General features: G+C 60.0%; 49 protein-coding genes and 2 pseudogenes (1 of these 51 running past the window's edge). 28 read left to right on the forward strand and 23 right to left on the reverse strand.

Going from position 1 to position 57,671, the window contains the following annotated elements:
• The first annotated feature begins 380 nt into the window (after positions 1–380).
• The 3 genes from KGA83_RS14355 to KGA83_RS14365 are packed head-to-tail and all read left to right on the forward strand — an operon-like array spanning position 381 to position 6,084.
• A complete protein-coding gene (locus KGA83_RS14355; protein WP_223529960.1) occupies positions 381–3,827 on the forward strand; it encodes a hypothetical protein in 3,447 nt (1,148 codons plus the stop codon).
• A 17-nt stretch (positions 3,828–3,844) separates the two neighbouring features.
• A complete protein-coding gene (locus KGA83_RS14360) occupies positions 3,845–5,017 on the forward strand; it encodes a hypothetical protein (protein WP_223529962.1) in 1,173 nt (390 codons plus the stop codon).
• A 20-nt stretch (positions 5,018–5,037) separates the two neighbouring features.
• Entirely contained in the window at positions 5,038–6,084 is a 1,047-nt protein-coding gene (locus tag KGA83_RS14365) for a hypothetical protein (RefSeq protein ID WP_223529963.1), read from the forward strand.
• 583 nt (positions 6,085–6,667) lie between these two features.
• On the opposite strand, the gene KGA83_RS14370 is transcribed toward KGA83_RS14365, so the two are convergent.
• The 3 genes from KGA83_RS14370 to kynU all read right to left on the reverse strand — a co-directional run bounded on the left by KGA83_RS14370 (position 6,668) and on the right by kynU (position 10,832).
• Positions 6,668–8,080: an amino acid permease gene (locus KGA83_RS14370; RefSeq protein WP_223529965.1), complete on the reverse strand. Its 1,413-nt coding sequence runs from the start codon at positions 8,078–8,080 to the stop codon at positions 6,668–6,670.
• A gap of 85 nt (positions 8,081–8,165) precedes the next feature.
• Positions 8,166–9,479 carry an OprD family porin gene (locus tag KGA83_RS14375; RefSeq protein ID WP_108218108.1) on the reverse strand — a complete coding sequence of 438 codons (1,314 nt, stop codon included), beginning with the start codon at positions 9,477–9,479 and terminating at the stop codon, positions 8,166–8,168.
• A gap of 102 nt (positions 9,480–9,581) precedes the next feature.
• Positions 9,582–10,832 (reverse strand): kynureninase, encoded by a 1,251-nt coding sequence (gene kynU / locus KGA83_RS14380; protein WP_108218107.1) that lies wholly within the window; start codon positions 10,830–10,832, stop codon positions 9,582–9,584.
• A gap of 209 nt (positions 10,833–11,041) precedes the next feature.
• Here kynU and KGA83_RS14385 point away from each other — a divergent pair, with 209 nt between their 5' ends.
• Positions 11,042–11,515, forward strand: a complete 474-nt coding sequence (locus tag KGA83_RS14385) for an Lrp/AsnC family transcriptional regulator (RefSeq protein ID WP_108218106.1) — start codon at positions 11,042–11,044, stop codon at positions 11,513–11,515.
• 12 nt (positions 11,516–11,527) lie between these two features.
• On the opposite strand, the gene KGA83_RS14390 is transcribed toward KGA83_RS14385, so the two are convergent.
• The 3 genes from KGA83_RS14390 to KGA83_RS14400 all read right to left on the reverse strand — a co-directional run bounded on the left by KGA83_RS14390 (position 11,528) and on the right by KGA83_RS14400 (position 14,112).
• A complete protein-coding gene (locus KGA83_RS14390; RefSeq protein ID WP_223529967.1) occupies positions 11,528–12,541 on the reverse strand; it encodes an AraC family transcriptional regulator in 1,014 nt (337 codons plus the stop codon).
• A 541-nt stretch (positions 12,542–13,082) separates the two neighbouring features.
• The gene (gene kynB, locus KGA83_RS14395) at positions 13,083–13,736 is read right to left on the reverse strand and encodes an arylformamidase (protein WP_223529969.1); all 654 of its coding nucleotides are present in this window, start codon (positions 13,734–13,736) and stop codon (positions 13,083–13,085) included.
• 214 nt (positions 13,737–13,950) lie between these two features.
• Positions 13,951–14,112 (reverse strand): DUF2986 domain-containing protein, encoded by a 162-nt coding sequence (locus KGA83_RS14400; RefSeq protein WP_108218102.1) that lies wholly within the window; start codon positions 14,110–14,112, stop codon positions 13,951–13,953.
• A gap of 454 nt (positions 14,113–14,566) precedes the next feature.
• On the opposite strand from KGA83_RS14400, the gene KGA83_RS14405 reads away from it, so the two are divergent.
• Complete coding sequence (locus tag KGA83_RS14405; RefSeq protein ID WP_223529972.1) at positions 14,567–15,649, forward strand: 2OG-Fe(II) oxygenase; 1,083 nt, start codon at positions 14,567–14,569, stop codon at positions 15,647–15,649.
• Between the two features lie 65 nt (positions 15,650–15,714).
• On the opposite strand, the gene KGA83_RS14410 is transcribed toward KGA83_RS14405, so the two are convergent.
• The gene (locus tag KGA83_RS14410) at positions 15,715–16,728 is read right to left on the reverse strand and encodes an FAD:protein FMN transferase (protein WP_108218100.1); all 1,014 of its coding nucleotides are present in this window, start codon (positions 16,726–16,728) and stop codon (positions 15,715–15,717) included.
• Positions 16,729–16,937: 209 nt separating this feature from the next.
• Between KGA83_RS14410 and rsxC the strand changes: the two genes are divergently transcribed.
• From rsxC to KGA83_RS14430, 4 genes are all read left to right on the forward strand, one after another.
• Complete coding sequence (gene rsxC, locus KGA83_RS14415) at positions 16,938–18,338, forward strand: electron transport complex subunit RsxC (protein ID WP_108218099.1); 1,401 nt, start codon at positions 16,938–16,940, stop codon at positions 18,336–18,338.
• On the forward strand, positions 18,335–19,309 hold the full coding sequence (locus tag KGA83_RS14420; RefSeq protein ID WP_108218098.1) for an RnfABCDGE type electron transport complex subunit D: 975 nt from the start codon (positions 18,335–18,337) through the stop codon (positions 19,307–19,309). Before rsxC ends, KGA83_RS14420 begins: the two co-directional genes overlap by 4 nt.
• A 278-nt stretch (positions 19,310–19,587) precedes the next feature.
• Complete coding sequence (locus KGA83_RS14425) at positions 19,588–20,208, forward strand: dihydrofolate reductase family protein (RefSeq protein WP_223529974.1); 621 nt, start codon at positions 19,588–19,590, stop codon at positions 20,206–20,208.
• Between the two features lie 76 nt (positions 20,209–20,284).
• Positions 20,285–21,082: a glycosyltransferase family 2 protein gene (locus tag KGA83_RS14430; RefSeq protein WP_223529976.1), complete on the forward strand. Its 798-nt coding sequence runs from the start codon at positions 20,285–20,287 to the stop codon at positions 21,080–21,082.
• A gap of 76 nt (positions 21,083–21,158) precedes the next feature.
• Here the strand turns inward: KGA83_RS14430 and KGA83_RS14435 are convergent, their stop codons facing one another.
• The 8 genes and pseudogenes from KGA83_RS14435 to mqo all read right to left on the reverse strand — a co-directional run bounded on the left by KGA83_RS14435 (position 21,159) and on the right by mqo (position 28,507).
• Positions 21,159–21,803, reverse strand: a complete 645-nt coding sequence (locus tag KGA83_RS14435; RefSeq protein WP_223529977.1) for a c-type cytochrome — start codon at positions 21,801–21,803, stop codon at positions 21,159–21,161.
• Positions 21,804–21,813: 10 nt separating this feature from the next.
• Positions 21,814–23,055, reverse strand: a complete 1,242-nt coding sequence (locus KGA83_RS14440; RefSeq protein ID WP_223529979.1) for a molybdopterin-dependent oxidoreductase — start codon at positions 23,053–23,055, stop codon at positions 21,814–21,816.
• A gap of 452 nt (positions 23,056–23,507) precedes the next feature.
• A pseudogene (locus KGA83_RS14445) lies at positions 23,508–23,817 on the reverse strand (DUF6124 family protein).
• 447 nt (positions 23,818–24,264) lie between these two features.
• Positions 24,265–24,573: an antibiotic biosynthesis monooxygenase gene (locus KGA83_RS14450; RefSeq protein WP_223529981.1), complete on the reverse strand. Its 309-nt coding sequence runs from the start codon at positions 24,571–24,573 to the stop codon at positions 24,265–24,267.
• Positions 24,574–24,617: 44 nt separating this feature from the next.
• Positions 24,618–25,331, reverse strand: a complete 714-nt coding sequence (locus tag KGA83_RS14455; protein WP_223529983.1) for a helix-turn-helix transcriptional regulator — start codon at positions 25,329–25,331, stop codon at positions 24,618–24,620.
• A complete protein-coding gene (locus tag KGA83_RS14460) occupies positions 25,324–25,578 on the reverse strand; it encodes a Pathogenicity locus (RefSeq protein WP_108218089.1) in 255 nt (84 codons plus the stop codon). The genes KGA83_RS14455 and KGA83_RS14460 overlap by 8 nt, the downstream gene beginning before the upstream one ends.
• Before the next feature lie 242 nt (positions 25,579–25,820).
• Complete coding sequence (locus KGA83_RS14465) at positions 25,821–26,432, reverse strand: hypothetical protein (RefSeq protein ID WP_263292622.1); 612 nt, start codon at positions 26,430–26,432, stop codon at positions 25,821–25,823.
• Positions 26,433–26,860: 428 nt separating this feature from the next.
• Entirely contained in the window at positions 26,861–28,507 is a 1,647-nt protein-coding gene (mqo, locus tag KGA83_RS14470) for a malate dehydrogenase (quinone) (protein ID WP_223529986.1), read from the reverse strand.
• 391 nt (positions 28,508–28,898) lie between these two features.
• On the opposite strand from mqo, the gene ilvD reads away from it, so the two are divergent.
• The gene (gene ilvD / locus KGA83_RS14475) at positions 28,899–30,581 is read left to right on the forward strand and encodes a dihydroxy-acid dehydratase (RefSeq protein WP_223529988.1); all 1,683 of its coding nucleotides are present in this window, start codon (positions 28,899–28,901) and stop codon (positions 30,579–30,581) included.
• A 124-nt stretch (positions 30,582–30,705) separates the two neighbouring features.
• Here the strand turns inward: ilvD and KGA83_RS14480 are convergent, their stop codons facing one another.
• On the reverse strand, positions 30,706–31,356 hold the full coding sequence (locus KGA83_RS14480; protein ID WP_108218086.1) for a DUF2238 domain-containing protein: 651 nt from the start codon (positions 31,354–31,356) through the stop codon (positions 30,706–30,708).
• Positions 31,357–31,514: 158 nt separating this feature from the next.
• Here KGA83_RS14480 and KGA83_RS14485 point away from each other — a divergent pair, with 158 nt between their 5' ends.
• Positions 31,515–31,946, forward strand: a complete 432-nt coding sequence (locus KGA83_RS14485) for a nuclear transport factor 2 family protein (RefSeq protein WP_108218085.1) — start codon at positions 31,515–31,517, stop codon at positions 31,944–31,946.
• A gap of 131 nt (positions 31,947–32,077) precedes the next feature.
• On the opposite strand, the gene KGA83_RS14490 is transcribed toward KGA83_RS14485, so the two are convergent.
• Positions 32,078–32,893, reverse strand: coding sequence for an AraC family transcriptional regulator (locus KGA83_RS14490; protein ID WP_108218084.1), 816 nt, complete (start codon positions 32,891–32,893; stop codon positions 32,078–32,080).
• 134 nt (positions 32,894–33,027) lie between these two features.
• Between KGA83_RS14490 and KGA83_RS14495 the strand changes: the two genes are divergently transcribed.
• Entirely contained in the window at positions 33,028–33,546 is a 519-nt protein-coding gene (locus KGA83_RS14495; protein ID WP_223529990.1) for a carboxymuconolactone decarboxylase family protein, read from the forward strand.
• A 26-nt stretch (positions 33,547–33,572) separates the two neighbouring features.
• Entirely contained in the window at positions 33,573–33,824 is a 252-nt protein-coding gene (gene grxC / locus KGA83_RS14500; RefSeq protein WP_108218082.1) for a glutaredoxin 3, read from the forward strand.
• Positions 33,825–33,985: 161 nt separating this feature from the next.
• Here grxC and KGA83_RS14505 read toward each other — a convergent pair whose 3' ends face one another.
• From KGA83_RS14505 to KGA83_RS14515, 3 genes are read right to left on the reverse strand one after another with little or no spacing between them, the layout of a single operon-like run.
• Complete coding sequence (locus KGA83_RS14505; protein WP_223529992.1) at positions 33,986–35,494, reverse strand: tripartite tricarboxylate transporter permease; 1,509 nt, start codon at positions 35,492–35,494, stop codon at positions 33,986–33,988.
• 15 nt (positions 35,495–35,509) lie between these two features.
• Positions 35,510–35,992 carry a tripartite tricarboxylate transporter TctB family protein gene (locus tag KGA83_RS14510; protein WP_223529993.1) on the reverse strand — a complete coding sequence of 161 codons (483 nt, stop codon included), beginning with the start codon at positions 35,990–35,992 and terminating at the stop codon, positions 35,510–35,512.
• A gap of 1 nt (position 35,993) precedes the next feature.
• Positions 35,994–36,959, reverse strand: coding sequence for a Bug family tripartite tricarboxylate transporter substrate binding protein (locus tag KGA83_RS14515; protein ID WP_108218079.1), 966 nt, complete (start codon positions 36,957–36,959; stop codon positions 35,994–35,996).
• A 537-nt stretch (positions 36,960–37,496) separates the two neighbouring features.
• Between KGA83_RS14515 and KGA83_RS14520 the strand changes: the two genes are divergently transcribed.
• Together KGA83_RS14520 and KGA83_RS14525 are read left to right on the forward strand one after the other, a co-directional pair.
• Positions 37,497–39,800: a DUF3772 domain-containing protein gene (locus KGA83_RS14520; RefSeq protein WP_223529995.1), complete on the forward strand. Its 2,304-nt coding sequence runs from the start codon at positions 37,497–37,499 to the stop codon at positions 39,798–39,800.
• A gap of 127 nt (positions 39,801–39,927) precedes the next feature.
• Positions 39,928–40,599 (forward strand): class I SAM-dependent methyltransferase, encoded by a 672-nt coding sequence (locus KGA83_RS14525; RefSeq protein WP_223529997.1) that lies wholly within the window; start codon positions 39,928–39,930, stop codon positions 40,597–40,599.
• 428 nt (positions 40,600–41,027) lie between these two features.
• On the opposite strand, the gene metE is transcribed toward KGA83_RS14525, so the two are convergent.
• Positions 41,028–43,313, reverse strand: a complete 2,286-nt coding sequence (gene metE / locus KGA83_RS14530) for a 5-methyltetrahydropteroyltriglutamate--homocysteine S-methyltransferase (protein ID WP_223529999.1) — start codon at positions 43,311–43,313, stop codon at positions 41,028–41,030.
• A 138-nt stretch (positions 43,314–43,451) separates the two neighbouring features.
• Between metE and KGA83_RS30065 the strand changes: the two are divergent.
• The 6 genes and pseudogenes from KGA83_RS30065 to KGA83_RS14560 form a co-directional block, all read left to right on the forward strand.
• Positions 43,452–43,568: pseudogene (locus KGA83_RS30065) on the forward strand (hemin-degrading factor); the annotation flags it as partial.
• 169 nt (positions 43,569–43,737) lie between these two features.
• A complete protein-coding gene (locus tag KGA83_RS14540) occupies positions 43,738–44,721 on the forward strand; it encodes a FecCD family ABC transporter permease (protein WP_177413238.1) in 984 nt (327 codons plus the stop codon).
• A complete protein-coding gene (locus KGA83_RS14545) occupies positions 44,721–45,488 on the forward strand; it encodes a heme ABC transporter ATP-binding protein (protein WP_223530003.1) in 768 nt (255 codons plus the stop codon). Before KGA83_RS14540 ends, KGA83_RS14545 begins: the two co-directional genes overlap by 1 nt.
• A 53-nt stretch (positions 45,489–45,541) precedes the next feature.
• Positions 45,542–46,426 (forward strand): ChaN family lipoprotein, encoded by an 885-nt coding sequence (locus tag KGA83_RS14550; RefSeq protein WP_223530005.1) that lies wholly within the window; start codon positions 45,542–45,544, stop codon positions 46,424–46,426.
• 293 nt (positions 46,427–46,719) lie between these two features.
• The gene (locus KGA83_RS14555) at positions 46,720–47,325 is read left to right on the forward strand and encodes an SCO family protein (RefSeq protein ID WP_108218070.1); all 606 of its coding nucleotides are present in this window, start codon (positions 46,720–46,722) and stop codon (positions 47,323–47,325) included.
• Position 47,326: 1 nt separating this feature from the next.
• On the forward strand, positions 47,327–47,836 hold the full coding sequence (locus KGA83_RS14560) for a copper chaperone PCu(A)C (protein WP_108218069.1): 510 nt from the start codon (positions 47,327–47,329) through the stop codon (positions 47,834–47,836).
• Between the two features lie 249 nt (positions 47,837–48,085).
• Here KGA83_RS14560 and KGA83_RS14565 read toward each other — a convergent pair whose 3' ends face one another.
• Together KGA83_RS14565 and KGA83_RS14570 are read right to left on the reverse strand one after the other, a co-directional pair.
• Positions 48,086–48,502, reverse strand: coding sequence for an organic hydroperoxide resistance protein (locus KGA83_RS14565; RefSeq protein ID WP_115947499.1), 417 nt, complete (start codon positions 48,500–48,502; stop codon positions 48,086–48,088).
• A gap of 124 nt (positions 48,503–48,626) precedes the next feature.
• Positions 48,627–48,956: a hypothetical protein gene (locus KGA83_RS14570; RefSeq protein ID WP_108218067.1), complete on the reverse strand. Its 330-nt coding sequence runs from the start codon at positions 48,954–48,956 to the stop codon at positions 48,627–48,629.
• 182 nt (positions 48,957–49,138) lie between these two features.
• Between KGA83_RS14570 and potE the strand changes: the two genes are divergently transcribed.
• From potE to KGA83_RS14605, 7 genes are all read left to right on the forward strand, one after another.
• Positions 49,139–50,548: a putrescine-ornithine antiporter gene (gene potE, locus KGA83_RS14575; protein WP_108218066.1), complete on the forward strand. Its 1,410-nt coding sequence runs from the start codon at positions 49,139–49,141 to the stop codon at positions 50,546–50,548.
• A complete protein-coding gene (locus tag KGA83_RS14580) occupies positions 50,545–52,830 on the forward strand; it encodes an Orn/Lys/Arg decarboxylase N-terminal domain-containing protein (protein WP_108218065.1) in 2,286 nt (761 codons plus the stop codon). Before potE ends, KGA83_RS14580 begins: the two co-directional genes overlap by 4 nt.
• Before the next feature lie 181 nt (positions 52,831–53,011).
• Complete coding sequence (locus tag KGA83_RS14585) at positions 53,012–53,413, forward strand: hypothetical protein (RefSeq protein ID WP_108218064.1); 402 nt, start codon at positions 53,012–53,014, stop codon at positions 53,411–53,413.
• Positions 53,413–53,952, forward strand: a complete 540-nt coding sequence (locus KGA83_RS14590) for an HD domain-containing protein (protein WP_108218063.1) — start codon at positions 53,413–53,415, stop codon at positions 53,950–53,952. The genes KGA83_RS14585 and KGA83_RS14590 overlap by 1 nt, the downstream gene beginning before the upstream one ends.
• Positions 53,953–54,152: 200 nt before the next feature.
• Positions 54,153–55,766 (forward strand): arylsulfatase, encoded by a 1,614-nt coding sequence (locus tag KGA83_RS14595; protein ID WP_223530006.1) that lies wholly within the window; start codon positions 54,153–54,155, stop codon positions 55,764–55,766.
• 69 nt (positions 55,767–55,835) lie between these two features.
• Complete coding sequence (locus tag KGA83_RS14600) at positions 55,836–57,104, forward strand: OmpP1/FadL family transporter (RefSeq protein WP_223530007.1); 1,269 nt, start codon at positions 55,836–55,838, stop codon at positions 57,102–57,104.
• Between the two features lie 50 nt (positions 57,105–57,154).
• A protein-coding gene (locus KGA83_RS14605) for a DUF3313 domain-containing protein (RefSeq protein WP_108218060.1) crosses the window boundary here: on the forward strand, positions 57,155–57,671 show its 5' portion. 158 nt of this gene lie beyond the right edge of the window; the window shows 517 of its 675 coding nt (coding positions 1–517); its start codon is at positions 57,155–57,157; the stop codon falls past the right edge of the window.

Consider the following 57,671-nt stretch of genomic DNA (forward strand, 5'->3'; position numbering starts at 1 on the left):
GTCGGCCCGGACAGTCTCGATGAAAGCCTTCCAGGTTGCCCAGAAACAGAAGGCTGAAGCCGCTGTCGCCCAAAGCAAAGCCAAGGCGACCGACCGCAGCAACGGCTGATCGGTGTAGCGCGTCCCCATACACAAAATCCAGTGTATTGATTCCACAGCTATAAGCAGCCTTTCACGAAGGGCTGCTTCACGCCCTGGCCGCGCAGGGCCGAGAAGGCCGGAAAAGATCGACATACGAGTCATTTCGAAACGATATTACGTGATGTCTGATGCTTACTAGTATCTCCAGCGATGGATAAATCACTGGAGCAATCATGGACAGATTATCGTCAACTTCATCGTCTCAAACAGCCGTTACTGTCGTTCCTGAATCCAGATTCATGCAGAACTATCGCATCGCCAGTGCCGTTCACGGTGGCAGCTCGGCGTCGGCGATCATGAACGGGAACGGCGACGTGGAGCTGTTTACCAGCGGCACCGATACGCTGGTCTGGAACATCTACCCCGATCCCGCCAGCGCCAGCGCCAGCTCTTCCACCCAGACTGGACTGGCCGGCGAGGTGATTGCTACAGGGCTGACACCCTCGGGCAATATCGTGGTGTTCGTGGCCCAGGGCACCAACCTGTTGTACACCGTCGAACAGCCGCAATCGAAAAACCGCTGGTCACCTGCAAAGATGATCGATGTGCCGCTGCCGTCCAAGGCCCGGCGCATTGCGAAGATTTCCACGGCGCAGATTGGCAACAAGCTGTACATCGGTGTGCTGGTCGAGGCCGACGCCAGTGTCGGTATCATCTACAACCTCAGTTGGGGGGTCTGGGACACCAAGGCACCTGTAGCACTCAACCGCACCACCTTGCAGCTTCAGACCCTGAACGCGGTCTGGACCGGCAACGCCGACGCCAACGTGGCCTTCAGCGTCTACGACACCATCATCTTGCAGTACGTCATCAGCACCGGGCAGCTGGTTCGGCCAAAGATTGCCGCGAACTTTCGCAGCATCGACGTGGCCGCCACGACGGACTCGGTGGGCAACACCCAGGTCCTGGCGATCCTTGCCGATGGCAACGCCTACACCTTGATCGGTGGCGGTGCGCAACCGTTCAGTTGGGCGCAGGTGAGTATCGGTGCCTCCTTCAAGCAAGTCTGCTTGCTGCCGTCCCGCCCGCTGCTCAATGGCCTGTTGCTGGGCGCGGACAATACGCTGCATCACACCGTGCAATCCAGCCAGGCCACCGCCGGCTGGCTACCACCGGCGCCGGTGTACAGGGGCGTCCAGTCATTTTGCGCGACGCTGGATGAGGATGGCCTGGAGGTGTTTGCCCTCAAGGCGCAGCAAAACACCGTGACGCATCTTACGAGGGACAGCCGCAGCACCAACTGGGAAATCGCCCCGCTGGAAATTCAGGCCAGTGGCAGCATCGAGGACTTCCCCTCGTACAGCACCGACGTGGCGTTGTTCAGTCAGTTGGGAGCACCGTTGGTGGAAACACCTGTCCTGGTCTGGACAGCTGACGCCTCGCGCCTGTCGATCAATGGCAGTGTGTATTACGTCACGCCTCGGCGCCCCATCCGGGTGCTGACCAACAGCGCCGGGGTCTTGTCCATCGCCCAGCAGACAGGTGCACTGGCAATTCCGCCGGTGCTGATCAATGTGCCGAATCTGATGTCGCCGGGCGAGGCCATCGAGATTCGCCAGAATGCCGATGTTCAGGATTCGTTGAGCAAGACCACCGGCAACCAGTTGATGGACGCCAAGCTGGCAAACGGCAAGCCCTTGCTGACGGATCAGTACCATAAACAGGACACCGCCAACGCGGTGGCCGAAGCCGTGTCCCGCAGCATGAACCTGACCGGCTCGGCGTTTCTTCTGACACAGACCGGGACCCCTTATCTGGATGCCCGCAGGCCCAGGGCCGGAGTTGCGCTGCACACCGAAAACGGCGCCCATCAGGCGCTCGACCTCGCGGCCATGCCAGAGCAGCATTGGCAGCTGTCAGTGAAAAACGGCGGGCTGGTATTTACCGACCTGTCGGCGGAGTCGGCGCTCGGCACCTTGCTGACACTGCGCAGCAGCGCCGTCTCGGCGGGATTTTTCGATTGGCTGGAGGACATCGGGGATTTCATCGCTGGAGTCGCCTCGGGCATCATCGAGGTGGTCGACTATGTCGTCAGTAAAGTGGCGGGCGGGATTCGAGCGGCCTTCCACTTTATCGTCGACGGCGTGACGTATCTGTTCGAAACGCTTATCGACACGGTGGAGAAAGCCTTCGATCTGGCCGAGTCGGTATTCGCGGCGGTCAAGGTGTTCTTCCAGGAACTGTATGAGTGGCTGGCATTCCTGTTCAACTGGAATGACATCTTGCGCACCCACGACGCGCTGGCCCATGTCGTCAACACCGGGTTCGACTTTCTCGCCGGCGCCACCAGCGGTATCCAGAGCAAAGTCGACAAGGGTATCAATACCTTGCAGGGGCAGTTGCAACAGTGGTTCGAGCAGGCCCGGAGCACGATTGCCGGCACCCACAGCCTGGGCGGCTATGAGCGGGCCAATACACCGGACGATCCGACCACCAGCAAGTCGGTGGCCAACAACATTGTCTACAACGGACTGGTGAACAACGCGTCCTGCGCTTCGTCGGCGCAAGGCACCCTCCTTCTGGCCAACGAGTTGGGAGACCCGCTCAGTGACTTCATTGCCAAGCTCTCGAACCTGGCGGATTTCACCGAGTCGTCCCAGGCCTTTGCCCAGGCGCTCGCCTACATCCAGGACCTGGGAAGCAACCCCGACCAGATTTTCCGCAAGTTGCTGGCGGCGCTGATGAGCGTGGTCGAAGGCGTCCTCCAGGCGATCCTGTCCGGCGTCCAGTTGGTGGTCGATGCCATGCTGCAACTGGTGCAGAGCTTTGTCACCAGCATCAAGGGCCTGCTCAATGCCGAGTGGAACATTCCGTTTGTCAGTGACCTCTATCGCCTGGTCACCAATGGTTCGAAGCTGACCACGCTGGATCTGGTGGCGCTGGTGCTGGCGGTCCCCGGCACGATTCTCTTCAAGGCGCTCAAAGGCGCTGCGCCCTTCCCGGACAGTGGCAGCGTTGCTCAATTCAAAACCAGTCTCAACGCGCAGCGGCTGCTGGCCGCTACCGGTTTGAGTTCGGTTTCCGGGCGGGCGCGCAACCGGGTGTCCGATGATCCGTGGACCGGCTTCCTGCCCCGGGAAATGGCCATGGTCACCGGTTTGCTGGGGTCCGTTTCGTACTTCTTCTATGGGGCACTGACCGCCTTGGGTGACGGGATGCCACCGGAGTCGGCGCCACCGCCGGTCATTGGCTATGTCGCCTACATGCTGGAGGTGTCGGCGCAACTGTGCAGTTGCCCGTGGATCCTCTCCGCCGGATCGCCGGGATGCACCACCGCCGATGGCGCCGGGCGCACGCTGTGGATCTACACCTGGCTCGGCCTGGTGCTGGACGGGGTGTTCCTCGCCCAATGGAAACGCATGCCCGAAAACAAGGACGATATCGGTGTGGTCGCCACGTTCATCTACGGCCTGGGCCATCTCGGGGTGGCGATCCCGGCCTCCATTGGTCAAAGCGGTACGACGGTGGCGTTGAATGTCGTGCCCTGCCTTCCGGAAATCTGCAAACCGCTACGTTTGACCCGCGTGGTCGCGGCCACCAAGGGCATTTCCCTCGTGGGGCAAGCGGCCCTGGATGCCATTTGCTACACCTCCACCACCGTGCTCAACGTGTTGGCGGTCAGTGCTGCAACCCAACCCCCCACCCAGGATGTTGCGCAGACGCGTACCACCATCCTTCCAGCCTGAGTCAAAAGGAGTTTGACATGTTAATTGTCTCTAAAAGCCCGGCTGCGGTAGGCCATGGCCGCTTGCTTCGCGGACCTGCCGCCTTGCCGTCAATCGACGTACAGAGCCTCGCCGCGACCTACAGCCAGGGTATCTACATGCGGCCCAACCAGAGCAACGAAGGCACGGTGCCGGCGGGCTCGCCGCTCTCTGCCTGTCCCGACATCTGGATTGCCGGGATGCCGGTGCCCAACTACCAGAGCGCCCTGGCCACCGCGACCAGCTACGCCACCCAGTCCGCCGACAACATCACACAAGGACACCCCAATTACATCTATATCCGCGGCAAAAACGGCACAGCCATTCCCCGTACCACCAAGGTCCAGCTATATGGTGTGCCTTGCGCGGCCATCCAGTGGCCGAGCAACTGGGCAAACTTTTCCATCCCCACCGATCAGGACCACCCGGACGGCACGCCGCCGATCTACGTGTCCTCGATGGTCAATCTGGGGGCCGGCACGATCGGCGTCGCGGCGGATACCTTTGTCTGGGCCAACCCGCAGCCGCCCACCGATGGCAGTAGCCACTATTGCCTGATTACCTGGCTTAACAATGCCAACAACCCGTTCCCGGATGTGCTCACGCAGCTGGACATGTCAGCCCTGATCACCAACAACCTGCAGTTTGGCTGGCGCAACGTGTCCATGCAGTCGGCCCAGTCGCCGACGATTCAGATCAGCACTCAACTGATCATCCCTGACGATGTCAGCGCCGGCAGCCGAGAGTATTCACTGCAGGTCACCAACAACGGGTTCGCGCCCAATACCGATGGCCGCGGCTGGACCTTTGACCTCACTTGCAGTCGCACCGATGCCAAGGGCAAGCCGATTTCCATCGTCAATACCGCCATGCCTGACCAGGGGCATTTCGTCGGTGTGCGTTGCTGGCTGGAACCGGGCTATAGCGCCACCCTCACATTGAACCTGTACCGCAATAGCGGGCCGGTCTCGTTGCCGGGGGCCTCGATGGATATCACGCCGGCCTATTACTCCGATGGCACAAAGGCCGAGCTGGAAGAAGCACTGCAACGGGGACTGGTGGATTTTGCACTGTCCCATGCCTTGCACAGCGCCTATCGCGGCGGCACCACCGCCGACATCCGGCCACGGCCTGTCGTGCTGTTGGGTGCTGATGGTCTGCGAATCAAATAATCGAACAAGGAGTTCACGTCATGAGCGAAGCCGTCGTCAATTTATTCAGCCGTAGTACCGCAGGCGCCAAAGACATTTATCTGCGCAACAACCTGGCGTCCAAGGGGAGCGTGCCGTTCTCGCCGCCGTTGGGGCTGTGCCCTGACATCATCCAGAGCGAAACTCCGGTACCGGGGTTCGAGAATGAGTTCAGCTCCATCGACAGCTGGCAGAAGTCCTATAACGTCGAGCCGGCGGGAGGACGCCCCAACTACTATTACGTGCGCGGCATGAATGGTAGCCAGGTCACCCCGACCGACTCGTTTTCCCTGTATTACAGCCAGGCACAGGTGTTCATGCTGCCTGCCAGTTTCAAGGGCAACCTGCTGAGTACCGAGTCAGGCGCCGAGGCGTCCGCCGTCACTGCGCCACCGGGGCACATCGGTGTCGGCGAGCAAGCGTTTGTCTGGACGCCGCCACTGGTCAATCGTGACGGTTACTTCAACCTGATCGCCCAGCTCAACAGTGGCTGCCACCCCGACCCCGTACCGCCGGTGAGCAACTGGCTGGACCTGGCGAAACTGATTGGCCAGACCCCGACCTTCGGTTTTCGCAACCAGGCGGTCGTCAGTGGCAATCAGTGGGTACGTCGTCAGGAGTTGCGGGTTCCGGCCAGCTTCGCCTCGACCGCGCTCACCATTACACTGTCCGCCACCGGTCTGACCGGTACCACCGTCTGCCTGTTGTGCGACACCGTGGCGCCCAATCAGAAGCCGATCGTGCTTGGGCCGTTGACCGTCCCGGCAGACGGACAGCTGACCGGCGCGCAGTTCACCATACCGGCGGGATATACCGCCAACCTGGCAGTGCAGTTCTGGAACCTGGACAACGTGCAGGTTGCGCCGGGCTCCACCCTGCGGGTGACGTTTGGCTATCCGGTCACCACGGGGGCGGAGTTTGAGCGGGCCGTGCAGGAGCAACTGGTCAATCATTCATTCCACGACGAGTTGAGCCAGCCGCTCAGTGCATCGATCCAGCCCAAGGCCATGGCCATTGTCAGCCAACTGACCTTTACGACAGGGTCATAACGGCAAGGCAAGCCTTGCAGATTGAAGAATGCCCGTATCGTGAGATACGGGCATTTTTTAGGTTCCTCACGCAATCCCGGGGAGCACATATAACGAAATATCTGTAGGGGCTGCCGAAGGTTCGGCAGCTCCTACAGGGGAATGCGTGCACCACCAAACAACGAGGTCGAGCGTTAGCTCGCCTCGCGGTGCTGTTGCGGTGCACGCCCCCTCGTGAGGCCGAGCGCAGGTTCTGCGCAGTGGGCAACCCGGCATGGATGCCGGGTTAGCCGCCGCCGGCCATGGATGGCCGATGGCGGCGGGCCCTGTAGGAGCGAGCTTGCTCGCGAAAAACCTGAGAGCACCGCGGGGTGTCAGGCTCCCCGCGTCATCGTTGACCTCCATCGCGAGCAAGCTCGCTCCTACAGGCCGGGCGGCGTTCCGCTCTTCCAAGTGACCCGCCGTCAGGGCGGAACCCTAAGTGGCCGTTACCGCAGCAATGAATATGTACACCAGGAAGAAAACGCTCGGCCGTCAGTTGCCATCGCTTCAAGCCAGCTCCTACAGGTAACGGTGCTCCCCGGGATTGCGTGAAGGACCTTTTTTATGGAGCCAGTATTTTTCGCTCTTGACGCGTGACCGCCCTGGTTTTCCTGAAGAAAATACCGTAGACAATCGACAGCACCAGCAGGAATGGCACACCGAACACCAGGGTCATCTTGAAGGCCTCAGTGAAATAGGTCGTGATCATCACCGCCCCCATCAGCACCAGCCCCAGCAATGTGCTGTAGGGAAACAGACGCATGCGGAACGACAGTTTGCGGTTGCCATTGCGTTCGTGAAAACGACGGAAACAGTAGTGCGTGAGGAAGATCATGAACCAGGTAAAGATCGCGCCGAACATCGAGATCGCCATCATCAGGGTGAACGAACTTTCCGGGTACAGGATGTTGAGCAAGGTCGCCAGGGCGATCCCCGAACTCGAAAGCAACAGCGCGTTCAACGGGATCCCGGTCTTGCTCAACGCACCCATGGATTTTGGCGCGTAGCCGGCACGGGACAGGCTGAACATCATGCGCGTGGTGATGTACAACTGGCTGTTCATCGCCGACAACGCGGCAATCAGGATCACGAAATTCATCACGCCGGTGGCGCCGGGAATGCCGATGGCTTGCATCACCGTGACGAACGGACTTTGGGCATTGCCTGCCTGGACCCAGGGCACGATCGCCAGCATCAACGCCAGGGTCATCAGGTAGAACACCACCAGGCGCACGATAGTCCCGCGAAAGGCTTTCTTCACCGCCTGCTCCGGGTCTTTTGCTTCGCCGGCGGCCACCGCGATCATCTCCACGCTCAGGTAGCTGAAGATCGACACGATCACCGCGATCCACATCCCTTGCAGGCCATTGGGGAAGAAGCCGCCGTGAGCAGTGTAATTGTGCACGCCGTACTCCGGATTGCCGGAACCGAATACCACATACACCGCCAGGATGATGAAGCCGACAATCGCGCCGATCTTGATGGTCGAGAACCAGTACTCGAAGGTGCCGAAGGTCTTCACGCTGATGGCATTGAGCACGATCAACACGCTGGAGAACGAAACAATCCAGATCCACTCCGGCACGTTGGCAAACCAGTACTTCATGTACATCGCCACCGCCGTCACTTCCGTGCCGACCGCGAGCACGATCGCTGCCCAGTAGGCATAGCGCACCAGGAACCCGGCCAGCGGGCTGACATAAAATTCGGCGTAGGCACCGAACGAACCCGAGGTCGAATGGGCCACGGTCATTTCCGCCAGGCAACCCATCAGCAGCAAGGTGATGATTGCTCCGATGGCATAGCTGAGCAATACGCTCGGCCCGGCATACCCGATGGCATAGGCGCTGCCCATGAACAGCCCGGTGCCGATTGCACCGCCAATGGCGATCATGCTCATTTGCCCCGACGTCAGCTGACGCTGCAGGCCGTGTTCACGGTTGGATATCGTTTCGAAACCGCAGTTATCGGTCATTTTTATGTCCTCTGGATTTTATCTTTCTTGAAGAGCACGTCGTAGGTTTAACGGTGGGGATCAGCCACGCACAGCAGGACACGGATCAGAAAATACTCAGCGGATACTCGATGATCACCCGGACTTCGTTGTTGTCCGTGGTGTCGGCGCGGGCGACCTGCGCAGTGGAACGCACACTGGCCTGACGCACGCGTATTGAAAGATCCCTGGCCTTGCCCGACTGCACGACATAGCGCGCCTCGATGTCGCGCTCCCAGCGCTTGCCGTCATCGCCGTAACGTCCATAGGCGCCATTGGGTCCGCCGTCGTAATGGCTGTCATCGATGTGGTCGCCACTGACGTAACGCGACATGAAGCTCAGGCCCGGCACGCCGAAAGGCGCCATGTCCAGGTCGTAACGCAGTTGCCATGAGCGTTCGTTGGGGGCGTTGAAGTCGAGAACCTGAATCGAGTTGGCGAGGAAGATCGACGTGCCTGGCTGCTGGTCGAAGCCCAGGTAATCGAACGGCTCGTCGCCATCGACCCGCTGGTACGCCAGGGTCAACCGATGGGCACCGAATTTGTACGCGGTGGACAACGACCAGGTGGTGTTGTCGATCTTGCCGGCCAGGCTCTGGCCGCTGTCGTTGGTGCGATAGAGATTGAAATCCAGGTTCAGCGACTGGCCTTCGCCAAGGGCAAAGGTGTAGTTGGTATTGGTGTAGTACTGGCGCCAGATGTCGGTGAACTGCGAACCGTACAGGCTGACACTCAGTTGATCGCTCAGGGCATAACTGCCGCCCAGATAATCGACGCTGCGGGTTTCCACGCCGGCGTACAGCGCTTTGAGCGCGCCATTGGCATTGGTCGAATTACTGTCGTTGCCGGCGGTGAAATGACCGATGTCCAGTTGCAACGCCTTGAGTTCATTGCTGGTCAATTGAAAGCCTGTGGCACTGCTGGTGAACAGGCGCGCATTGCCGGTGCCGAACACCGGGTTGAGCGGGGTCAGGTTGCCGTACTTGAGTTCGGTCCGGGAAATCCGCGCCTTCACCGCACCGCCCGCTTCGGAATACTCATCCTCGGGACGACCATCGGCATCGACCGGCAGCAAACCCGTGCCCGTGCGTCCCTTGCCACTGTCGAGCTTGAGACCCAACTGCGCATAGGCATCGACCCCGAATCCCACCGTTCCCTGGGTGTAGCCGGAGCGGTAGTCGAGCATGATCCCGTGGGCCCACTCGTCCCGATAGTTCTGACCGCCCGGGTTGTTGAGGTTGTTGCGGTAGAAATAGAAGTTACGGTTGGTCAGGGTCAGGCTGCTGTCTTCGACAAATCCGTTGTCGGTGGCGGCACAGGCCATTTGGCCAAGACAGCTGGAAATGGCGAGCGGCAAGGCAGGCCAGAGGGACAGTTTCATTCTGCGTGCTCCTTATTATTGTGATTGCAGAACTGGTTATTGCCGGCGGCCGAAGCCCTGCCGCGGAGAAAATCCTGCGGCAGGAATCGGAGGCCGAAAGGTTCAGGTCACGCTGTGGCGAACCTGGAATTGCGCTTGCGACCAGGTGTTCCGGTCGAGGATCTCGCCGAGGATCTGCACCGCATCCCAGACTTCGGTGAAGGTCGTGTACAGCGGGGTGAAACCGAAACGCATGATGCGTGGCTCGCGGTAATCACCAATCACGCCTCGCTCGATCAGGGCCTGGATCACCGCATAACCTTCGGGGTGTTCGAAGCTGACGTGGCTGCCACGTCTGGCATGCTCACGGGGTGTGATCAACTTCAGTTCGTGAGCCGCGCAACGCTGCTCGACCAATTCGATGAACAGGTCCGTCAGGGCCAGGGATTTGCGGCGCAGGCTGGCCATGTCGGTCTGGGCGAACACGTCCAGGCCGCACTCGACCATCGCCAAAGAGGTAATCGGCTGGGTACCGCACAGGTAGCGCGCGATGCCGCTGCTCGGCTCGTAATGCGACTCCATGGCGAACTGCCGCGAATGGCCGAACCAGCCGGACAACGGCTGCGGCACCAGATCGCACAACTCTGGCGAAACCCAGACAAAGGCCTGCGAACCCGGCCCGCCATTGAGGTACTTGTAGGTGCAGCCGATGGCGTAATCGGCACCCGCCTGATGCAGGTCGACCGGCACCGCGCCGGCGGAATGAGCCAGATCCCAAATAGCCAGCGCGCCACATTCGTGGGTCAGCTCGGTCAGGGCCTGCATGTCGTGCATGTAGCCGGTCTTGTAATTGACGTGGGTGAGCATGACCACCGCCGTGTCCTGGTCAATCGCTTGCGGCAGCGCTTCAGGACTGTCCACCAGGCGCAGGGTGTAACCCTGTTGCAGCATTTGCGCGAGGCCCTCGGCGATGTACAGGTCGGTGGGGAAATTGCTCGACTCGCTGACGATCACCCGCCGCTGCGGCGACCTCGTGGCCTGTACGCGCAAAGCGGCGCTCAGCACTTTGAACAGGTTGATCGAGGTGGTATCGGTCACCACGACTTCACCCTCCCCCGCACCGATCAAGCCCGCCAGGCGGTTGCCCAGACGTTCGGACAGCTCGCGCCAGCCTGCGCTGTTCCAGCTGCGGATCAAGCCATTGCCCCACTCCTCGGCGACCACCGCTTGCGCCCGGGCCAAAGCAGCGACCGGCCGCGCACCCAAGGAATTGCCGTCGAGATAAATAACGCCCTCGGGGAGCGCAAACTGCCGGCGCAGGGGCGCCAGAACGTCCTGGGCATCAAGCGCCAGGCAACTGTTTCTTGTCGTCATCGGGTGTCCTGTTTTTTGTTATGCGACGCCATCCGGGCAGGTTGCAGCAGCCGGCTCCGGCGCCCTGATTCAAGGCACTTCACTTGCCTTTCGGTGGAGAGATAATGAACGAACCTTTGAAGAATTTTCGTGCAAAGTAATCGGTCATGTAGTAGTTATTTCGCAGAATATTCGAATCAACGCCCAATAAACGCGGATTTATTCAAACCATGAATCTTGACTCGACAGACCTGCGAATCCTGCATCAATTGCAACAGGATGGCCGTATCAGCAATCAGGAATTGGCGGAGAAAGTCGCCTTGTCACCCTCGGCTTGCCTGCGCCGTTTGCGCCTGCTGGAAAGCGAAGGAATCATCACCGGCTATCGCGCGGTGCTGAATGCCGAACGGCTGGGCATTGAACTGGAAGCCATCGTTCATGTGTCGCTGCGACAGGACGTCGAGGACTGGCACGAGACCTTCATCAAGAAGGTTCAGCAGTGGCCGGAGGTGGTCACCGCGTATGTCGTTACCGGGGCGAGCAACTATGTGTTGCGGGTCCAGGCCCGCAACCTCAAGCACTTCTCGGATTTCATCGTCAACCACCTCAACCGCACCGCCGGCGTCACCGATATACGTTCGGAAATCGTCCTGCAAAAAATCAAGGAGCGCGAGCAACTGCTGGATCTGGTGGTACGCAAGTAAGGACGCCGACCTTCAATGCCCGTGCAGGCGCCGGGCTTCGTTGCGCTGCAAGGTCATGCTCGGGGTTTCGTCGAACAGCTTGCGGTACTCGGTGGAAAAACGCCCCAGGTGCATGAACCCCCAGCCCATCGCGATCGCGGAAATATTGCGTGCCGAACCGTGCTCAAGCATCTCCTGGCGCACGGCGTTCAAGCGGTACTTTTTCAGGTAGACCATCGGCGACATGGCGAAGTACTTCTTGAACGCATCGAACAACTTGAAGCGCGAAACGCCGGCAGCGGCCTCGATGTCCTCCAGGTGCAACGCTTCGCGGGCGTTGTCGTGGATGTACTGTCGAGCCCTGATCAGGTAATACGGCAACTTCACGCCCAGCACATCCCGCAGCGCCTGCGAATAGTTGTTGGGCTGGGCCAGGATCAGGCCCTTGATCAGCGAGCTTTCAATGTCCCGGGTGAAGGCCACTTGTTCGAAGAGTTCGCTGCTGCGCGCAAGCTCGTCGATGAAATAACGCGCCATGCGCCACCACGACGCCGATGCGCCATCGATCGCATCCATCACCGGCTCGAAGCGCAGCGGCGCGTCCAGAGGCCGTTGCAACATCCCCTCCAGCGCTTCGCTCATCGCGATACGCGTAATCACCACCTGAACCTTGCGACAGTCACCGGAGATCGCCAGCAGCTGGTTTTCATTGGGCGACACGATGACCCCTTGATCGCGGTCGGACCTGAGCACGCTGCCGTCCTTGCTCAGCTCCTGTTGGCCCACCAGCGGCAAGCTCAGGCTGTAGCTGCTGAAGTGCTCGGCGTCTTCGATATCGATGGTGACGTCGGTGCCGTATTCGATGGTGCCCAGGGTGGTGGCCATCGATTTGAACATGTTGGCATTGTGATGAAAGCGAATCCGTTCGGGGGTCGCGCTCACCAGTCGATGGGGCCCGCAGATACCGGACATCCAGCTTCTGGCGGCCTCCAGGTCATCGCTGTCGACACGAATGTCGCGAAACTGCGGATCCACTTTGCTGCTCATCACGGTGCACTCACAGGCAATATTTTCGGTGCGCTCTGACGGCGCGTACCAGGCTGGAAAGGAGCAACTTCCACGCCATGAATCGTCGGCGCCCACTTAACGGATAGTGATCGGCAACCAAGCGGATAAGGCATGGCTGACAAAGCCGCAAAAGCACTCGACCAGCACTTGACCAGCACTTGGTGTAGCGCAAAACATTATCTGATTGGCGCAATCACGTGCAGCCGTTTATCACCTGGTGCGCAATTTGTGTCATCGATGCCCAACCCACTGTTACCTGTCCCCAATTTACGGACTGCCTTCACCAACTTATCGGAAAGACCGCCACCCGCCCCGCTCCTCTAATGAGCGCACCGATTAGCCCAATAAAAAAGGTTCTTCACGCAAACCCGGGAAACTGTAGGAGCCAGCTTGCTGGCGATGGACTCAAGTACGCCGCGTTTATCCGGTTTACTCGCGTTATCGTTAACGACCTTCGCTGCGATGCGGCGACCCGACAAGCCAGCTCCTACAAGGGAGCATGCGCGCCGGCCGATGATCATCACCCGCGTTGCGACGTACTCAGCGGCCGCAGAATCGCCCTGACCGGACTGGCGTCCAGATGAGCAAAGCGCAGCGGCAAGGCGATCAGTTCATAATCGCCTTCCGGGACATCGTCCAGCACGATGCCTTCAAGAATCGCCATGTGATGGCGGGCCACGGCACCGTGTGAATCCATGGTCCTGGATTGCTGGGGGTCCAGTGACGGCGTATCGATGCCAATCAACCGCACACCCAGGCTCGCCAGCAAGTCGATGGTCTCCCTGGCAACGGCCGTGAACCCTGAATCCCAGGCTGTCAGCGGCGCTTGTCGATAGGTGCGCAGCAGCACCCGCTCGGGCACGTCGCGCAAACGTCCTTGCAGTTGCCCGGGCAGCACCAGTTCGCCGCTGTCCAGACAATGCAACACGCGGCAAGGCCCGATATAGACGTCCAACGCCACATCGCCAATCGGCGCGCCACCAGCGCTGTAATGCAACGGCGCATCGACGTGGGCGCCGGTATGCGGCGACAAGGTGATGCGTCCGACATTCACCGGACATTCGGGACCGTAGGTCCAGACGCGCTCCTCCTGGAACGGCGTGTCACCCGGCCAGGTCGGCGTTTCAGTACTCAAGGGTGGACTGATGTCCCACAACGTTGTGATTTTTGTCATCGCAATGCTCACCGGATTTACCGAGTGAAATGATACGAGCGACAGCGGTGAAGATTCGTGCAAAAACCTTGGGTAACCGTGCGGGCTTTCGCACAAACCGCCGTGGATGAGCGCGATTGCGGCAGGAAATTTCAACGCGTGTCGTTCACAAAGTTCGGTGCAGGGCTCTCTCAAACGCCATACCCGCCCTTCTTGTGGCGAACGACGATAGGGATCAGCTCTCAGCGCAGATGCTGGAGTCCTGACTGGACTCAGCGGCCAGTTTCAATCGGTCCGCTTTACTGATGTATTTTGACTTGCTTTTCGGTGCCAATTTGGCACTGGCCTTTTTGGCGTTAGCCTTTAACAACTGATTTATTTTTTTACGACGATTCATATTTTCCTGCTCCTTTTGCAAGTGCCTGAATGATATCAGCTTAAAGTGCCTGGCCAGTTCCCTGTTCAGATCCAGGCTGCGTGAAAACGCATGCACCGTTTTAAAGTCTGCGTTGCTACATCAAATCTGCCAGCGTTTGGTCAGGCAGCCGAGCAATCGCGATCCGGGCAGGTTCGACAAGACTGAACTAGTTTTACCTGCAAGCTTCGAGTGCCTGGCGTTTTTCCTGCATCGGCATCGCAGTGAGCGGTGCCGTAAGCCCATTTGTACGTGTAATGCTGTTCAGTTGAGGAACCTGTAGGAGCGAGCTTGCTCGCGATGGACTCAAGAGCGCCGCGTTTAGCCAGTAAACAAGCGTTATCGTTAACGACCATCGTCGGAACGCCGCCCGGAGCAAGCTCGCTCCTACAGAGGACCACAATAGCGATCCACTGCCTGCCGGCAAGGAGTTGTGATGCGCGCCACAGCCTTTTCAATCGGTGGACCTGCCCCTTGGTTCCATTGCCGCACTCAACAAAGAGAGCGCTTTTGTTTCGACACTATTGCCGGTCGGTATGTCGTGCTTTGTTTTTTTGGTTCCGCGGCTGATCCTGCATCAATCAAAGTTCTGGAAGGTGCTCGGGCCCATCGCCAGCGGTTCAATGACGATCACGTCAGCTTCTTTGGTGTTTCCGTAGATCCCGAGGACGAAAAGCTCAAGCGGGTAGAAAGTGCGATACCTGGCATGCGCTTCATCTGGGACTTCGATCGGTCAGTCAGTCAGCTCTACGGTACATTGCAGCCAGACGGCAGCCTCAGGCAAATGACCTATGTGCTCGATCCTGCGCTGCGTGTCCTGGCCATCGTCCCGATAGAGGCACCGGTCGATAACCATATACCCTCGTTAATGCGCTTTCTGGATAGATTACCCGCACTGGCTGCGCCACATGCCGCCACCTCACACGCCCCCGTCCTCGTGCTTCCCCGTATATTTGAGCCCAGGCTGTGTAAAGCACTCATCCGTTATTACGACGAACGTGGCGGGGAGGAATCCGGATTCATGACGGAGCAGTCGGGTAAAACCGTCCAAGTCACCGACCATGGCCACAAGCAACGTCGTGACTGCGTTATCGAAGACAAGGCTCTATCCAAGGCATGCTCGCTGCGTATAGCCAACCGTTTGCTTCCAGAGCTACACAAAGCGTTCCAGTTCAATGCCACTCGAATGGAGCGCTATCTGGTGGCCTGCTACAACAGCGACGAAGGCGGGCATTTCCGGCCCCATAGGGACAACACCACCAAGGGTACAGCGCATCGCCGTTTTGCAGTTTCCCTGTTTCTTAATTCGGGAGAGTACGAAGGCGGTTTTCTGCATTTTCCAGAGTTTGGAAAAGTGCTTTACAGCGCGCCAACAGGAGGGGCCGTGGTGTTTTCGTGTTCACTTTTGCACGAAGCCACGCCTGTAACCCAAGGTCGCCGCTATATGTTTCTCCCGTTTCTATACGATGATGCCGCTCGCGTCATTCGAGAAGAGAATCTTCCATTTATTGGACGCTGACTCGTGTGCAACACAACTCAGCTGTCATTAGCGCTTGGTCGACCGGTAGGCAAGGCTTCCTTCAACTACTGCTTCGTCTTGCCCTGCTCGGGAAACAACGACTCGAATCGCGGCGTCGCCCGGGCAACGAAACCCTGCCCCTGGCGCATGATGAAATAGGCAGCGAGGTCATGCCGCTCGGCGAAGGCATAACCTTCCTCCGGGCCGAGCACCATCAACAGCGTAGACAAGCCATCGGCATGCAGCCCTAAAGGGTCGACCACCGTCACTGCCGCCAGCGCGTGCTTCACCGGCGTGCCGACACGTGGATCGAAGGTGTGCGAATAGCGCTGGCCACCTTCCTCGAAATAGTTGCGATAATCGCCGGAGGTGGAAACGCTGTAGCCATCCAGTGCAATGGTGCGCTCCACTTGCCGCTCGCTTGCGCCGCTCGGCACCTCCAGGGCGATGCGCCAGGGCGAGCCATCCGGCTTGCGGCCGACCGCCCTGAGTTCGCCGGTGATCTCGACCAGATAGGCCTGGATGCCCAGGGCCGAAAGCCTATCGCCGACCTGATCCACCGCATAGCCGGCGACAATGCTGTCAAAATCCAGTTGCGCCGCCACATCCTTGCACAGCTTTTCGCCATCCAGGTGCAAGTGCTGATGCCCTACCCGTGCCCGCTCCCGTGCCAGCGCGCCAGCATCCGGCAAGCGCTCCCCCCGTGACTGCGGACCGAATCCCCAGAGGTTCATCAATGGCTGCACCGTCAGGTCGAAAGCCCCGCCACTCTCGCGGAACAGAAACTCACCGTACGCCAGCAAGCGATGCATATCTTCCGGCAACGCCTGACAGGCGCCGGCCGGTAGATCGTTGAAGCGGGAAACCACGGAGTCGCTGCGCCAGTTGGAAAACTGCTGGTCGAGCGCCGCCAGTATCGTCTCGACTTCGGCCTTTACTCGCTGCGAGTCGGGCGTCTGCGCGGCGGGTACGTACTGGATCGAATAAGTGCTCCCCATGGTGGGTCCGGAAATGCGCTCGATCCGTTCGCCACAGCCATACAGCAACGTCAACAGCATCACCAGCAGGCTTACGCGCATCAATCAACACCTCTGTGATCCCGCGTGGGATAACCTACCGCTCATCAGCAAGCCTGATCAAAAAATGAACAAAACCTCTACTCGGCACTCTGAGTTGCGGGGTGATCAATTGTCCCCCTCCCTTTTCGCTCAACGTCCTGGAAGCAAAAAAACCATTATGTGCATTAGCGCACAGGGGTGTTTTTTGCCCAAAAATTGGAGGACAGAAAATGTCTAACCATTCGTTGCAGAGCGTCGAGCGCATGCAGAGCCGCGTCCGCGCCCAGCGCCAGCCGCAACAGAAACCCTTCTGGCGCAACCTGCTGGCCATCGCCTCACCCTCACAGCTTAGTTGGCACGGAGGGATCGAGCTCAGGGGCTACAAAGAATTATCCAACGCCATGCCGGTTGCCTCGGTCCCGATTGCAAACATACAGCTGGCGATTCCGCTCGAGCGCGGTCGCCGGTCCGTCCAGCCTTGCGTGCAGCCGGGACAGCATGTGCGCAAGGGCGAGGTGATCGGTATTGGCGATGACAACACCCCTTGGGTGCATGCCAGCACCTCCGGCATCGTGGAACGGATTGATCTCGCCTTCGCGGCCGACTCGGCCGAGCCGGTCATGTCCGTCATTCTGAACGCAGATGGTCTGGATGAGTGGATCGAACGCCCGGTGCCGGGGCTGCCGCAAACGCCCGAGGCGCTGGTCGAACGAGCATTGCAGATGGGCATAGTCGGTCTTGGCGGGGCGGGTTTCCCGACGGCCCTCAAGCTGGCCGGCGCCCGGCAGCCCGATCTTCTGCTGATCAACGGTGCCGAATGCGAGCCCTTCCTTACCTGCGATGACCGTCTCATGCGCGAACGCGCCGAGGCGCTGATCGAGTACGCCGACTATGTCGCCACCCTGATGGGAATAACACTGACCCGCTTCGGTATCGAAACCAACAAACCTGAGGCGATTACCGCGTTACGCGCCGCCGCTCGTCAGGCGCGCACCCGGGTCGAGATATGGCCGCTACCGGCGCGTTACCCGGCAGGAGGGCAGCCGTTGATGATCAAGGCCCTTAGTGGCCGCAACCTGGCGCCAGGGACCCTGCCCGCCGATATCGGCGTACTGGCGCTGAATGTCGCGACGCTCTACGCACTGGGCCGGGCCGTCTTCCACGGCGAGCCACTGGTAAGACGCGTGCTGACGCTGACCGGGGACTGCAAGCGCCCCGGGAATGTCCTGGTGCCGGTGGGTTACCCGGTCAGCGCACTGCGCGCACTTGCTGGCGCAGCCCCCGAAGGCCAGTTGACCCAGGTCGGCGGGCCGATGATGGGACAGCCGTTACCGGACCCCACTGCCGTCATCAGCAAGACCAGTAGTTGCCTGATATTCGGCGCCGAGCGCTACTTGCCGGCACCTCAGCCCGCAAGCAGTTGCATTCGCTGTACGCGCTGCGTGGATGTCTGCCCGATGTCGCTCAGGCCGCTGGATCTCTACGCTGCGGCCGAGCGCCTTGACAAGGCCAGCCTGCAGGAACTGCGATTGGATGCCTGTATCGAATGCGGCAGCTGCAGCAGCACCTGCCCGAGCAATCTGCCGCTGCGCGAACGTTTCCGCCAGAGCAAGACGGAGCTACGTGCATGAGCCTGATATTCCGTTCTACCGCGCACCGACAACTGCGCACAATAATGCTGCTGGTCAGCCTGTGTCTGCTGCCGGGCACCGCCCTGTACGCCTGGCAATTTGGCATCGTGGTCTGGTTGCAGACCTTCTGGTGCGTGCTGCTCGCCCTGGGCTTCGAAGCCGGCCTGCTGCGCCTGCGCGGACGTAATGTCCGCGAGGGTTTGAGCGACCTGAGCTGGCTGGTGCTAGGCCTGATACTGGCTCGGGCATTGCCGCTGCTGGTGCCGCTGTGGATGATCGCCGTGGCCAGCTTTGCCGCGCTCGCACTGTGTAAACACGGCAGTGGGGGCCTGGGTCGCAACCGCCTCAACCCCGCCATGGTTGGCCTGGGGATCATCGCTATCTGCTTCTACCAGCAACTGTACCCTGCGCCTTCGAACTATGCCCCCTGGACTCTCGCCCTGGACGCCAAGGCGGTTCTTCTACAACAGTTGCAGCTGGCGCCACGCCTTAACCTCGATGCGTTCGCCGGCGCCACTCAGTTGGCCAAGAACCAGTTCACACTGATCACCCCCAATCTGTCGGGGTACGGCTACATTGCCGGCGGTTTGATGCTGGCAGTCCTGCGGGTGATTCGAATCGAGATTTCGCTGGCGATGCTCGCGAGCACAGTATTGCTGTGCCTGGCAGCCGGTCATAACCTACAGGAAAGCCTGTACAACCTCAGTCTCGGTGGCTATCTCTTCACGGCCTTCTTCATCGCCACCGATCCGGTCACCAGTCCCGATACACGCGCCGGTCGCATCCTCTTCGGCGTGGCCATTGGAGCGGTGACTGAATTGATTCGCGAATTCGGGCTTTATGCCGATGGTCTGTGCTTCGCCGTGCTGGCCGCCAATCTGCTGGTGCCGCAGATCGACCAGTTGGTGCTGCGCCTACAGCGCCCCTGGTACACACGGACACCTGGCACCGAGAGCCTGTGCAGCGGGTAGCCCGCGCCTCTTCGGCGGGTACCCGACACACCTTGCGTGGTTGGATTCGCGCCCACTTATGCGGCAGCAGTTGACCGGCTACCGCATTACGGCGTGCGTCCACCAGCGGCCCCTGGAAAACAGGGGCTTATCGCAATGCATGCCCACGAGAAATAAAAACTGCGCAGCTTGTTGTCGATTTCACAGCGTCCGGTTCGACTATCTTTCAGGCAATGGTCTCAAGGGATCGCAGACTTCCCTGCCTGAACTCTTTCACCCGGATGAATCAGGAGAAGAACATGCGCACACTCACCGTTGCCGCGTTCGTGAGTCTGGACGGCGTCATGCAAGCACCCGGCGGGCCTGAGGAGGACACCAGTGGCGGATTCCGCTTCGGTGGCTGGATCGTCCCCTACGCCGACAAAACCACCGGTCAGGTCGTACAGGACCTGTTCTCCCAGCCGTTCGAGTTGCTGCTGGGACGTCGTACCTACGATATCTTCGCCGCCTATTGGCCACACATTCAGGCCGACTCCGCCCACCACACCATTGCTGATCTATTCAACGGCGTACCCAAGCACGTGGCCACCCATCACGCCGATTCGCTGGCCTGGCAGAACAGTCATGCGCTGCCGGGCAACCTGGTCGACGCGATCAGCGCGCTCAAGCGCCAGGACGGTCCTCAGCTACTGACCCAAGGCAGCGGCGAACTGGTGCGCCAACTGCTGGCCGCCGGCCTGGTGGACGAGTTGCGGCTGATGATTCATCCCATCCTGCTGGGGCGCGGCAAGCGTTTGTTCGACGACAACGCACAAGCGTCGGCTTTCACCTTGCTGAACTCGATCAGCTCGCCCGGGGGTGTGCTGATCGCCCGTTACATCCGCAGTGGCGAGGTGCGCACAGGCACATTCGAGCAATAGCCCTGGTGAAATTAAGCCTGGGCTAAGGTTGCCTCTGTTAGTCTTCGACACTTTTAAGTCGTCGAGCATTTCGAAGATGGGTAGTGTCGATACAAACGCCAAGCCACCGTTCAGCATCGTTCTGGTTAATTACAAAACCCTTGATTTGACCAGGATCTGCCTGGACCTGTTGCGCGAGCCTGTACGCAAAGCCGCAATCCCGGTCTGGGTGGTGGATAACGGTTCGGCGGACGCCAGCGTCGAGTATTTGCGCTCACTCGACTGGATCAATCTGATCGAACGGGATGCTCCCACCAAAGAGCCGGGCCACATCGCCCATGGCAAGGCGCTGGACATGGCGCTGGCCAGGGTCGATACCGACTATCTGTTGCTGATGCACACCGACACGTTCGTCTTCGATGCAAACGTCTTCGCGATGATGATGGACCACTGCACAAAGGATCGAAACGTCATCGCGGTCGGTTGCACGGAACAACTCAACCGCGGACTGCCAAGGACCCTGTGGCGCTTCACTTCACGCCTGCTCAAGCATCATTACCGACGTTTGAAGCTGTCTTTGGGCCTGCGCTCAAAAGAGCCGAAACCCTACAGGGAAACTTACTTGAAAAGCTTTTGCACGCTATGGAATTGCAGGCTAATGAAGCAACAGGGCCTGCATTTTCAGATCGACGACCGTGTGCCCGGTTATGAGTTGCAAGACCGGGTAATCGGGCTTGGCTACAAGGTCGTGTTTCTGTCGCCCGGCAAAATCTTCAAGTACCTGGACCACGTCCAGGCCGGCACCGTTGCTGCCGCAGGTGGATATGGCCTGGGTCACCGGAGGACCAAGATGTACCAGGACATTCTCAAGCGCTTCAGTGCAACCAACTCTTAGACAAACCTGCGCTCCCAAAAAAGCCCACTGACCGTTGCCGGTTCAGTGGGCTTTTTTGCATCAGGCTAACGCTGATTCACTGCTTCATGATGAACGTCGCCAGGCTCTTCAGGTCGTCCGAACTCAACTGCGCGAACGGTGGCATGGGCACATCCCCCCACTTACCGCTACCGCCGTGCTGAATGCTCGACATTACCCGGGCCAGTGCCTGCGGGTCATTGGCATACTTGACCGCCACATCGTGATAGGCCGGGCCGACGACCTTGTGGCCGACCGCGTGACAGGACAGGCAGGCGTTGTCCTGGAGCAAGGCCGAGGCGACTTTCGCTACCGACACCGTCGGTGGCTGATCCGTCGGCGGGTTCGAGGCTGCCTGAACATCGGCATCGCTCGCCTTGGCACTGCCGTAGGTCACTGCCAGATAGGCGCCGATCACCTTCACCTCCTGGTCGCTGATCGGCGCACCGTACACCTGCTGCATCTTGCCTGCTTCAGCAGTCCATTGCGCCAGACTCATGCCAGGCGGCTGGAAGTTGATGTAATCGGCCGAATGGCAGATCGAACACTTCTGCTGCGCCAACGGGTAGCCCGGCAACGTACTGGGCTTGAGCGCCACCGTTTCGGGCGGCAAGGTGATTGACAGTGGCGCGGCACCAGCCAGGGTGGCCAGACCAACCTGAGCCGCGCACAGCACGGCGCTCATGAGTTTCACAAGTTTCATGCAGTCCTCCTCAGGCGACGGTCACGTGGGTGGTTTCGACGACGTGGCGGCGGTAACCACCTGGGTTCCAGTCGGCTTGCAGCGGCTGCGTCTCGCCCGCACTGTTGCTGGCTCGCACCATCAACTGCGTGGCGCCCTTGCTGGTAAAGCTGATCGGCAGTGTCCACTCACGGAAGGAGAAACGGCCAAGGTCCTGCCCAAGCGCAGCTTCGCGCCAGGTTTTTCCGCCGTCGATCGACACTTCCACCTTGTTGACCCCAACGCCACCGTCGAACGCGATGCCCTTGAGCGCCACGCTTTTGTTCAGCGGCAATACATCGCCGTGTTTAACGCTGGTGATGAAACTGCGCACCGGCAGCTTGGAAATCGGCCGGGTTTTCGCCGCCGTGGTGCCGGGGGCAATGCAGAAGCAATCGTTATCCGGAACCCGGTACGCCTTGGCCATGAAGAAACCGTCATAGGTATGGTCGATGACCTCGATCTGACTCAGGTGCTTGACCCAATACGTGCCGAAATAGCCCGGCACCACCAGACGAATCGGGTAACCGTTGAGAAATGGCAGGTCGGCGCCATTCATCGACCAGGCAATCATCGGCTCGCCGTCCATGGCATGGCTGATGTCCAGCGCCTTGATGAACTCCGGCGTGCTCGGCAACACCGGTTTATCGAGCCCACGGAAGGTCACTTGCGCGGCACTGGCTTTCACACCGGCCTTCTCCAGTACCGCCTTGAGCGGCACCCCCAACCAGCGCGCATTGCCCATGGAGCCATTGCCCAACTGAGCGCCGAACACCCGCGGCATCGAGAAGCCACGGCTGTTACCCGAGCACTGATTGACGGCCACCACTTCCACCGGTTTGGCGAGGGCCTTGAGCTCGGCGAGGGACAGTGACAGCGGCGTGTCGACCATGCCCTTGATCGTCAGGCGGTAGCTGTCGGGATCGATGCTGGTCGGGAAATCGGCCAGGTGGTAACGCACGAAAAAGGCATCATTGGGCGTGATCGGCCCTTCGTTGAAGACGGGGAATGGCGTCTCCAGATGCGGCGGACGCGTGGTCACCAGGGTCAACGGGCGTTTTTGCGGGTATTGCACCAGCGGTCGTGGGCCAGCGGCAAAGGTCACTTCTTCGGCGTTTTCGTCGGCTGCCCTGGCGAGGCTTGCCAACGGCGAGGCCGCCACAGCCAGAGTGAAAGCATCGCGTAAAACCCGCCGGCGGCTCGGCTGGCTGCTGTCTACAAAACTGAACTTCATTCTGCGCTCTCTCTGATTGTTTTATTGAGATGCAACTGACAGTCCTTCATCAGAATAGTGGGGCAGGACTTCATGTGCCAATGCGGTTTCGCTATACGGTTCGACTTCGGAAAACAAACCAGTATCGTCACGTGCAAGCGGGCTGCTTCACATTAAGCGTCAGTGACTTGGCAATTGATGACAGGGGCTGCCGAAGCATGCGGCATAGAGAGCAATGCTGTTCAGTTAAGCGAATGTGGTCCTCTGTAGGAGCAGCCGGTCGACGCTCGATTGCTCGCGATGGTCGTTAACGATAACGCGTATTTACTGGCTAAACGCGGCGCTCTTGAGTCCATCGCCAGCAAGCTGGCTCCTACAGTTTCCCGGGATTGCGTGAAGAACCCAAAAAAAACCCACTGACCGTTGCCGGTTCAGTGGGCTTTTTCACATCAGGCTAAAACCGCCCTCGCCTGCTACTGCGGATCTACCTGATCCAGCACGCGGTTCACCGATAGTTCCGCCAAGGCAATCATCTGTTGAACCCCCAGTGCCAAATTGCATTTTGGGCCAGAGAGGATAAAAGCCAGTTCACTGGCCATGACACTGGCCGAGGCAAGGGTTTCACAGGCATGAACCAGGAGGGTTTCATTGTTGACGTTTGGGGGCGATGGTAAAGATGGGGTTGGGACGGCGCTCGGCCAATTTTGGCTTACGAGATGAGGACTCGGAATCGATGTCTATCTGCGCGTCTGAATCAGGGGGATTCGGAGTTGGTTTTATCATTGTGAAGCTCCTATGAAAGTGAGCCCCTCCCCATCCGCTACCACGCAAAATAGGGAGACGGCTGTACACAGGGTGGTAGACCGGTCATAGGAACCCGGCAGGCCGAAGCCTCCCATGCACAGCCGCCACAAAGCAGCCAGCACAAAAAAACGCCCTGAGGCGTTCTGGGTCTATGAAGAAACCGGGCTACCACACCCGTTCGCTGAATTGGCAGCGACGGGCCAAGGTTAGCGAGGTGGGTTGTGAAGTGCAAGCCCCATGGAATATGGAAAAACTTGAGGCTAATTACCGCTTTCAAACCAACAAGAAGTCATCAAAAGCCGGGCGGGACGCTGCATATTTACCTAGCAATAGGTGATCTGAGAACACTGACACTGAAAGTGTCAACACCGATGCCTGAAAGCAAAGGCATCGATGTCTCTTGCCTGCTCTGGCAGTCCGTCGGGGTCAACTCATCTCTGGAACGAGATGACTCATGAACGTCAGGCTTTCAATAGCGTACATATACTCGGAGAATCTCGGATCTCCGTCGTTGAACGCCTTTGCCACTTTTTGTGCGTTCTCAAGACTGTCCCACATAGCCAAGTCCGCGAAGACCCGGTCGTCGCTCATAGGGCAGTAGGCACGGTACTCGATCAAACCAGGAAAGGCCTTTAACGTTTCACGAAGCCCTGCGCGGAGCACAGGTACTTGCGTAACGCATTCCGGTTTGACCTTGAAAATGGCTAATTCGAGTACATGAGATGAGTGCTGCATCGGGATGACCTTCTGTGTGTTAAGGAGTCCCAATTATCAGTGGCTCATACTGACAGCGTAGTGTCAGTAGTGGTGATCGCTTTCCACTGGCTTGCCTGGTGTTTCATATACGCTTGCAGATCAAGGGCAGGATTGTCGGGTGATGGTTGTTGGGCAATAACGATGGAGGCTATGCGATCGACCCGAAAATCGCGGTAAGCCGCCCTGGTACTACACCAGCTTCCAACCGTCCACTTTCCTCCCCAGTAGAAAAGGCCAAGAGGCGAAATGAGGCGTTGCGAAACCGCACCGTCCAGGCTGGTATAAGTGATCTTCAGCGCCTGTGTGTTTTCGATGGCATTTCGAAGGGTTGCCAAATGACCACGCGTCGAGGAAGGTGTTGTTCCAAGTGCCCTGATTTTTGCCGCGCTGGGGTCAACCTTGTGATGGACTATGGACGCTGAGATTTTGCTCAACAACATCCTCGCAGCAGCACTTAGATCGTTATCGGCGCAAGCTGAAAGCATTTCCATCCCGAGCATCAATGCATCCAGTTCGAGTCTGTTCAACGTTAACGGCGGCATCTCAAAATCGGCATCCAAGGCATACCCCACGCCAGCGGTACCATAGATTGGGATTCCACTGAAGGAAAGGTCGTCGATGTATCGATAGATCGAGCGAACGGAAACGCCAATTCGGCTAGCCAGTCGTTCAGCAGAGATTGGCTGATGGACACGAATCAGATTTACCAATTGAAATAAGCGATCAGCTTTACGCACCAGGTGTGCTCAACCGAGAGTCCTTTGCAAGCTCAATGGCCGCGTTAATGGCGGCCCGAGCTTGGGGGCTATTCTTCCAGCAAGTCGATCCCACTGCTGCCGAAGCCTGAGCCAGGATGTCACAAGCATTCGCTTTGCCGAGCACAGCTAGCGAGTCAATGCCCATCTGCTCAAGGCGAGCGATAACGGCCGGCCCTACGCCCTTCAGGGCCAACAAGGCATTATATTCCGTCAGTGGAAATGGCATCCGTAAACTCCTGTTATCGGCCAATGAAGCAACCGGAGTTTGCCCGACGCAAGAGGGCATCTCAATAGATGGACTCCATCGCTCTAAGCGCAGGCATTAGGAAGGTGGGTTCGGCAGACGCAAGATGCGGCTGCCAACCCAGCGCGCGAGTGATCGAGAGCTGTTGCCGCATCGGTGGATGCCGGCCTGATTAACGTAGAGCGATTCGGTCGCACGCATATCGCAAGCAAACTATCGCCTGCTCAATTTGGCAATGCCTTAGCAATTGCCGCTTCAAGCATAGGTTTGGCTGCGTCATGCAAGAGCTGGCCGTGAGCGCCTACGACATGTTCGAAATCAAGCCTCAGAAGCCTCTCGAAGTCGGCGACAAGGCTGCCCCCCTCCGGCGTGACGCGTTTCAGCCAAGGGCCGCCAATAAGTAGCGTCAGCTTAAAACCCATCATCCGAAGTACGCATCTGCTAAGGAAAGTCGTGTAACTCCAGTCGGCCCAATATTGAATGCTATCCGTGGTGATGAGCAGTTTCAGATTCTTCAGCAAAAGACACGCCTCAGGGTATTTGGCCGCTTCATACACGAAGAACTGTGCATCAGGCATCGGCGGAGACGCTGCGGCGTTGATCACATGGTTTGCCATAGGCACCTTGTAAGTCTCCGGTCGAGATTGACACCAGAACTCCGCCTGGTATCGGTCAACGTAAAACCGATCGTCCAGGCCATGGAAATCTCCTAGACGCAGGACATGGCGAACATTACCTAGCGCATCCAGCTGACTAAGTGCGGCATCGCTCAGGCGCACTGGGTTGATGAGGGTCAATTCATCGCCACTTTTGACAATGACCATGTTTCGGTTCATACGCATTCCAGGGCCGATCCTGATGCTGCCATGAACCAGGTAAACGTTGTGGAAAATAGGAGTGATAGGGTCATGGGGGAACGCGGGTGGGTACACGGACTATTCCTTGTGAAGTTATCCTTACTCACTGCTTGGCGAATCCTTATCAACCCAAGCGTGACGACCGTACCTTACCTTGGGACGTCCTACGCATCCATAGCTGACCCTGCCTGCAATGTTCAGGTCCTGTCCAGACCGTTGCACGGTGAGGTTCGGGGCGACTGCACCTCATCGCAGATCCTGCTCAGTACAGGTAGGCGCCTTCACCGCACGGTTGCTATTTATCGTCAAACATAATGCCGATCATGCCTCCAGAATCATTTTCCAGCCCACAAAAAAACCCACTGACCGTCGCCGGTTCAGTGGGCTTTTTTTGATCCGGTCTCTAATTACAGAGCCATATCACTCGCAGCATTAGCCTTCGGAGCCTTCACAGCAGTATCGACAGTCACTGGCTTCACAGCCGGTGCGATCACCGCTGGTGGCGGAGTCAGCTGCAGCACCTTGGCGGTGTAGGCCCACTCTTCAGCAACTTTCTCAGGGCTGTTGTTCAGCTGAGTGCCGTAGCTCGGTACGATCTGGTGCAGTTTGGCCTGCCACTCAGGGGTCGCGACCTTGTCCTTGAACACTTTCTGCAGCACGGTCAGCATGATCGGTGCGGCAGTCGATGCGCCTGGCGAAGCGCCCAGCAGGCCGGCGATGCTGCCGTCTTGCGAAGCGACGATTTCGGTGCCCAGTTTCAGCACGCCACCGGCGGCTTCGTCACGCTTGATGATCTGCACGCGCTGGCCGGCTTGCCACAGGCGCCAGTCTTCGGCCTTGGCGTTCGGGAAGTATTCTTTCAGGGCGTTCATGCGGTCTTCGTCAGACAGCATCAGTTGGCCTGCCAGGTACTCGACCAGTGGGTATTCCTTGATGCCGACCTTGGTCATTGGCCACACGTTGTGCGTGGTCGTGGTGGTCAGCAGGTCCAGGTACGAACCTTCCTTGAGGAACTTGGTGCTGAAGGTCGCGAATGGGCCAAACAGGATCACGCGCTTGCCGTCCAGCACGCGGGTGTCCAGGTGTGGAACCGACATCGGCGGTGCGCCCACCGAAGCCTTGCCGTAGGCCTTGGCCAGGTGTTGCTCGGCGATGGTCGGGTTCTCGGTCACGAGGAACGAGCCGCCTACCGGGAAGCCTGCGTATTCACGGGCTTCAGGAATGCCGGACTTCTGCAGCAGGTGCAGGGCACCGCCGCCGGCGCCGATGAACACGAACTTGGCGTCGGTTTCGGTCTTGCTGCCGTCTTTCAGGTTTTTGTAGCTGACGCGCCAGCTGCCGTCTTCGTTCCTGGTGATGTCCTGCACTTCGCTGGACAGCTTCAGGTCGAACTTCGGCGTGGTTTGCAGGTGCGCGACGAACTGGCGGGTGATTTCGCCAAAGTTCATATCGTTGCCGAGCTGGCTCCAGGTGGCCGCGACTTTCTGGTTCGGGTCACGCCCTTCCATCATCAGCGGCACCCACTGCTTGATCACAGCCGGGTCTTCGGAGTACTGCATGCCGGCGAACAGCGGGCTCGCTTGCAGGGCTTCGTAGCGCTTCTTCAGGAACTTGATGTTGTCATCGCCCCACACAAAGCTCATGTGCGGAGTGGAGTTGATGAACGAACGCGGGTTCTTCAGCACGCCTTGCTGAACCTGCCAGGCCCAGAACTGACGGGAGATCTGGAAGGCTTCGTTGATTTCAACGGCTTTCGCGATCTGGACGTTGCCCTTGTCGTCTTCCGGGGTGTAGTTCAGCTCGGCCAGGGCGGAGTGACCGGTACCGGCGTTGTTCCAGCCGTTGGAGCTTTCCTCGGCGACGCCGTCGAGGCGCTCGACCATTTCCATCGACATGCCAGGTTCCAGCTCATTGAGCCAGACACCCAGGGTCGCGCTCATGATGCCGCCGCCAATCAGCAGCACATCGACTTTCTTTGTCTCTTGCGCGTGGACGGACATCATCCCCATCGACAAAGCCAGCCCCAGCAGGGCCGTGTTCACTTTCTTAAACATCTGTAGCACCTATGATAAAACGCCATCCGCCCTTCCATCCTCATGCGCACAGCCCCATGTTTCACGGCAGTCACGGATGCGGCACTCAAGGATTGCAGGGTGGGCACACAAGACCGACGAACCGCGTCGACCCCAATTTAATGTCCCTTCTGAACTGACTTTTTATCTTTATTGGCTTCAGCTACTTGAGCGACAGTGATTCCGTCGGCACGTCTTGCGGACATGCAAACTGAATAGGTCAAACCAAGTTGGCGCGCAGAATATCACGACAAGGCTTACCCGCGCGTCTGTTCCCGACCGGTCAGTCCGGGCCCGGGCGCCCGGCCTTCTATACTCATCCTGTTTTTCTCAGCGAGCATGTGTGGAACAGCCATGAGCGATAGGAGCAGTCATGAGTGACAAAGACGATCTGCGCAAGTACTCCTCTCAAGTGATCGACGGCGTGGAAGCCGCACCGGCACGTGCCATGCTGCGGGCCGTGGGCTTTACCGATGCAGACTTCCAGAAGCCGCAGGTCGGCATCGCCTCGACCTGGGCCATGGTCACGCCCTGCAACATGCACATCGACAAGCTGGCGCTCGAAGCCGAAAAAGGCGCGAATGCCGCGGGTGCCAAGGGCGTGATCTTCAACACCATCACCATTTCCGACGGCATCGCCAACGGCACCGAAGGCATGAAGTATTCGCTGGTGTCCCGCGAGGTGATCGCCGACTCCATTGAAGTGGTGGCCGGTTGCGAGGGGTTCGACGGCCTGGTGACCATCGGCGGCTGCGACAAGAACATGCCGGGGTGCCTGATTGGCATGGCGCGGCTCAATCGCCCGTCGATCTTTGTCTATGGCGGCACCATTCAGCCGGGTGCCGGGCACACCGACATCATTTCCGTGTTCGAGGCCGTGGGCCAGCACGCCCGGGGCGACATCAGCGAGATCCAGGTCAAGCAGATCGAGGAAGTGGCGATTCCCGGCCCCGGTTCCTGTGGCGGCATGTACACCGCCAACACCATGGCCTCGGCCATTGAAGCCTTGGGCATGAGCCTGCCCGGTTCCAGCTCTCAGGACGCCATTGGCGGCGACAAGGCGTCGGACAGCTTCCGCGCTGGCCAGCAGGTCATGGAGCTGCTCAAGCTCGACCTCAAGCCGCGCGACATCATGACCCGCAAAGCCTTCGAAAATGCCATTCGCGTGGTGATCGCCCTCGCCGGCTCGACTAATGCCGTGCTGCATCTGCTGGCCATGGCCAACGCGGTGGATGTGGAACTGACCCTGGATGACTTCGTCGAGTTGGGCAAGATCTCCCCGGTGGTCGCCGACCTGCGCCCCAGCGGCCAATACATGATGAGCGAGCTGGTGGCCATCGGCGGCATTCAACCACTGATGAAACGCATGCTCGATGCCGGCATGCTGCACGGCGATGTGCTGACCGTCACCGGCCAGACCCTGGCGAAAAACCTCGCCAGCGTGCCCGACTACCCGGCCGGCCAGGACGTGATCCGGCCGTTCGACCAGCCGATCAAAAAAGACTCCCACCTCGTCATTCTGCGCGGCAACCTCTCGCCCGGCGGTGCCGTGGCCAAGATCACCGGCAAGGAAGGCCTGCGCTTCGAAGGCACGGCCCGGGTCTATCACGGCGAGGAAGGTGCGCTGGCCGGCATTCTCAATGGCGAAGTGCAGCCCGGCGAGGTGATCGTGATCCGCTATGAAGGCCCCAAGGGCGGGCCGGGCATGCGCGAGATGCTCTCGCCGACGTCGGCAGTCATGGGCAAGGGCCTGGGCAAAGAGGTGGCGCTGATCACCGATGGCCGTTTCTCCGGCGGCTCCCACGGTTTCGTGGTCGGTCACATCACGCCGGAAGCCTTCGAGGGCGGGCCGATTGCGTTGGTCGAGAATGGCGACAGGATCATCATTGATGCTGAGACCCGGCAGATTACCGTTGATGTGTCTGTCGCGGACCTGGCCGAGCGCAAGAGCCTTTGGGTGCGCCCGGAATCAAAATACAAGCGAGGGGTGCTGGCCAAGTATGCGAAGACGGTGTCCAGTGCTTCGGAGGGGGCTGTGACGGATAAATATCTTTAGGGCGCTGGTCCTGCGTTGTCTGGGATATTGCCATCGTCGGAACGCCGCCCAGAGCAAGCTCGCGATGGCGTCCTGTCAGGCAACCTCTGCCTCAACAGCTACCCCGCCGAAGCCGTCTGCCCGATCACCTTGCGGTCGTCATCGCTTGTTTTTGCACCCTGCCGCGCAGGGACACCAGCAACAGAGTGGCGAACGCACCGACCACCGCGACGGCCATGTCCTTTTGCGAATCCCAGGGGTCGTTTTGCGCGCCGACGAAAGCATTCGCCGTGTCATTGCCCAGAAAGGCCCCGCCGAACCACTCCACCAGTTCATACACCGCGGACGTCGACAGCATGACGTTCAGGGTCACGAAAAACAGCCAGAACCCGCGCAGCGAAGTCAGGCGCCACAACACTTCACGCACCGGATAAGCCAGCAGCAGTCCGTAGCTCAGATGCACCAGTCGGTCGTAGTGATTGCGATGAACACCTGACACCTGCTCGAAACTGAAGCCGAACCACGCCAAAGACCAATGATCGTAAGGCACCAGGGAATAGGTGTAGTGGGCGCCCAATTCATGGACGCAGAGAAACGCAAACACCAGCGTGATCGATGCCGACGACAAGCGGAACCAGCGAGAAACCGCCACCAGCGTCCCCACCAGCAACAGCACCAGCAGGTTTTCCAGCGCCCAGTCCACCCGGCTGCGGGGAGAAAAACCCGACACCACGACAATCAGCAGGAATACCACGAGCAATGTCAGGTCGTGCCGCAAACGTTGATTCGGCTGCATGACTGCACTACCTCGAAGTCAGGACATCGCCCTTTTAACTTCGAGACAAGGCCGTCGGGCAAGTTCGCTTTTTTCCTCCACCGCATGCTAAGTTGTACGATGACTGACGAATGTTCGCCCAGTCGTCGCACTCCCCCTACAACAACAAGGAAATACTCATGAAAAAAGCAAAAGTGCTGATCGGTTTTCTGTGCCTGTTCAGCGGCTACGTTGCCGCCACCCCGGTTGCCGCGGACAAGGACGTGGCCCAGGCGGTCGACCACCTGACCCAGGCCATGTTGCACAAAGACATCCCGGAGCTGAACGCCTTGACCGCCGAGAACCTGACCTACGGGCATTCCAGCGGCAAGATCCAGGACAAGCAGGCCTTCATCGCCGACATCGAAACCGGCAAAAGCGCGTTCAAGACCCTGGAGATGCAAAACCAGACCATTACCGTCTCCGGCGATGTCGCGCTGGTCCGTCACCACTTCTCGGCGCAAGCGCTCAAAGGCACTGAAGTGGTACCCACCGAAATCGAGAACTTCCAGATCTGGCAAAAGCAGGACGGTAAGTGGCTGCTGGTAGGACGGCAGGCGTTCAAGTTCTGATGAATTCGTAAAGCCACCAACATAACCTGTAGGAGCGAGCCTGCTCGCGATGACGGTAATCCATTCAACATCAATGTCGACTGGCTTGACGTCATCGCGAGCAGGCTCGCTCCTACAGGGGTTTGCGGTGGTCAGTTGCCTTTCCACTCCCTGGGACTGAGCCCGGTCTTGCGCCGAAACGCCCGGGCCAGCGCCGAGGGACTTTCGTAACCGACTTCCTCGGCAATCAACGCAATCGGCCGGCCCTCGCGCAGGCGTTTCTGCGCCAGGCTGATGCGCCAGCTCACCAGGTAATCCACCGGCGTCTGCCCGACCACCCGGCGAAAGTGCTCGGCGAAACTGGCCCGCGACATGTTGGCGGCGACCGAAAGTTCGGCCACGCTCCAGGCCTTGGCCGGGGTTTCATGCATCAGGCTCAGGGGCCGCGCCAGCCGTGAATCGGCAAGGCCAGCCATCATGCCCGGTTGCTGGCCAGTGGTGCTCAAGATGTGCCGTAGCAACAGAATCACCAGCAGCTCGAACAGGCGATCCATCACCGCTTCGCGTCCGCACGTACCTTCAAACGCCTCGTTGAACAGCCATTCCAGAGTCCCGGCCAGGGTCGGGATTTCATCGAGCTTGAGCACCAGATAATCCGGCAGCGCCGCCGCCAGGGCATTGCCCGCACCGCCGTCGAAATCCAGGGTCGCGCAGACCAGTTGCGTGCCGAAGGCATCAGACGCGAACAGGCGATGTCGATAGGGCCGGGGGAAAAAGATCAGGGTCGGTTCGGTCAATTGCAGATCCGGCTGATCGTCCATCTTGAGCAGCAACTCACCCGCCTGAAGCAGGTGCAAATGGCCGCTGGCCTGTTGGCCGTCGAAGGCGGTGGTGCCGCAAAATGTGCCACTGTGAAAGGTGCCGGCATTGACGCCGAAGTGCGTGAGCAACGTGGACAAGCGATCCATGACAAGGCTCCCGAAGGCGATTTTGGACGATCTGTCGCATATCCTCGACGATTTGCACCCAACAAGCCAAGCACTGTCTCTAACATCAGCTCCGTACCCAGCGCATACCGCGCTTCACACCACGGAGTATCACCATGACCCGCATTGCCCCGATCAGCCTTGAACACGCCACTGACGCCACCCGCCCGCTGCTGGAAGGCGTGCAGAAGAAAATCGGCTTTCTGCCCAACCTCTTCAAAGTATTGGCCCACGCCCCGGCGGTGCTGGCGTCGTACCTGCAAAACTCGGCCGCACTGGGCAAGACGTCCCTGAGCGCCAAGGAAAAAGAAGCGGTGTCCCTCGCCACCTCGCAGGTCAACGGCTGCGACTACTGCCTGGCGGCTCACACGCTGTTCGCCGGCAAGGCCGGGCTGTCGGGCCAGGACATCCTCAGTGCGCGTCAGGGTGAACTCAACGCTTATGCCACCCTCGCCCGCCAAGTCACCGAAAGCCGTGGCCACCTGACCGTAGAACAGATCGCCGCGGCCCGTGCTGCCGGCATCGACGACGGCAAGATCATCGAAGTGATCGCCCACGTGGCTTCGCAGACGTTGACCAACTACCTGAACAACACAGCGCTGACCGACATCGACTTCCCGGCCATCGACGCCTGAATGACTTGAACGACGGAGTACCCACCATGAACACCGTGACCTTGTACACCACCGACACCTGCCCTTACTGCCGCAACGCCAAGGCCTTGCTGGCAAGCAAAGGCGTGGCGATGCAGGAGATCAATATCCAGCGCGAGCCAGGCAAATTCGAGGAAATGCTCAGCCGCAGCAACCGCCGCAGCGTGCCGCAGATTTTCATCGGTGATACGCACATCGGCGGCTTCGACGACCTGGCCAAACTGGATCGTCAGGGTGGGTTGATGTCGATGCTGGCCTGAGCCGGTCAGGTATTGGTTGTCCACCTGGTCCACTGCAATACCCTGTGGGAGCGAGCCTGCTCGCGAAGGCGTCGGGTCAGTCGATATTTATTTCACTGACACTCCGTCATCGCGAGCAGGCTCGCACAGGTATGCATTCGGCTACCAGGTATTCGCAGGATTCAATCATCCTCATGCAACTTGATCCCGCGCTTATGCAGCACATGGGGTACCACCAGCACCAGCAGCGTCAGGGCAAGGAAGAACGCCGAGATCGGTTGTGTGAGGAATACCGTCCAGTCGCCCTGGCTGATGGACAAGGCGTTACGCAGTTGTTTCTCGGCCATCGGCCCCAGCAGCATGCCGACGATCACCGGGGCGACGGGGAAGTCGAAACGGCGCATCAGCACCCCGCCCCAGCCAATGGCCAACATCAGGATCAGGTCGAAGGATGAGTGACGCATGCCGTACACGCCGATGGTCGCGAATACGAGGATGCCCGCGTTCAGGTACGGCCGGGGGATTTGCAGCAGTTTGACCCACAGCCCCACCAGCGGCAGGTTCAACACCAACAGAATCACGTTGCCGATGTACAGCGAGGCCACCAGCGTCCAGACCAGGTCGGCGGAGGTTTCGAACAGCATCGGCCCCGGTTGCAGGTTGTAGTTCTGGAACGCCGCCAAGAGGATCGCAGCGGTGGCGGACGTCGGGATGCCCAGGGTCAACAACGGCACCAGGGACCCGGTCGCGCTGGCATTGTTGGCCGCTTCCGGACCGGCGACGCCTTCGATGGCGCCCTTGCCCTTGTTGGCGGAAAACTCCTTGGGATACTTGCTGAGTTTGCGTTCGGTGGAATAGGACAAAAAGGTCGGAATCTCGGCGCCACCGGCCGGAATCGAACCGAACGGAAAACCGATCAGCGTGCCCCGCAACCATGCAGGCACCGAGCGTTTCCAGTCGGCGCGGGTCATCCACAACGAGGTCAGGCGATGCCGTCCTTCGTTTGATTCCGTTTGATAGAGCAAGCTGTACAAGGCCTCGCCCACCGCGAACAAACCAACCGCCACCAGCACCACCTCGATACCGTCCACCAGTTCGGGAACGCCCAAGGTGTAGCGGGCAATGCCCGAGGTCGAGTCCAGCCCGATCAACCCGATGGTCAACCCGACGCCCAGCGAGGCAAACCCGCGCAGCATCGAAGCGCCGAGCACCGCCGACACGGTGGTGAACGACAACACCAGGATCGCGAAGTATTCGGTCGGGCCGAAATTCAGCGCCAGCCTGGCCACGATGGGCGCAAACAGCGTCAGCAAAATCGTGGCGATGGTGCCGGCGACGAACGAGCCTATCGCCGCCGTTGCCAGCGCAGGTCCGGCCCGGCCGTTGCGCGCCATCAGGTTGCCTTCCAGGGCCGTGACCATGGACGACGACTCGCCGGGAGTGTTGAGCAGGATCGAAGTGGTGGAGCCACCGAACTGCGCGCCGTAATAGATACCGGCGAACATGATCAGCGCGCCAGTGGGGTCGACCTTGGCGGTAATCGGCAACAGCAGGGCCACCGTCAATGCCGGACCGATCCCCGGCAATACGCCGATGGCGGTGCCGAGCAGGCAGCCGATGAACCCCCACATCAGATTGATCGGCGTGAGCGCCGCGGCAAAACCCATCGCCAGGCTTGAAAGAATGTCCACCGTGTCGATCTCCTTTCAGAGCCAGATGTTGATCAGCGACGGCAGGGACACCCCCAGCCCGGCGTTGAACAGCCAGTAGATCGGCAGGGTCAAGGCAATGCCGATGGCCAGGTCCCGCACGGGATGACGGCTGCCAAACCCCCGCGCCGAACAGGCAAACAGCAACCCGGCGGCCAGCACAAAGCCGATCAGGTTGATCAGCACCGCCACCCCGACAAGCCCCGCGGTCACCCAGGCCGCACCGGCTTTTCCACCAGGCACCGTGGCGGTGTCGTTATCCAGTTCGCGAAAGCCGCCACTGATGGCCTGATACCCCAGCAGCAGCCCCACTGCACCCAGAAACGCCGCCACGACATAGGGATAAACATACGCCGGCAGGATGACGAAACCCATTTCCGGCGGAAAACGGTAGGCACCCATCGCCAACACGACGCTGATGGCGATCAGGCCGATGCCGACCGCCAACTGCGTCGGCACCACTGTACGTAGTGTGGCCATTTCAAATCAGCCCGACCTTGACCAGCATGGCGTGCAACCGTACATGCTCTTCCTCGACGAACTTGCCGAACTCATCGCCGGTCAGCACGCTGGGCGTCCAGGCGTTGGTCTGGATATTGTCCTGCCAGACCTTGCTGTTGGTGGCGGCCACGACCGCGTCGATCACTTCCTTGCGCTGCTGCGGGGTGAGGCCCGCCGCACCGTAAACGCCGCGCCAGTTGCCGATCGTCACGTCATAGCCGCTCTCCTTGAGGGTCGGTGCCTCAACGCCGGGAACGCGCTCCGGCGCGCCGATGGCCAGGACACGGAACTGGCCGGTCTTGATGTATTGGCCAAGCTCGGCGTAACCGCCGGTGATCACCTTGAGCTGGCCGCCCAGCGCCTGGGCAACCACTTCGCCACCGCCACCAAAGGCCACGTAGTTGACCTTGTTGACCGGCACGTCCAGCTTGCCCGCCAGCTCGGCGATGCCGATGTGATCCACCGAGCCCTTGGAGCCGCCGCCCCAGGTGATGCTTGTCGGATTGGCCTTGAAGGCCTTGATCAGGTCATCGAGGGTCTTGTACTCAGACTCCTTGCGCACGGCGATCACGTTGTACTCGGTGAACAGCCGGGCAATGGGCGTCACATCCTTCAGGCTGATCTGCGGTTTGTTCTGTTCGATGCCCGCGACCATGATCGCGCCGACCACCAGCAATGCGTTCGGGTCACCCTTGGTGCTGTTGGCAAATTGCGCCAGGCCCAGGGTCCCGCCCGCGCCGCCCTTGTTCTCGAAGGTGACGGCTTTGGCCGTATTGGCTTCGATCATGGCCTTGCCCAGCACCCTGGCGGTCTGGTCGTAACCACCGCCCACTGAACCCGGGGCCATGAATTTCACGGTATCCAGCGCAAAGGCGGGTGCGACCAGCACGGCAGCGGTCAAACCAGCGGCCACGCAGCGACTGAAACGACGGATCAAAGCGGACATGGGCATCTCCTGATTGCATTGTTTTTATAGGTGCCGATTGCCCATCGGGGTGCTCGATGAACATGGGCCTGCGAACAAGCTTAGGCCATGGATCCGTGGGTTGATCTGTTTTAAAGCGCTGCAACACCCTGTAGGAGCGAGCCTGCTCGCGATGGACGTAAATGCACCGCGTTTATTCAGGTAACACACGTAATCGTTAGCGACCATCGCGAGCAGGCTCGCTCCTACAGGGTTTGAAGTGTTCCAACCGGCGTTTGATTACAACTTTGTCATCAAGCTGTTGGTCAGCTGTTCGGATCGCCTAGTTAACCTGAACGCTGTCAGGCCAGCCACCGGCCACATGAGTCACGCACAGACAAAAACCCGCCGAGGCACTGTCGACAAAACAATGCTCTAGGGTGCGTGTCATGACCTAACCTCATTGGCTAAGTGACTAACAACCCGTCGAGCTCGCCGATGTGCAATGTCTTGAAGTCAATGATCTGCGTCGCCTTCGCGCTTCTGGCGGCCAGCCCGGGATGGCTGTTGGCGGCGCCCATGGCCGACACCCTTGCCCCCGCCCCCGCAGCCCCGATCATCAGCATCGCCGACAGCGAATTGCTGGGGGTGCAGAATCAGTTGAACAGCCTCAAGCAGCAGGTTTCCCAGGCCAGCAACTACACCCAGCTGGAAAGCTCACAGGATCTGGTGCAAGTACTGATTCAGGATATTGAGCGCTTGTCCACATCGCTGCTGCCCGGACAGGCGCAGTTGCAGGCGCAACTCAATGTGCTGGGGCCGGTGCCGCTCGACGAGAACGCGTTGGTGACGTCTGCCATTACCACCCAACGAGACGCCCTCGGCGAGCAAAAAAACAAGCTCGATAGCCAGCTCAAAACCCTGGCCGCTCTGAAAACAAGTGCCGCCGAACTGATCACCCAGATTGGCAGTATTCGGCGCAGCCTGCTGGAAGCGGAAGTGACCCAGCAAACCAGCAGTATCCTGAACCCGGGATTCTGGTCGCCATTGTTCGCTCTTCCGATCGAGGACCGCCAGCGTTTCAGCGCCCTCATCGAGCAACTCGAGGCCACGCACCGGGCCGCCTGGCAGCCCGGACAACGCGGGATCACCGCCGCCCTGCTGATCCTGGCCCTGGCCATCTGGACCGTGGGGCGAAAGCTCGCCGGCCGGGCTCTGGCATGGTTGTGCATCCATCGAATGCCTGAAGGCCGGTTGCGGCGCAGCTCCCTTGCGCTGGCATCGGTAGTGGCGACGGTGCTGACCGCCGGCATCGCCCTGCAACTGCTGCATGTTGCCGGGACCCGCCAACTGCCCTACACCCCACTGCTGGCCGATCTGGCGCAGTATCTGGAAAAGCTGGCCTATACCTGCGTGCTGATCACCGGGTTGAGTCGTGCATTGCTATCGACTAAACATCCTTCATGGCGCCTGCCCGATATCGCCGATCCGGTGGCGTTGGCGATGGAACCCTATCCAGGGTTGCTGGCGAGCCTGCTGCTGGTGCTGGTGACCCTGGTGCAGATGAGCAATGTCACCGGCATGAGCGCCGAAGTGGTGCTGTTCGGTCGGGGCATCGTGGCGTTGGTCGCGGCACTGGTGATCGGCGCATTGCTGTTGCGCGTCAGCAAGACGCGCCGAGACCTGATAGTGGCCGGAGAGACTCCTGAAGGCGTCACCACCTTCGCCGGACTGATTTATACGTTTACCGGCTTTGCCGTGGTGGTGTCCCTGTTCGCCCTGGTGATCGGCTACGTGGCGATGGCCCGGTTCATCACCTATGAATTGGTCTGGATATTCATCATCTTCGCCGCTTTCTACCTGCTCACACAGGTTTACCAGGACACCTGCGACTACGTTTTTTCGCCCCGACAACCCGTCGGCAAGGCCATCAAACAGCTGCTGGGCATCGGCAATCCGCGCCTGGAGCAGATCTGTACCGTGTTTTCCGGCGCAGGCCGCGCCATCCTGATACTGATCGGCGTCATCGCGTTGTTTGTCGGTGGGATCGGTACGACGCTCGGGCAATTGGTCACCGGCACTGTGGCCATACTCGGCGGTGAAGGGCTGCGCAAGCTGAACATCGTCCCGGACAATTTGATGCATGCCCTCCTGACACTGATGATCGGTGTCTACCTGATACGCACGCTACGACGCTGGCTGGATAGCGAGTTCCTGCCGAAAACCGAGATGGACCCGGGCATGTGCGCCTCGCTGAGCACCCTGTTCGCCAACATCGGCTACGTGTCCGTCGTCCTGCTCACGCTGGCGTCGCTGGGGATCAAGTGGACTAACCTCGCCTGGATCGTCAGTGCCCTGTCAGTGGGCATCGGCTTCGGGCTTCAGGAGATCGTGAAGAATTTCATCTCCGGCCTGATCCTGCTGACCGAGCGCCCGGTGAAGGTCGGCGACCTTATCAGCATCAGTGGCGTGGAAGGCGACATTCGCCGAATCAACGTACGGGCCACGGAAATACAGCTGGCCGACCGCTCGATCATGATCGTGCCCAACTCCCACCTGATTTCGCAGAACCTGCGCAACGTCACCCTCGGCGGCAGCGCCCAGGGCGTGGTGATACTCGAACTGATGTTCCCGTTGGACATCGACCCTGAGCAAGTGCAAAACCTGCTGCACGACACCTTCACCGAACACGAATCCATTCTCGATAAACCGGTGCCATTCTTGCGTTTCAGTCAGCTGAAACCTGAGGGCATCACCTTGACCATCACCGGTTATGTCGGCAGCCCACGCACCGTCGGCGCGATCAAAAGCGAGCTGCTGTTTGCAATTCTCAAGCGGCTGGGTGCTGCGGGGATTGAACTGGCGAAACCGCCTGCTGTGTGAGGCTCAACCACATGTGGCAGCAGGAGGCACGCGCAGTCGGTGATGCCGGGTAAAAACCGGCTCCACCCCACCGTTAACCGTCTGTTGCCCTATCCTTTCATCCAAGCCATCACGCCGGACATCGACCATGTCAGCCCCCGAATCCACCCTCCTCGACAGTTGGCACCACAACGCCCGGGCCTGGATCGACGCTATCCGCAGCGGCACCATCGAAAGCCGCCTCAAGGTCACCGACCAGGCCATCCTGCTGGCGGTGCTCGGACGCCAGCCCGAGCGTGTGCTCGACCTGGGTTGCGGCGAAGGCTGGTTGTTGCGCGCGCTGGCTGAACGGGCCATTGACGCGGTGGGTGTGGATGGCGACGTGACGCTGGTGGAGGCGGCGCGAGCGGCGGGTTCGTCGAAGGTGCATGTGGCGAGCTATGAAGCGTTGGCCGAAGCGAAAATCGACATCGGCCGCGACTACGACCTGATCTGCGCCAACTTCGCCTTGCTGCATCAGGACATCATCCCCCTGCTCGCCGCCATGAACGCCCTGCTCGCCCCGGGTGGCGCGCTGGTGATCCAGACGTTGCATCCATGGGCAGCTGCGGCAGGCGACTATCAGGATGGCTGGCGGGAAGAGACCTTCGCCGGCTTCAAGGGGCAGTGGCAGCCCATGCCGTGGTATTTCCGAACCCTGTCCAGTTGGCTCAATGCGCTGGACATGGCCGGGTTTACGCTGGCCGGCTTGCAGGAGCCGCAGCACCCGCAAAGCCCTGTGCCGCAGTCGTTGCTGTTGGTGGCCGAGCCGCGGCGGTGATTGGCTTTCAAGGCCTGCATACAGGTGCTGACTGCCATGCAACCCTGTAGGAGCGAGCCTGCTCGCGATGAGGCCGGCACATTCAACATCGATGTCGCCTGACACTCCGCCTTCGCGAGCAGGCTCGCTCCCACAGGTTCTGTGGCTGTACACAACATCTGCGAACCACCCAAATCAACTGTGGGAGCGGGTTTGCCCGCGAAGAGGCCGGTACATTCAACATCAATGTCGCCTGACACTCCGCCTTCGCGAGCAAGCTCGCTCCTACAGGTTCAGTGGCTGTACGCAAAATCTGCGAACTACCCAAATCATTGTGGGAGCGAGCCTGCTCGCGAAGAGGCCGGCACATTCAACATCGATGTCGCCTGACACACCGCCTTCGCGAGCAGGCTCGCTCCTACAGGTTCCGTGGTGCACCCAATACAGCGTCAGGCCCATTCTTTACGCAGCTGGCGCGCCGCATTGACCATGTGCACCAGCGCCGCTTCGGTTTCCGGCCAGCCGCGGGTTTTCAGGCCGCAGTCCGGGTTGACCCACAGGCGGTCGGCGGGAATGCGCTTGGCGGCCTTGCGCAGCAGGTTGGCCATTTCCGCGGAGTCCGGCACCCGTGGCGAGTGGATGTCATACACGCCCGGGCCGATTTCGTTCGGGTAGGCAAAGGCTTCGAACGCGTCCAGCAGCTCCATGTCCGAGCGCGAGGTTTCGATGGTGATCACGTCGGCGTCCATGGCGGCGATGGATTCGATCACATCGTTGAACTCGCTGTAGCACATGTGGGTGTGGATCTGGGTTTCGTCACGCACGCCGCAGGCGCACAGGCGGAACACTTCGGTCGCCCAGTCCAGGTAGTGCTGCCACTGCGCCCGGCGCAACGGCAAGCCTTCGCGGAACGCGGCCTCGTCGATCTGCACGATCTTGATCCCGGCGGCTTCCAGATCCACCACTTCGTCGCGAATCGCCAGGGCCAGTTGGCGGGCCTGCACTTCGCGGCTCACGTCTTCGCGCGGGAACGACCACATCAGCATGGTCACGGGACCGGTCAGCATGCCCTTCATCACTTTGTCGGTGAGGCCTTGGGCATAGCGGATCCACTCCACGGTCATGGCTTTCGGACGGCTCAGGTCGCCGAAGATCACCGCCGGTTTCACACAGCGCGAACCGTAGCTCTGGACCCAACCGAAACGGGTGAACACGTAGCCGTCGAGTTGCTCGGCGAAGTACTCGACCATGTCGTTACGCTCGGCTTCACCGTGCACCAGCACGTCCAGGCCCAGGTGTTCCTGCACTTGCACGGCGTGACGGATCTCGCTGTGCATCGCTTCGGTGTATTCGGCTTCGGTCAGCTTGCCTTGCTTGAACGACTGGCGAGCCAGGCGGATCGACGCGGTTTGCGGGAACGAACCGATGGTGGTGGTCGGGAACAACGGCAGGTTCAGGCCGGCGCGCTGTTTCTCGATACGCTGGGCAAACTGCGAATGACGCTGGCTGTCCTTGGCGGTGATGGCGGCAACACGCGCCTGCACTGCTGGCTTGTGAATGCGTGGCGACGCAGCACGGCTGGCCTGGACAGCGCGGCTTTGAGTCAGCGCTTCAAGCACCTTCGGCGCTTCCGGTTCATTCACCGCCTGAGCCAGCACCGCGACTTCTTCACACTTCTGCACGGCAAACGCCAGCCAGCTTTTCAGTTCGGCATCGAGCTTGTCTTCACGCCCCAGATCAACCGGGCTGTGCAGCAGCGAGCAGGATGGCGCGACCCACAGGCGATCACCCAGACGCTCGTGAGCATACTGCAACGTGGCCAGGGCGTTTTCCAGGTCGCAGCGCCAGACGTTGCGGCCGTTGACCACGCCCAGCGACAGCACTTTGTAAGCCGGCAGGCGGTCGAGGATGGTCGGGAACTGCTCAGGTGCGCGCACCAGATCGATGTGCAGACCGTCCACCGGCAGGTTGGCGGCCAGGCCCAGGTTCTCTTCCAGACCACCGAAGTACGTGGCGACCAGCTTCTTCAGCGGGTCGCGCTGAATCAGGTTGTAGGCGCGCTCAAAGGCGTTTTTCCAGTCCTGCGGCAAATCGAGGACCAGGATCGGCTCGTCGATTTGTACCCATTCAACGCCTTGTGCCGCCAGGCGCTGGAAGATTTGACCGTACAGTGGCAGCAGGCGATCGAGCAGTTCGAGCTTGTCGAACTCGGCGCCCTTGGCCTTGCCCAGCCACAGATAAGTCAGCGGGCCGATGATCACCGGCTTGACGTTGTGCCCCAGTGCGCGGGCTTCTTCGACTTCCTCGAACAGCTGATCCCAACCAAGTTGGAATTGCTGATCGGCGCTGAATTCAGGCACGAGGTAGTGATAGTTGGTGTCGAACCACTTGGTCATTTCCTGGGCGTGCGCGCCGCAGCAGCTGTCGCTCACACCGCGCGCCATGCCGAACAAGGTTTGCAGGCTGGCCTTGCCATCGTGCGGGCGGAAACGCTCCGGGATCACACCGAACATCAGCGTGTGAGTCAGGACCTGGTCGTACCAGGCGAAGTCGCCGACCGGCAGCAGCTCGATGCCGGCCTTTTTCTGCAAGTCCCAGTGAGTCTTGCGCAGGTCGCGGCCCACGGTGCGCAGACCGGCTTCGTCGAGCTCGCCCTTCCAGAACGCCTCTTGAGCCTTTTTCAGTTCACGGTCGCGACCAATGCGCGGAAATCCAAGGGAATGGGCCACAGCCATGTCAAATAACTCCAATGCGTTCAATGGGGCCATTGTCGACAGTGCCAGCGAGTGAGACAAACTCATTTTAATCTTGATGATCACAAGTTCTTCTCATGATCGATGACACTGCACAGCCTGCACTGGATGGACACCTGATTCAGCGCGCTCGCCCCGATGTTCAACCTGCACCTGAAAACCACTGGCGTGACTGAACCGTGGCGTGTGCGTAAGCCGGGCGTCGATGGCATCATCACCCGCTACGAAGATTTCGATGATCGCCACCCCCTCGGGTCGGCTAAGGAATAGTCCCGATGCGTATCAAGACACTGCCGGCCTGTGCCACGGCGTTCTACCCGAACGCCAAAGCGCAGACCGCCGGGATCAACCCATGACGGCCATTTTTCGTCCGCGTCCGACGTTGATCTTTTTGCTGCTGTTGCTGGTGCTGGTGTTCTGGCTGTCCTTGGCTCTCGGACCGGTCAGCCTGCCGCTGGGTGATACCTTGCTGGCCGGGATGCGCCTGCTGGGGTTGCCACTTGACGGTGGCGACACGCAGCAGGCGGAGTTGATCCTCGGTCAGATTCGTCTGCCGCGCAGTTTGCTCGGCATCGCCGTGGGTTCGGTACTGGCGTTGTCCGGCGTGGCGATGCAGGGGTTGTTCCGCAACCCCTTGGCGGACCCGGGTCTGGTCGGTGTTTCCGGTGGCGCGGCACTCGGTGCCGCCCTTGCCATCGTCGGCGGCAGCCTGCTCGGTGGCTTGCCGCCGGCGATCGAACCCTACCTGCTGTCGGTCAGCGCCTTCGCCGGTGGCTTGATCGTCACGGCGGTGGTGTATCGCTTTGGTCGCCGCAACGGGCAAACCGACGTTGCCACCATGCTCTTGGCGGGTGTGGCGATGACGGCCATGGCTGGTGCCGGGGTTGGTCTGTTCACCTACCTGGCCGATGACGCGACCTTGCGTACCCTGACGTTCTGGAACCTGGGCAGCCTCAACGGTGCCAGCTACTCGCGCTTGTGGCCGTTGCTGATCGTCACCCTGGGCGTGGCGTTGTGGTTGCCCCGTCGGGCGGCGGCGCTCAATGCCATGCTGCTGGGTGAGTCGGAGGCCCGTCACCTGGGCTTCGACATCGAGCGGATCAAGCTTGAGCTGGTGCTGTGCACGGCGCTCGGCGTCGGCGCGGCCGTCGCGGCGGCGGGCCTGATCGGTTTTATCGGTCTGGTCGTACCGCATCTGATGCGCCTGCTGGTCGGCCCGGATCACCGGGTGTTGCTGCCCGCGTCATTGCTGGCCGGTGCGAGCCTGCTGTTACTGGCCGATCTAGTGGCGCGCCTGCTGTTGGCGCCGGCCGAATTGCCCATCGGCATCGTGACTGCGCTGATCGGGGCTCCGTTCTTTCTTTATCTGCTGGTACGAGGGCGTTCCTGATGCTGCGGGCAAACAACTTGCTGGTACGTCGTGGCAAGCGCACGGTACTGGCGAACATCGATATCGAGTTGCGCCCCGGTGAAGTGCTGGGTGTGCTGGGGCCGAACGGCGCCGGCAAAAGCACCCTGCTCGCCGCTTTATGCGGCGAACTGGCGACCAGCGAAGGCAGGGTCAGCCTCGACGAGCGTCCACTCGCCGACTGGCCGGGTCAGGAACGGGCCAAACGCCTGGCCGTGCTGCCGCAGAGCTCGAGCCTGAACTTTGCATTCTCGGTCAATGAAGTCGTCGGCATGGGTCGCTTGCCTCACGCCAGCGGTCGCGTGCGCGATGCCGAAATCGTCGCCGAGGCGCTCAAAGCCGCCGATGCGCTTCATCTGGCCGGACGCAGCTACCTGGCCCTGTCCGGCGGTGAACGTCAGCGCGTCCATCTGGCGCGGGTGCTCGCTCAGCTCTGGCCGGGTGCCGAAGGGCAAACCCTGCTACTCGATGAACCGACGTCGATGCTCGATCCGCTGCACCAACACACCATTTTGCAAGCCGTGCGCGACTTCGCCGAGCGTGGCGCCGCCGTGCTGGTGATCCTGCACGACCTCAACCTGGCCGCACGTTACTGCGATCAACTACTGTTGTTGCAACAGGGTCTGCCCCACGCCTATGGTCCACCGGCAGAGGTGCTGACCGTCGAAGCGCTGGCGGCAGTCTATGGGTTGGAGGTGCTGATTCACCAACACCCGGAACGCGGCCACCCGTTGATCATCGCGCGCTGATACCGCCCCCTCCTCTGTCATCGAGGGGGGCACCTGTCCGATAAGGAAAACCGATGCGCTTTCTTTTGCTCTGTGCATTCAGCCTGTTGGCTGCCTGCCAAACCCATCAACTCACACCACTGCCGGCGCCGATCGCCCCGCAAGGGCGTGATCACACTGACCTTGGGGTCATCCGTGAACTCGCCACGGGCCGCACGCTGACGCCGCAAGAACTGGTCGAACGCCTGGCCGTTACGCCGCGGGTTCTGGTCGGTGAACAGCACGACAACCCGGACCACCACGCCCTGCAATTGTGGCTGCTGCGCGAACTGGCGGCACAACGGGCCCAGGGCAGTCTGTTGATGGAGATGCTCAATCCCGACCAACAGGCCAGGGTCGATGCCGCGCAAGCCGCGACCCGCGCCGGCCAGCCACCGGCCGATGCGTTCACGGCGCTGGCCTGGCAGGCCAATTGGGACTGGAGCGTCTATGGCGCACTGGTCACCTACGCGCTGCGACAACCGTATCCACTGTTGGCGGCGAATCTGGACCGCGCGCAGATCATACAGATCTACAAACAGCGCCCGGTACTCACGGGGGCAGCCTCCACCACCCAACAGGTGCAGGCGACCTTGCTCGAAGACATCCGCGAATCCCATTGTGGCCTGCTGCCCGAAGCACAGATGCCGGCGATGCTCGCCGTGCAGCAACAGCGTGACCGGCACATGGCAGAGCGCCTGATGGCAGCGCCTCTACCTGCGCTGCTGCTGGCCGGAGCCTTCCACGTGCGCAAGGATCTGGGGGTGCCGCTGCACCTGAAGGACCTGGGTGCCGGTGAAGGGAATGCGGTGCTGATCCTGGCCGAAGCGGGCAAGACCGTGACTGCCGAGAGTGCAGATTTTGTGTGGTACACCGCCGCGCAACCGGAAGAGGATCATTGCGCGCAGCTGCGTCGTTAACCCCCCTGTAGGAGCGAGCTTGCTCGCGATGGTCGTTAACGATAAAGCGTATTTACTGGCTAAACGCGGCGCTCTTGAGTCCATCGCGAGCAAGCTCGCTCCTACAGAGGACTACATTCGCTTAAGTGAACAGCATTGCGCTCCGGCGCGACACTATGTCACGCCCCTGCGTCGGTCCAATGGTCGTATCCACCCCTCCGGCACCGGCACAGTTTGTTAACATCCCCACGATTTTTTCGTCTGTACAGTCATCACGCTGTCATTTCAGCCTGTTCAACAGGATGCTTTTTTTCATGAGTACTGTGTATACCCGCCGAACGGTCCTGCAAGGCATGGGCCTGTTGAGCCTGGGCCTGCTCGCCGGTTGCGACGACAGCAGCAAGCTGTCGTTCAAGTACGGCAAAGACCTCAGCGACAAGATCATGGGGCGCAACTTCAAGCTCAAGAACGCTCAGGGCGAAACCCGGATGCTGGGCAGCTATCGCGGCCTGATGCCGATGGTGTTCTTCGGTTTCACTCAATGCCCGGCCGTATGCCCGACCACGCTGGCCCGCGCGGCACAGGCCAAAAAACTGATGGGTCGCGATGGCGACAGGCTGCAGGTGGTCTTCATCACCCTGGACCCTGAGCGCGACACGCCAGAGATGATCGATAAATACGTAAAAGCCTTCGACCCGAGTTTCGAGGCGCTGTACGGCACCCTGGAACAAACCGCCGCCACCGCCAAGGAATTCGGCGTGTTCTTTGAAAAGGTCCCGAGCGGCGATACCTATACCCTCTCCCATACCGCGACCAGCTATGTCTTCGACTCCCGGGGCACGCTGCGCCTGGGACTGTCCACGTCCCTGACGGCCCAAGAGTGCGCAGAAGACCTGCTCACCGTGATGGAGGTTTGCTGAAATGAATGCCCCGCAGGCTAAAAACCGTTTTGCACAACGCTGCAGGCAACTGGCGCTGGGTTTGTCCCTGGTTGGCCTGGCCTTTCAGGCGTCGGCACAAACCGAGGTCGAAGACGCCTGGGTCCGCGCCACCGTAGCCGGTCAGCCGTCGAGCGGTGCCTTCATGACCGTCACCGCGAGCAGCGACAGCAAACTGCTGAGCGTGCAAACGCCGGTTGCCGGGCTGGTGCAGATCCATGAAATGAGCATGAAAGACGACGTGATGAAAATGCAGCAGGTGGGCGCCGTCGCACTGCCCGCCGGTAAAGCGGTGAGCTTCGATCCCCACGGCTACCACATCATGCTCATGAACCTGACGGGCCAGATCAAGGAAGGCGACAAGGTGCCGCTGACCCTGACCGTCGAAGACGCCAAGGGCGAGAAAGAGTCGATTCAGGTTGAAGCCGTTGCCAAGGCGATTGGCACCATGGATCACAGCTCGATGACGCACGATCACAGCAAGATGAATTGATTGCTCCGTCAGTTAAAACACAGAACCTGTGGGAGCGAGCCTGCTCCGGGCGGCGATCCGACGAAGGGGCAGGCACATCCAACAGAGATATTGGCTGACCCACCGCTATCGCGAGCAGGCTCGCTCCCACAGTTTTGATCTGCAGTGAACGCCAATCCCGCGGCGGGCCACAATATTTATTTGTGGGAGCGAGCCTTTCAGGTCTTGGCGACAACTCCCTGTCGTTCGCCAAGACCTTTTCATGTCAACTCAAACCAGCTTGAGCACGACGTTGATGTTGTTGCGTGTGGCTTTCGAGTACGGGCAGTACTGGTGCCCGGTGTCGACGATTTTCTGCGCGGTTTCGCGATCCAGTCCTGGCAGGCTGACATTGAGCCGCGCCTGGAGCAGGTAGCCGCCTTCATTGGTGCCCAGGTCGACTTCGGCATCGACGGCCACATCCTTGGGCAACGCCACTTTCATTTCCCTGGCCGCAACCTGCATGGCGCCGATAAAACAGGCTGACCATCCGGCAGAGAACAGTTGCTCGGGGTTAGTACCGCCACCGCCCGCACCTGGCGACGACAGCTTCACATCGAGAATTCCGTCGGAGCTGCGGGACGCGCCGTCACGCCCGCCGGTGGTGTGGGTTTTGGCGGTGTACAACACTTTATCGATGTGGTTCATGGTGACCTCCTGATTGAGTTGTAAGAATCCGGTATTAACACCCCATCCGGACGCAGGGATGGTCAATCAATATAGACGTCACACGCCCACACCGTGGTCGATCCGACCAGCGTCCGTTTCTTCTTTATTTACGCGCCAACTTGTACCTGACGCAGTCCTCATAAAAGCTCTGCCGTACAGCAGTCGGTTTGAATCTCGACGGACTGTCATAAGTTTGCTCTGTAATGCCAAGTGCCATCATGCGCATCCAGGTTTTGGCGAACTTGTAGGCCTGGATTTTCTGGCGGGCGGCATACAGAGAAACGCCTGAAAGCTTGAGTTCCTGTGCCCTTGCAGCGGTGCCCGCGCCCCAGCTGCACATGTACTGATCATTGCCGGCCAGTTCTTTTGCTTGAGCCGAATTGGCTACACCCGCAACTATCAGCGGGATTAACGCGATCCATGTCTTGCGCATCTTGACCTATTTAACTGGCTGAAAATGAACTAATTTTGCTAAGGATTTTTAAACTTGGGGGCCAGCATCGTGCCTTTTCTGCAAATTAATTCGAAAAAGAGATGGGTAATGTCATTTCTTGCGAGTTTTCAATCCTTTGCTATAGCTAAGACTCTCAATCGCCAACTAAGTGAGGCAACGGAATGTCAGTCGCAAAGAAAATGAGTGTGGGGCAACTGACAATGTTGACCGCCGTCAACATGTTGGGCTCCGGCATTGTGCTGCTACCGACGAAACTCGCGGAAGTCGGTGCAATTTCGATCCTCTCCTGGCTGGTGACTGCCACCGGTTCCCTCGCTCTGGCCTACGCCTTTGCGCGATGCGGGATGCTCAGCCGCAAGACCGGCGGCATGGGCGGTTATGCCGAATACACATTTGGTAAAGCGGGTAACTACATCACCAACTACACCTACGGTCTGTCGCTGTTGATTGCCAACGTCGCGATCAGTATTACTGCGGTTGGTTATATCCAGGTGTTGTTCGGGATAAAACTCGATTCGCTGCAAGTAGGCCTGGCCACCATTGCCTTGTTATGGATCACCACTTTCGCCAACTTTGGCGGCGCGAGCATTACCGGCCGGATCGGTGCGATCACAGTCTGGGGTGTGATTGCTCCGGTGGTGCTGGTATCCACGGTGGGCTGGTTCTGGTTCGACAGCAGCGTTTACGCCGCTGGCTGGAACCCCCACGACAAGGGCTGGTTCGAAGCGGCCGGCGCCTCGGTGGCGATCACCCTGTGGGCCTTCCTCGGTCTGGAATCGGCTTGCGCCAACACCGATGCGGTGGAAAACCCTGAGCGCAATGTACCGATTGCCGTGTTGGGCGGCACCTTGGGTGCGGCGGTGATCTACATCGTCTCCACCAACGTCATCTTCGGTATCGTCGGCAACGAAGAACTGGTCGCGTCCACCGCACCGTTCGGCCTGGTGTTCGCCAAGATGTTCACCCCGATGGTCGGGGACATCGTGATGGCGGCCATGGTACTCGCCTGCATCGGTTCGCTGCTGGGTTGGCAGTTCACCATTGCCCAGGTGTACAAAAGCTCGGCGGACACCGGTTACTTCCTGTCGATCTTCGCCAAGGCCAACAAAGCGGGAACGCCGATTGTCGGCATGCTGGTACTGCTCGCCGCACAGACCGCGCTGGCCCTGCTCACCATCAGTCCCGACCTGAGCAAGCAGTTCGACACCCTGGTCAACCTCGCGGTGGTGACCAACCTGGTGCCTTACATCCTGTCCATGGCCGCGCTGATGACCATGCAAAAAGTCTCCAACGTACCGGAAGGCAAGGCGCTGGCGACCAACGTCATTGCCCTGATCGCGGCGGCTTACAGCTACCTGGCGCTGTACAGCTCCGGTGAGCAGGCGCTGATGCTGGGCGGCGTGGCGACCATCGCTGGTTACACCCTGTTCGGCTTCGTCAACAACCGTCTGATCCGCCTCGAAGCACTCAACAACAGCGTACCGACGCAAACCGTCAGCGCGCAGCACCTCACTGCCGAGCCAGTGCCGGTGAACAATCTGAATGCAGTCATTATGGAGGTTCAAGCATGACGGAATATAAACACTCGCTGGGCATGCTGGCGCTACTGGTCAGCAGTCCGCCGGACAAGCGAACGGTGTTCGGCCGCGCCCTGGATCAACTGGTCCACGACGTAGAGGGCCGTGGTGTCAGCGTACTGGCTTCGGAAAGCCTCATCGATGCTGCATCGATCCTGCGTTCGGACCCGGCCATTCAATGTGTGATCATCCGATGGGAAATGGACACCAGCGAAGGCCACGCCGACTGCACCCGATTGCTGGTCAAGCTGCGCGAGCGCAACACCCGGGTACCGGTGTTTCTGATCAGCGACCGTACCACCGCGTCGACCATTCCGTTATTGGTCATGCAACACGCCGACGACTTCATCTGGCTGCCCGAGGACACCTCCCGTTTCCTCAGCGGGCGCATCCTGGCGGCCATCGAACGCTATCGCCAGGCCGCCCTGCCGCCAATGTTCGGCGCGCTGGTGAAGTTTGCCCGCAACTATGAATACTCGTGGCACACCCCTGGGCATGCCGGTGGCACGGCATTCCTGAAAAGCACCGCAGGCCGGGCCTTCTACGAGTTCTTCGGCGAAAACCTGCTGCGTTCCGACCTGTCGATCTCGGTCGGCGAACTGGGCTCCCTGCTCGATCACAGCGGCCCGATCGGCCAGGGCGAACGCTATGCCGCCAAGGTCTTTGGCGCGCACCGCACGTACTACGTGACCAACGGTTCGTCGATGTCCAACCGCGTCATCCTCATGGCCAGCGTCACGCGCAATCAGATCGCCCTGTGCGACCGCAATTGCCACAAGTCCGCCGAACATGCGATGACCCTGTCCGGGGCGATTCCGACCTACCTGGTGCCGACCCGCAACCGCTACGGCATCATCGGCCCGATCCTGCCGCAGACCCTGAGCGCCGAAGGCGTGAAAGCCGCCATCGCCAACAACCCGCTGGTCAAGGAAGGCATCGACCCGACGCCGGTGCACGCCATTGTCACCAACTCCACCTATGACGGCCTGACCTACAACGTCACCCGTGTCGAAGAGCTGCTGGGCGAAAGTGTCGACCGTCTGCACTTCGACGAAGCCTGGTACGGTTATGCGCGCTTCAACCCGCTGTACAGCGGACGCCATGCCATGCACGGCAACCCGGCCGATCACGACAAATCCAAGCCGACCGTGTTCGCCACCCAGTCGACCCACAAGTTACTGGCCGCCCTGTCCCAGGCCTCGATGATCCACGTACGTGACGGCCGTAACCCGATCGAACATGCGCGCTTCAACGAGTCGTACATGATGCACGCCTCGACCTCGCCGAACTACGCGATCATGGCGTCCTGCGACGTCAGTTCGGCGATGATGGAAGCGCCGAGCGGGCAGATCCTCACCAACGAGTCGATTGAAGAGGCCATCAGCTTCCGCCAGGTGCTCTCGCGCATGCACAACGAGATGCTGAGCAAGGATGACTGGTTCTTCACCTGCTGGCAGCCGCCGACCGTACAGGTTGGCGCAGCGACCGTGCCGTTCCATGAGGTCGACCCGGCTACGCTTAAAACCGACCCGAACTGCTGGGTCCTGCACCCGAACGCGGTATGGCATGGTTTCGGCGACATCGAAGACGGCTACTGCATGCTCGACCCGATCAAGGTTTCGGTACTTGCCCCGGGCATGGGCGACGACGGCAACCTGCTCGCCAACGGCATCCCCGCCTGCGTGGTCACCGCGTACCTGGGTCGCCAGGGTATCGTGGTCGAGAAAACCACCGACTTCACCATCCTGTTCCTGTTCTCCATCGGCATCACCAAAGGCAAATGGGGCACGCTGCTCAATGCCCTGCTCGACTTCAAGCGCGATTACGACGACAACGCCGAGCTCGAGCTGTGCCTGCCCGATCTGTACAACGCCAACCAGCGACGCTATGCCGGCATGGGCCTGAAGGATCTGGCCGACGAAATCTTCGCCGCCATGAAAAAACACAAGACCACCGCCAACATGTCCCAGGCCTTCGGCACCCTGCCGAAAGCCGAGTTCAGCCCGGTGGAGGCCTACGAAAAGCTGGTGCGCAACGACATCGAGCTGGTGACTCTCAACGAAGCTGCCGGGCGCCTTGCCGCCACCGGTATCGTGCCCTACCCGCCTGGCATCCCGTTGCTCATGCCGGGTGAGAACGCAGGGCCTGCGGACGGTCCGTTGCTGGCGTATCTCAAGGCACTGGAAGCCTTCGATAAATCCTTCCCCGGCTTCACCCATGACACCCACGGGATCGAAGTCGAAGACGGCGTTTATCGGATGCTGGTATTGAAATAAGCCAGGCAGGTTCACCGCAACCCCTGTGGGAGCGAGCCTGCTCGCGATAGCGTTTTTGCAGCCAACATCACTGTTGCCTGACACGACGCCATCGCGAGCAGGCTCGCTCCTACATTGCTTTGCATCGCCCCCACAAATCCCTATGGGCAAATTCGATCACAGCGCTCTATGATTGATCCCCATGACCACCACCGCTGCGATCCGCTCACCCTGCCCGCCCGGCGCCTGCGACTGCGGGCGTGACCCGTTGCTGGAAACACCGGGGGCGGACCTGCGCATCCTGTTTCTGACCCGCAACGAAGAAAAACGCCTGATCGAACGTCTGGAAAACCTGCAGAGCCTGAGCGATCTTGAGCACGTGCGACGGCGCATGTTCGAACAGTTGGGTATCCGCGTGAACATCGCCCCCGGCTTCAATGAAGTGCGCACCATGCGCGGCATCGGCATCCAGGTTGGCGAACTGCCAGGGCTGTGCCGCAAGACCCGCGCCAACATCCCCGCCGCCATTCGCCGAGCCATGGAAAAGCGCCCGGAGATTGCCTACGAACTGCTCAATGCCAACGACCTGTTGCGTGACGCCTGATGAAACCTCTCCTCGAATTCCCCCTCACCGACAAGATTCTCACCACGTACGCCCTGGCCATCGGTGCCGACCTGCAGGGCTACCGCAACCACATTTACCGGGTGCTGAATTTCCATGGCGCCCTCAGCGGTGCCGAAGGCCTGCCCTCGCAAGCCGTACAAATCGCGGCGGCGTTTCATGACCTGGGTATCTGGACCGATGACACCCTCGACTACCTGCCCCCGTCCATTGCTCTGGCCATCGAGTACCTCGACAGCCAGCAACGGCCGGAACTGAAGGATGAAGTCAGCGCGTTGATACTTGAGCATCACAAGCTGCGCCGGTATCGCGGCGCTTTCGCCAACAGTGTCGAACCCTTCCGCCAGGCCGATCTGGTGGATGTGTCCCTGGGACTGGTGCGTTTCGGCTTGCCCCGAAGCTTCATCAAAACCGTGCAGGCGACCTTTCCCGATCATGGTTTTCACTCGATGCTGATAAAGCTGTCTGCCCGGCAGCTCATCCGCTCGCCGCTGCGGCCGCTGCCGATGTTTCGCTGGTGATACAGGCGTCTGCCTTCCCCACCGATGGCGCCATTGCCGCAACGCCATTTCGCAGCAAAGTGCCTGAAACACTCACCTTCTGACTATCCATTACTGGATATTTCGCAATTCAAACCTACGCTCTTCGCGGGGGCTTACGAATTTCAACGACGGTTGGGGGCTCGTCTCGATTTACTCACGCTTGTACGCAGGAGCTCGACATGAACCGGACATCCTTATCCACGATGTTTGCGCTACCCCTGTTGTTGTCTGCAATGGCGTTACCCGCCCTGGCCCTGGCCGCTGACAAGTCCCCCAACATCCTGGTGATCATGGGCGACGATATCGGCTGGTCGAATATCGGCGTCTACAACCAGGGCATGATGGCTGGCAGAACCCCCAACCTCGACCAACTGGCGAATGAAGGCATGCGTTTCACCGACTATTACGCCGAAGCCAGTTGCACCGCCGGACGCGCCAATTTCATCACCGGCGAACTGCCGATTCGTACGGGCATGACCACCGTCGGCCAGGCCGGCTCGCCCGTGGGCATTCCCGCCGAAGCCGTCACCATCGCGACCGCACTCAAGGCCATGGGTTATGCCACCGGCCAGTTCGGCAAGAACCACTTGGGCGACCTGAACCAGTTCCTGCCCACCGTCCACGGTTTCGACGAATTCTTCGGCTACCTCTATCACCTCGACGCCATGGAAGACCCGGCGCACCCCAATTATCCGAAGGACCTGCTGGACCGCGTCGGCCCACGCAACATGGTCCACAGCTGGGCCACCACCACCGATGACACGACCGTAATGCCGCGCTGGGGCAAGGTGGGCAAGCAGAAAATCGAAGACGCCGGCACGCTCTATCCGGAGCGGATGAAAACCGTCGACGAGGAGATTCGCGACAAGGCCTTCACTTTCATCGACAAGGCCAAGCAGGACAACAAACCGTTCTTCGTCTGGCTCAACCCGACCCGCATGCACATCGTCACGCACCTGTCCGACAAGTACGAAGCCATGCGCAACTCGGAGAATGGCTGGTCGGAACAGGAAGCCGGCATGGCGCAGCTCGATGACGTCGTCGGCGATGTCCTGGCGAAGCTGAAAAAAGACGGCATGGACGACAACACCATCGTGATTTTCACCACCGACAACGGTGCGGAAAACTTCACCTGGCCCGATGGCGGCACGACGCCGTTCGCCATGGGCAAAGGCACAATCATGGAAGGTGGTTTCCGGGTGCCGGCGATCATTCGCTGGCCGGGCAAGGTGCCGGCCAACCAAGTCGCCAACGGCATCATGTCCGGCATGGACTGGTTCCCGACCCTGGTCGCGGCGGCGGGCAACCCGAACATCACCGCCGAACTGCTCAAAGGCAAACAATTGGGCGACACCACCTACAAAGTTCATCTGGACGGCTATGATCAAACTCCAATGATCACCGGAAAAGGTCCATCGAACCGGCATGAAGTTTTCTACTTTGGAGAGAGCTCCTTGGGTGCAGTGCGCATAGACGACTACAAATATCGCTTCATTGACCAACCGGGTGGCTGGCTGGGGGCTAAAGTTGCTGTGGACGTGCCGATCCTGACCAATCTTCGACTCGACCCGTTCGAACGCATGGGTTGGCCGGAAAATCAGGCCGCGCAGGGTTCGCAACAATACTTCGACTGGTTCAAGTTCCAATTCTGGCGTTTCGTGTTCGTCCAGCAGCAGGTGGCCAAACTGGCGGAAACAGCGATCGAGTTCCCGCCGATGCAAAAAGGCGCGAGTTTCAACCTCGACTCGGTCAAAGCCAAGATCGCCGCGGCTCGGGCAGAGATGGCCAAGTAAACAGCCGAATCCACGGGTGGCTGGTACAGTCCACCCGTATTCGAAATGGACAATTGCTGAGGGATTTCAATGCCGACAAAAACCGCTACCCTGCCCGCCTCTGCGCTACTTGCCCTGTGCTGCCAGCAAGCCTGGGCCGGTGGCATCATGCTCTACGAAATCGGCACCGATAACGCCGGCCTCGCCAACGCCGGTGCCGCCGCCCGTGCCCAAGGCCCCTCGACCATCGCCAGCAACCCCGCGGGCATGAGCTACCTGCCGGGCACGCAAATCACCGCCGGCTTGCAGGTCCTGTACGGCGACCTGAGCTTCGACCGCGACTCCGGCACTAACGTCTCGGGCAGCGGCAGTGGCAATGCCCTCGATCCGCTTCCGGGCGGCAGTTTCTTCATCAGCCATGAACTGGACGAGCACTGGAGTGTCGGTTTCGGCCAGTACGGCGACTTTGGGCTCGAGGTCAATTACGACAACGACTGGTCCGGCCGCTACTTCGCGCAGAACGCCACCCTGCTCGGTTTGTCGCTGGTGCCAAGCGTGGCGTATCGCTTCAACGAGCAATGGTCGGTGGGCGTAGGCGTGAAGGCCATGTACGGCATATTGAAGGCAGACACCGCCATCGACCGCTCCCCCTTCGGCTTCACCGACCGCGCGGATGGCCAGTTCAAATACAAGGATGGCGCCTGGGGCTACGGCGCCAACGTCGGGGTGATCTATGCCCCGCAACCCGGCACGCGCATCGGCCTGACCTACACCAGCCAGGTCGATCTGGACTTCGAGGACCGGCTGGATGTGAAAGGCGACGGCCGTCTGCTCGAGCGCGTCAACAACACCAAAACCAAAATCGACACGACAGTGCCGCAGACGGTGACCCTGAGCCTGTTCCAGCAACTGGACAAGCAATGGGCCTTGCTCGCTTCGGCCAACTGGCAGGATTGGTCGGAGTTCGGCGAGATTGGAGTGGACGTCGATACCACCGCGTTGGGTGGTCAATCGACAACCATCGACGCCGGGTTCAAGGACACCTGGCACCTCTCGCTGGGCGCGCAGTACCAGGCCACCGAGCAATGGCTGTGGAACGTCGGCGTGGCCTACGACAGCAGCGCCGTGTCGGACAGCAAACGTTCCGTCATCCTGCCAATGAACGAATCCTGGCGCATTGCGACGGGCGCCACCTATGCGCTGAACAAAGACACCGATGTCAACGTCAGCTGGGCCATGGTCTGGCTCGGCGACATGCCGGACGAGCAGACCAAATCCGTATCGGGCAATCAAATTTCCGGTCAATTCGACAATGCCTGGATTCAAGCCTTGGCCGGCAACATGACCTGGCGATTCTGATGTTTTGTAAACGAAAGAACGACGATTTCATCCAAGGAGTAAACACCATTATGAATCTGTCCCGAAACCTGCTTGTCGGCGCCGCGCTGGCCAGTCTGTTGCTAGGCGGTTGCACCTCGAAAGTGACGGAGAAGGCGCAATACTCTGGCTTCCTGCCCAACTACAACAATCTGCAGGAAGTCGAAACGCAGAGCGGCGGGACCGCGATGCGCTGGGTCAGCCCTTCGTGGAACCCGAATGCCTATGACACCGTGGTGTTCAACAAACTGGAACTGTACCCGGCCCCCAAACCCAATGAGCGGGTCAACCAGCAGACGCTGACCGACATTCAGAACTACATGACCAGCAAGGCCAAGGCCTCGCTGGGTCAGAAGTACCGCGTAGTACCCACTTCCTCATCCGTCACGGCGGGTTCCCGGTCCCTGATCATGCGGGCGGCGATTACCGGGGTGAACGCCGAGAACGAAGGCATGAAGTGGTATGAAGTGGTACCCGTTGCGGCCGTTGTCGGCGCGACTCAGGCCGCCACCGGTCACCGCGACCAGGACACCACCCTGTTCATCGAAG

The organism is Pseudomonas sp. GL-R-19 (genome assembly GCF_019956375.1).
Classification (GTDB): Bacteria; Pseudomonadota; Gammaproteobacteria; order Pseudomonadales; family Pseudomonadaceae; genus Aquipseudomonas.

Bases quoted from the DNA above. Each gene is read 5' to 3' on its own strand.
- KGA83_RS14520 (WP_223529995.1), top strand. From the start codon at position 37,497: ATGGCCGACACCCTTGCCCCCGCCCCCGCAGCCCCGATCATCAGCATC.
- KGA83_RS14580 (WP_108218065.1), top strand. From the start codon at position 50,545: ATGACGGAATATAAACACTCGCTGGGCATGCTGGCGCTACTGGTCAGC.
- KGA83_RS14570 (WP_108218067.1), bottom strand. From the start codon at position 48,956: ATGCGCAAGACATGGATCGCGTTAATCCCGCTGATAGTTGCGGGTGTA.
- KGA83_RS14515 (WP_108218079.1), bottom strand. From the start codon at position 36,959: ATGTCCGCTTTGATCCGTCGTTTCAGTCGCTGCGTGGCCGCTGGTTTG.
- kynB (WP_223529969.1), bottom strand. From the start codon at position 13,736: ATGACAAAAATCACAACGTTGTGGGACATCAGTCCACCCTTGAGTACT.
- KGA83_RS14390 (WP_223529967.1), bottom strand. From the start codon at position 12,541: ATGAGCAGCAAAGTGGATCCGCAGTTTCGCGACATTCGTGTCGACAGC.
- KGA83_RS14585 (WP_108218064.1), top strand. From the start codon at position 53,012: ATGACCACCACCGCTGCGATCCGCTCACCCTGCCCGCCCGGCGCCTGC.
- KGA83_RS14420 (WP_108218098.1), top strand. From the start codon at position 18,335: ATGAGCCTGATATTCCGTTCTACCGCGCACCGACAACTGCGCACAATA.
- KGA83_RS14410 (WP_108218100.1), bottom strand. From the start codon at position 16,728: ATGCGCGTAAGCCTGCTGGTGATGCTGTTGACGTTGCTGTATGGCTGT.
- potE (WP_108218066.1), top strand. From the start codon at position 49,139: ATGTCAGTCGCAAAGAAAATGAGTGTGGGGCAACTGACAATGTTGACC.
- mqo (WP_223529986.1), bottom strand. From the start codon at position 28,507: ATGTTTAAGAAAGTGAACACGGCCCTGCTGGGGCTGGCTTTGTCGATG.
- KGA83_RS14405 (WP_223529972.1), top strand. From the start codon at position 14,567: ATGCGCGCCACAGCCTTTTCAATCGGTGGACCTGCCCCTTGGTTCCAT.
- KGA83_RS14565 (WP_115947499.1), bottom strand. From the start codon at position 48,502: ATGAACCACATCGATAAAGTGTTGTACACCGCCAAAACCCACACCACC.
- KGA83_RS14510 (WP_223529993.1), bottom strand. From the start codon at position 35,992: ATGGCCACACTACGTACAGTGGTGCCGACGCAGTTGGCGGTCGGCATC.
- grxC (WP_108218082.1), top strand. From the start codon at position 33,573: ATGAACACCGTGACCTTGTACACCACCGACACCTGCCCTTACTGCCGC.
- metE (WP_223529999.1), bottom strand. From the start codon at position 43,313: ATGGCTGTGGCCCATTCCCTTGGATTTCCGCGCATTGGTCGCGACCGT.
- KGA83_RS14360 (WP_223529962.1), top strand. From the start codon at position 3,845: ATGTTAATTGTCTCTAAAAGCCCGGCTGCGGTAGGCCATGGCCGCTTG.
- rsxC (WP_108218099.1), top strand. From the start codon at position 16,938: ATGTCTAACCATTCGTTGCAGAGCGTCGAGCGCATGCAGAGCCGCGTC.
- KGA83_RS14450 (WP_223529981.1), bottom strand. From the start codon at position 24,573: ATGCAGCACTCATCTCATGTACTCGAATTAGCCATTTTCAAGGTCAAA.
- KGA83_RS14440 (WP_223529979.1), bottom strand. From the start codon at position 23,055: ATGAAGTTCAGTTTTGTAGACAGCAGCCAGCCGAGCCGCCGGCGGGTT.
- KGA83_RS14480 (WP_108218086.1), bottom strand. From the start codon at position 31,356: ATGCAGCCGAATCAACGTTTGCGGCACGACCTGACATTGCTCGTGGTA.
- KGA83_RS14365 (WP_223529963.1), top strand. From the start codon at position 5,038: ATGAGCGAAGCCGTCGTCAATTTATTCAGCCGTAGTACCGCAGGCGCC.
- KGA83_RS14485 (WP_108218085.1), top strand. From the start codon at position 31,515: ATGAAAAAAGCAAAAGTGCTGATCGGTTTTCTGTGCCTGTTCAGCGGC.
- KGA83_RS14425 (WP_223529974.1), top strand. From the start codon at position 19,588: ATGCGCACACTCACCGTTGCCGCGTTCGTGAGTCTGGACGGCGTCATG.
- KGA83_RS14465 (WP_263292622.1), bottom strand. From the start codon at position 26,432: ATGAACCGAAACATGGTCATTGTCAAAAGTGGCGATGAATTGACCCTC.
- KGA83_RS14355 (WP_223529960.1), top strand. From the start codon at position 381: ATGCAGAACTATCGCATCGCCAGTGCCGTTCACGGTGGCAGCTCGGCG.
- KGA83_RS14555 (WP_108218070.1), top strand. From the start codon at position 46,720: ATGAGTACTGTGTATACCCGCCGAACGGTCCTGCAAGGCATGGGCCTG.
- KGA83_RS14490 (WP_108218084.1), bottom strand. From the start codon at position 32,893: ATGGATCGCTTGTCCACGTTGCTCACGCACTTCGGCGTCAATGCCGGC.
- KGA83_RS14595 (WP_223530006.1), top strand. From the start codon at position 54,153: ATGAACCGGACATCCTTATCCACGATGTTTGCGCTACCCCTGTTGTTG.
- kynU (WP_108218107.1), bottom strand. From the start codon at position 10,832: ATGACGACAAGAAACAGTTGCCTGGCGCTTGATGCCCAGGACGTTCTG.
- KGA83_RS14460 (WP_108218089.1), bottom strand. From the start codon at position 25,578: ATGCCATTTCCACTGACGGAATATAATGCCTTGTTGGCCCTGAAGGGC.
- KGA83_RS14400 (WP_108218102.1), bottom strand. From the start codon at position 14,112: ATGAATCGTCGTAAAAAAATAAATCAGTTGTTAAAGGCTAACGCCAAA.
- KGA83_RS14430 (WP_223529976.1), top strand. From the start codon at position 20,285: ATGGGTAGTGTCGATACAAACGCCAAGCCACCGTTCAGCATCGTTCTG.
- KGA83_RS14525 (WP_223529997.1), top strand. From the start codon at position 39,928: ATGTCAGCCCCCGAATCCACCCTCCTCGACAGTTGGCACCACAACGCC.
- KGA83_RS14545 (WP_223530003.1), top strand. From the start codon at position 44,721: ATGCTGCGGGCAAACAACTTGCTGGTACGTCGTGGCAAGCGCACGGTA.
- KGA83_RS14385 (WP_108218106.1), top strand. From the start codon at position 11,042: ATGAATCTTGACTCGACAGACCTGCGAATCCTGCATCAATTGCAACAG.
- KGA83_RS14495 (WP_223529990.1), top strand. From the start codon at position 33,028: ATGACCCGCATTGCCCCGATCAGCCTTGAACACGCCACTGACGCCACC.
- KGA83_RS14600 (WP_223530007.1), top strand. From the start codon at position 55,836: ATGCCGACAAAAACCGCTACCCTGCCCGCCTCTGCGCTACTTGCCCTG.
- KGA83_RS14550 (WP_223530005.1), top strand. From the start codon at position 45,542: ATGCGCTTTCTTTTGCTCTGTGCATTCAGCCTGTTGGCTGCCTGCCAA.
- KGA83_RS14435 (WP_223529977.1), bottom strand. From the start codon at position 21,803: ATGAAACTTGTGAAACTCATGAGCGCCGTGCTGTGCGCGGCTCAGGTT.
- KGA83_RS14590 (WP_108218063.1), top strand. From the start codon at position 53,413: ATGAAACCTCTCCTCGAATTCCCCCTCACCGACAAGATTCTCACCACG.
- KGA83_RS14560 (WP_108218069.1), top strand. From the start codon at position 47,327: ATGAATGCCCCGCAGGCTAAAAACCGTTTTGCACAACGCTGCAGGCAA.
- KGA83_RS14375 (WP_108218108.1), bottom strand. From the start codon at position 9,479: ATGAAACTGTCCCTCTGGCCTGCCTTGCCGCTCGCCATTTCCAGCTGT.
- ilvD (WP_223529988.1), top strand. From the start codon at position 28,899: ATGAGTGACAAAGACGATCTGCGCAAGTACTCCTCTCAAGTGATCGAC.
- KGA83_RS14370 (WP_223529965.1), bottom strand. From the start codon at position 8,080: ATGACCGATAACTGCGGTTTCGAAACGATATCCAACCGTGAACACGGC.